We start from the raw sequence: 55,355 nt of genomic DNA, 5'->3' as shown, positions 1-55,355 counted from the left end.
CTGCCAGACCTTCACGAGGTCGCGGTCGGCGCCCTGCATGAGGCCGTCGAGCATTTCGACCACGTCCAGGCGCGCCCCCAGCGTGGAATACACCGTGCCCATTTCGAGGCCGATGATGCCGCCGCCCAGCACCAGCATGCGCTTGGGGTCGGTGCCCATCTCGAGCGCGCCGGTCGAGTCGACCACGCGCGGGTCCTTCGGCATGAAGGGCAGGCTCACCGACTGCGAGCCGGCCGCAATGATCGCGTTGCGGAACTTGACGGTCTGCTTGCTGCCCGTGGTGTCCCAACTGGTGCCGGAGGTTTCCTCGACCTCGATGTGGTACGGGTCGATGAAGTTGCCGACGCCGCGCAGCACCGTCACCTTGCGCATCTTGGCCATGGCCGTGAGGCCGCCGGTGAGCTTGCCCACCACCTTGTTCTTGTGGCCGAGCAGCTTGGCGCGGTCGACCGTGGGCGCGGCAAAGCTCACACCGAGATCGGCGAAGTGCTTGACCTCGTCCATGACGGAAGCCACGTGCAGCAGCGCCTTCGACGGGATGCAACCGACGTTCAGGCACACGCCGCCGAGAGTGGCGTAGCGCTCGATCAGCACCACCTTCAAGCCGAGGTCGGCCGCGCGGAAAGCGGCCGAATAGCCACCAGGGCCTGCGCCGAGCACGATCACGTCGCACTCGACGTCGACCTTGCCGCCGTAGGTGGATGCCACGGGTGCCGATACCGGAGCCGGCGCAGCCGCCTTCGGTGCCGGGGCTGCAGCCGCTGGCGCAGGCGCCGCCGCTGCGGGAGCGGGCGCCGCGGCGCCGCTCACCTCCAGCGTCAGCACGACCGAGCCTTCCTTGACCTTGTCGCCCACCTTCACGGCCAGCGCCTTCACCACGCCGGCAGCGGACGACGGAATCTCCATCGAGGCCTTGTCCGATTCGACCGTGATCAGCGACTGTTCGGCCTTGACCGTGTCTCCGACATTGACCAGCACCTCGATCACCGCGACTTCGTCGAAGTCGCCGATATCGGGCACCTTGATTTGTTGTTCGCTCATTTGGACACTTTCAGTTTGAGTGTGAGAACGTCGACCGGTGGGGCCGAATTGCGATCGAATTCGCAGGCGGCGGCAATGCCTGCCTCCGCCACGTCGCGCGAGCTGCGCGACTTGATGTCATAGGCCGCGTGCATGGCGCCGAGTGCGAAGCTGCGTCCCGAGCCTATGGCCCAGAACTCCTTGAACTCGAACACCTCGCGGTAGCTGTAGATGCCGTAGATGCCGCTCTGGTTGGCCATCAGCATCGTGAACTGGCTCGACTCGTAGGGCTCGTGCTCGTCTTCCTTGGTCTGCATGAAGAACGTGTCCTTCAGCACCGGATGCAACATCGTGAAGGTGCGGAAGATCTCGTGCTTGCTGCCGAACAGCAGTTTCTCGCGCTCCTGCGCGGCCAGCGCGTGCTGCAGCACCAGGAAGTGCGCGGCGGCGCCGGCCACGGCGAACAGGCTCTGCCCCGCCGCGTCCTCGACGGTGAAGATCTTCTGGTTCGCCTCGGCGCGGTGCGAAAGCCGCGTGTCGCCGAAGGTCACCAGAGAATCGGCTGCCATCGTGACCTGGCCGCCTTTGCGGACGGCCACTACGGTGGTCATAGCAGGATTCGACGGTAGTCCGCGAGCACCTGGCCCAGGTAGGCGTTGAAACGCGCAGCCAGGGCGCCGTCGATCACGCGGTGGTCGTACGACAGCGACAGCGGCAGCGTGAGACGCGGCACGAACTGCTTGCCGTCCCACACCGGCTTCATCTGGCCCTTGGAGAGGCCGAGGATGGCCACTTCAGGAGCGTTGATGATGGGCGTGAAGTGCGTACCGCCGATGCCGCCGAGCGAGCTGATCGAGAAGCAGCCGCCCTGCATGTCGGCCGAGCCGAGCTTGCCGTCGCGCGCCTTCTTGGCGAGTTCGCCCATCTCGGCGCTGATCTGCAGGATGCCCTTCTTGTCGGCATCTTTCAGCACCGGCACCACGAGCCCGTTGGGCGTGTCGGCCGCGAAGCCGATGTGGAAGTACTGCTTGTAGACCAGCTGGTCGCCGTCGAGGCTGGCGTTGAAGTCGGGAAACTTCTTCAGTGCCGAAACCACCGCCTTGATCACGAAGGCCAGCATCGTGACCTTGACGCCCGACTTCTCGTTCTCCTTGTTGGTGGAAACGCGGAAGGCTTCGAGCTCGGTGATGTCGGCTTCGTCGTTGTTGGTGACGTGCGGAATCATCACCCAGTTGCGGTGCAGGTTCGCGCCGCTGAGCTTCTTGATGCGCGACAGGTCCTTGCGCTCGACCGCGCCGAACTTGGTGAAGTCGACCTTCGGCCACGGGATCAGGCCCAGCGCCGCGCCGTCGGCACCGCCACCTGCCGGCGCCTTGGCCGCCGAGGCCTTGGTGCTGGCCTGGCCGCTCATCACGGCCTTGGTGAAGCTCTGGACGTCTTCCTGCGTGATGCGGCCCTTGGGACCGGAACCCTTGACCTCTTCGAGCGGCACGCCGAGTTCGCGGGCGAACTTGCGCACCGAGGGCGAGGCGTGCGGCAGGCTGGCGCTGGGCGCGACCGTCGGCTGGTGGGCCGGAGCGGCTGCAGCAGTCGCCGATGCGGCGGCTGGTGCGGGCGCGCTGGCGGTTGCGGTTGCCGGTGCGGCAGCCGCAGCCTGCGCAGGCGCCGGGGCTGCAGCACCCGCAGCACCTTCGAGCACGGCAATCAGGTCACCGATGTTGACCGTGTCGCCCACCTTGACCTTGAGTTCCTTGAGCACGCCGGCAGCCGACGACGGAATCTCCATCGAGGCCTTGTCCGACTCCACCGTGATCAGCGACTGTTCGACCTTGATCGCGTCGCCCGGCTTCACAAGCACTTCAATGACGGCGACGTCCTTGAAATCGCCGATGTCCGGCACCTTGATCTCGACCGGGCCCGAGGCTGCCGGGGCGGCAGCAGGAGCTGCGGCGGCCGGCGCAGGCGCGGCGGCTGCGGGGGCCGCTGCAGGCGCAGGGGCCGGCGCTGCAGCAGCACCCGCTCCCTCGGCCTCGAGCACGAGCACCACCGAGCCCTCCTTCACCTTGCTGCCGACTTCGACCTTCAGTTCCTTGACCACACCGGCCGTGGACGACGGGATTTCCATCGACGCCTTGTCCGATTCGACCGTGATGAGCGACTGTTCGGCCTTGACCGTGTCGCCCACCTTCACGAGCACCTCGATCACCGCGACTTCATCGAAATCGCCGATGTCCGGCACCTTCACTTCCACTGCTGCCATATCGTTGTCTCCCGCCGTAAGGCGCCGTTCGTTCGTTGGTTGTTGATGTTCAAGCGTAAAGCGGGTTGACCTTGTCGACATTGATGCCGTACTTCTTGATCGCTTCCACCACCTTGGCAACCGGCACGGTGCCATCTTCGCTCAGCGCCTTGAGCGCGGCCACCACGATGTAGTGGCGGTTGATCTCGAAGTGCTCGCGCAGCTTGTTGCGGAAGTCGCTTCGGCCGAAGCCGTCGGTGCCGAGCACCTTGTAGGTACGGCCCTTCGGGATGAAAGGGCGGATCTGCTCGGCATAGGCCTTCATGTAGTCGGTCGATGCGACCACCGGGCCGGTCGAGGCCCCGAGCTGCTCGGCCACGAAGGGCACGCGCGGCGTCTGGTCCGGGTGCAGCAGGTTCCAGCGGTCGGCATCCTGGCCGTCGCGGGTGAGCTCGTTGAAGCTCGGGCAGCTCCACACGGAAGCCGACACGCCCCAGTCCTTTTCGAGCAGCTCTTGCGCAGCGAAGCTTTCGCGCAGGATGGTGCCGCTGCCCAGCAGTTGCACCGTGGGGGCCTTGGCCTTGAGCGCTGGGCCCTGCTTCGACAGGTACATGCCCTTGATGATCTGCTCTTCGGTACCGGGCTGCAGGCCGGGCATCGCGTAGTTCTCGTTGAGCAGCGTCAGGTAGTAGTAGACGTTGTCCTGCTTCTCGACCATGCGCTTGAGGCCGTGGTGCAGGATGACGCCGACTTCGTGCGCGAAGGTCGGGTCGTAGCTCACGCAGTTCGGGATGGTGTTGGCCAGGATGTGGCTGTGACCATCTTCGTGCTGCAGGCCTTCGCCGTTCAGCGTGGTGCGCCCCGAAGTGCCGCCAAGCAGGAAGCCGCGCGCCTGCATGTCGCCGGCCGCCCAGGCCAGGTCGCCGATGCGCTGGAAGCCGAACATCGAGTAGTACACGTAGAACGGCACCATGATGCGGTTGTTCGTGCTGTACGACGTTGCCGCCGCGATCCAGCTCGACATGCCGCCGGCTTCGTTGATGCCTTCCTGCAGGATCTGCCCGCCCTTGTCTTCCTTGTAGTACATGACCTGGTCTTTATCGACCGGGGTGTACTGCTGACCGTGCGGGTTGTAGATGCCGATCTGGCGGAACAGGCCTTCCATGCCGAAGGTGCGCGCCTCGTCCACGAGGATCGGCACCACGCGCGGGCCGAGCGCCTTGTCGCGCAGCAGTTGCGTGAGGAAGCGCACATAGGCCTGAGTGGTAGAGATCTCGCGGCCCTCGGCCGTGGGCTCCATCACTGCCTTGAAGGTGTCGAGCGACGGCACCGTGAAGCTTTCGTCGGCCTTGACACGGCGGTGCGGCAGGTAGCCGCCCAGGGCCTTGCGGCGCTCGTGCAGGTAACGCATTTCCGGCGTGTCGTCGGCCGGCTTGTAGAACGGCAGCTCGGCAATCTGGCTGTCCGGAATCGGGATGTTGAAGCGGTCGCGGAAGGCCTTGATGTCCTCGTCGCTGAGCTTCTTGGTCTGGTGGACCGTGTTCTTGCCCTCGCCGATCTTGCCCATGCCGAAGCCCTTGACGGTCTTGACGAGCAGCACCGTGGGCTGGCCCGTGTGGTTCTGGGCGGCGTGGAAGGCGGCAAACACCTTCTGCGAGTCGTGGCCGCCGCGCTGGAGGTTCCAGACCTCATCGTCGGTCAGGTGCTCGACCATCTTCAGCGTGCGCGGGTCGCGGCCGAAGAAGTTCTTGCGGACGTAGGCGCCGTCGTTGGCCTTGAACGACTGGTAGTCGCCGTCGTTGCACTCCATCATGATCTTGCGCAGCGCGCCGTCATGGTCCTTCTCGAGCAGGGCGTCCCAGCCCTTGCCCCAGATCAGCTTGACGACGTTCCAGTTGGCACCGCGGAACTCGCCTTCGAGCTCCTGGATGATCTTGCCGTTACCGCGCACCGGGCCGTCCAGGCGCTGCAGGTTGCAGTTGATGACAAAGATCAGGTTGTCGAGGTTCTCGCGTGCCGCGAGGCCGATGGCGCCCAGCGATTCCACTTCGTCCATTTCACCGTCGCCGCAGAACACCCACACCTTGCGGTTCTCGGTGTTGGCGATGCCGCGTGCGTGCAGGTACTTGAGGAAGCGCGCTTGGTAAATCGCCATCAGCGGGCCCAGGCCCATCGACACGGTGGGGAACTGCCAGAACTCCGGCATCAGCTTGGGGTGCGGGTAGCTCGACAGGCCCTTGCCGTCCACTTCCTGGCGGAAGTTGAGCAGTTGCTCTTCGGACAGGCGGCCTTCGAGGTAGGCGCGGGCATAGATGCCGGGCGAAACGTGGCCCTGGATGTAGAGCAGGTCGCCGCCGTGGTTTTCGCTCTCGGCGTGCCAGAAGTGGTTGAAACCGGCGCCGAACATGCTTGCCAGCGACGCGAAGGAGCCGATGTGGCCGCCCAGGTCGCCGCCTTCGGCCGGATGGTGGCGGTTGGCCTTGACCACCATGGCCATTGCGTTCCAGCGCATGTAGGCGCGCAGGCGCTGTTCGATCTCGAGATTGCCGGGGCTGCGAGCCTCCTGCGAAGGCTCGATGGTGTTGACATAGCCGGTGTTGGCCGAGAACGGCATGTCGACCGTGTTCTGGCGGGCATGCTCGAGCAGCTGCTCGAGAAGGAAGTGGGCCCGCTCCGGACCCTCGCTCTGGATGACGGAGGACAGTGCATCCATCCATTCACGGGTTTCCTGGGCGTCCGCATCGTTTGCGGCCGAGCCGAACAGGTTCTCGGGATTTGCCGACATGCTTGTCTCTCCTTTTAGGGCTGTGGCGGTAATTTAGTGCGCTATGGGATCAGCGCGGCGGAGTTTCTCATAGAAACATTGGGATTTCAAATAGTGCGTGACGATTTCTTAATGTGATATTTATGACAATGCACCGATCGGGACGGCAACCATCCCGCAACCGCTACCGAGCTCATCCCACGGCAGCCCACATCGCTTCCGAGAGGGGCTTCACCTAAACTCGGGTGATGCCTCTTTCCTCCCCGCTGGCCGTTGCCCGCAGTGCCTCACCCCTGTCCTGGTGGCGCAGGTGGTGGCGCCGGCAGACGCCGGTGCTGCAGGACGCGGTCGCCATGCTCGCGCCGATGGCGGCCGTGCTGTTGTTTCTTGCCGCCATCGTTTCCGCCTTCTGGTACCTGCGCACTGAAGAAGTCGAGCGCGAGCAGGAGTCGGTACGCCGCGACGTCGAGTACGCCCAGCAGCGCATGCGGCTGCGGCTGCTGGAGCGGCAAGAGCAGTTGATGCGCATCGCGCGCGATGCCTCTAACCGCGAGATCGACCCGGTCGAATTCACCAGCCGCGCCGAGTCCCTGGTGAGCCAGTTCCCCGAACTGCAGACCATCACCTGGATCGACGACCGCCGCCGCTTCAAGGCCGGCTATGCGGCGCCCAGCGTGCACCCGGCGCAGCAGCACCTGATCGGCGATGTGCTGCGCCCCGGCGACATCGAGAGCAACTACGCGCTGGCGCGCGAACTGCGCCAGCCGGTGTATTCGCAGCCTGTGGCCGGAGGCGATCCAGCGGCGATGCTGCAGTTGCACATTCCCCTTTTCGACCAGGGCCTGTTCGCGGGCGTGGTGCTGGGCGAGTTCTCGGTCGACGGGCTGCTGCGCTACGGCATGCCGTCCGAGGTCCAGGCGCGCTACGCGGTGTCGCTGCTCGACGCCAAGGGCCATGTGATCGCCGGCAACACCACCAACCTGAAAGACAGCGGCACGCGCCTGCTGCCCTGGAGCGAACGAACCAACGAGTACGAAGTGCCGGTATCGCCCGTGGGCAATGCGCTGGTGCTGCGGGCGCAGGCCTACCGCACCTCGCAGGGCGTGGTCGGCAACGGCCTGTTCTGGCTGGTCTGCGCTCTCAGCGTGCTCACGAGCTGGATGCTGATCGGCACCTGGCGCCACACGCGGCGACGGCTCCAGGCACAGCAGCGGCTGGTGGCCGAGACCAATTTCCGCCGGGCAATGGAAAACTCCATGCTCACGGGCATGCGCGTGCTCGATCTGCAAGGGCGCATCACCTACGTGAACGCCGCCTTCTGCGCCATGACGGGCTGGAGCGAGGAAGAACTGGTCGGCCAGACGCCGCCCTTTCCCTACTGGCTCGAATCCGACCGCGAGGTGATGAACGAGCGGCTTGAAGAAGAGCTGCACGGCCGCGCCCTCCCCGGCGGCTTCCAGGTGCGCGTGAAGCGCAAGAACGGCAGCGTGTTCAACGCGCGGCTATACGTGTCGCCACTGATCGACGCGCGCGGCCACCAGACCGGCTGGATGACGTCGATGACCGACATCACCGAGCCCACGCGCATCCGCGAGCAGTTGTCGGCCTCCTACGAGCGCTTCACCACCGTGCTGGAAGCGCTCGACGCAGCGGTGTCGGTCGCCCCCATCGGCAGCGAGGAACTGCTGTTCGCCAACAAGCTGTATCGCCTGTGGTTCGGCTCGGACACCGTAGGGCACTTGGGCATGGTCGCGCAGGCGGGCGTGCCCGCATCCAATGCACACGACGAAGGCCTCGACGACGTGGACCCGTATGCCGGCCTGCCCATCGACACGCTCACCGCCGCGCAGACTGCCAACAACGAAATCTTCGTGCCCCACCTCGGCAAGTGGCTCGAAGTGCGTTCGCGCTACCTGACCTGGGTCGACGGCCGCCTGGCACAGCTCGTCATCGCCACCGACATCACGCCGCGCCGCGACGCCGAAGAGCAGGCCGCCGCGCAGGCCGACAAGGCCCAGGCCGCAAGCCGCCTCATCACGATGGGCGAAATGGCGTCAAGCGTGGCGCACGAGCTCAACCAGCCACTGACCGCCATCACCAACTACTGCAACGGGATGATGTCGCGCATCAAGGGCCAGTCGATCGACACCGAGGCCCTGCTCGCCGCGCTCGAAAAAACCTCGAAGCAGGCGCAGCGCGCGGGCCAGATCATCCAGCGCATCCGCTCCTTCGTGAAGCGCAGCGAACCCAACCGCACGCCGGCCGACGTGGCCACCATGGTGAGCGAAGCGGTCGAACTCGCCGGCATCGAGCTGCGCCGGCGCAACGTGCGCCTGAATCACTACGTGGCCGCGCGGCTGCCGGTGGTGCGCGTCGACCCGATCCTCATCGAGCAGGTGATGGTCAACCTGCTGAAGAACGCCGCCGAATCCATCGACATCGCCGACCGTCCGCTGGCGCGCCGCAGCGTCGAGCTACGCGTGCTGCCCAAGGTGATCGAGGGCCACAACGCCATCGAGTTCTCGGTGCAGGACACGGGCAAGGGCCTGGCGCCCGAAGTGATGGACCGGCTCTACGAAGCCTTCTTCTCGACCAAGCCCGAGGGCATGGGTATCGGGCTGAATCTGTGCCGCACCATCGTCGAGTCGCACCGCGGCCGGATGCAGGCGGAGAACATCTACAATGGCCCGGATGTGATCGGATGCCGCTTTTCCTTCTGGATTCCGGTGTTGGACGCTATCAGTTCCGTAGCTAGCGACGAGGCAAAGGTACCTGCATGAGTTTGATTCCGAAGAAGGGCACGGTCTATGTCGTCGACGACGACGAAGCCGTACGCGATTCGCTGCAATGGCTGCTCGAAGGCAAGGACTACAGAGTCCGCTGTTTCGATTCCGCCGAATCCTTTCTCTCCCGATACGACCCGCGCGAAGTCGCCTGTTTGATCGTCGACATCCGCATGGCCGGCATGACCGGCCTCGAATTGCAGGATCGACTGATCGAACGGCGCTCCCCGCTGCCGATCGTGGTCATCACCGGCCACGGCGACGTGCCGATGGCGGTCGACAGCATGAAGAAAGGCGCGATGGATTTCATCCAGAAGCCCTTCAACGACGAAGAGCTGGTCACGCTTGTCGAGCGCATGCTCGAACACGCACGCGGCGCCTTCACGCAGCACCAGCAGTCGGCCAGCCGCGACGCGCTGCTGTCCAAGCTCACGGGCCGCGAGGCGCAGGTGCTCGAACGCATCGTCGCCGGCCGCCTGAACAAGCAGATCGCCGACGACCTTGGCATCAGCATCAAGACGGTCGAGGCGCACCGCGCCAACATCATGGAAAAGCTCAACGCCAACACCGTGGCCGATCTGCTCAAGATCGCCCTGGGACAGGCGGCGCCCGCTGCCAAGGCCTAGAAGCTATCCGACAGATAGCGACGAATGAATCCCACGCCTGCGCAAGCGGGCGTTTTTACTTGGAAAATCGAAACCGATGACCGCCCAACTGATCGACGGCAACGCCCTCGCCAAAACCATTCGCGCCGAAGTTGCCGGCCGCACCGCCGCACTCAAGGCCCGTGGCGTGAACCCGGCCCTTTCCATCATCCTCGTGGGCGAAGACCCGGCCAGCCAGGTCTATACGAAGCACAAGGTCAACGACAGCGCCCAGACCGGCCTGGAAGCCACGCTCGAAACCTACCCCGCCGACATGAGCGAGGCCGATCTGCTGGCCCGCATCCGCACCCTCAACGACGACCCGAAGGTGCACGGCATCCTGGTCCAGCTGCCGCTGCCCAAACACATGGACAGCCAGAAGGTCATCGAGACAATCTCGCCCGCAAAGGACGTCGACGGCTTTCACGTCGCCAGCGCCGGTGCGCTGATGACCGGCGCCCCGGGCTTCTGGCCCTGCACGCCGCACGGCTGCATGAAGATGCTCGAATCCATCGGCTACGACCTGCGCGGCAAGCACGCCGTGGTCATCGGCCGCAGCAACATCGTCGGCAAGCCGATGGCCATGATGCTGCTCGCCAAGAGCGCCACCGTGACCATCTGCCACAGCGCCACGCAAGACCTGGGCGCCATCACGCGCCAGGCCGACGTGATCGTCGCGGCGGTGGGCAAGCTCAATCTCCTGACCGCAGACATGGTGAAGCCGGGCGCGGTCGTCATCGACGTGGGTATGAACCGCAAGGAAGACGGCAAGCTGGCCGGCGACGTCGATTTCGACGGCGTGAAGGAAGTGGCCGGCTGGATCACGCCCGTGCCTGGTGGCGTCGGCCCCATGACGCGCGCCATGCTTCTGGCAAACACCCTTGAAGCGGCCGAACGCGCCGCCAAGTAACTTTCATGGCCATGACGAACAATCCTCTCCTCGATTTCAACGATCTCCCGCTGTTCGATCGCATCAAGCCCGAGCACGTCGCGCCCGCCGTCGACGCGCTGCTGGCCGATGCCGAGACCGCGCTGCAGACCGTGACGGCGCCCGGCTTTCCCGCTGACTGGAATGCGATCTCGAAGGTGCTCGACGTGGCCTCCGAACGCTTCAGCCGCGCCTGGAGCGCCGTCGGCCACCTCAACGCAGTGGCCGACACGCCCGAATTGCGCGCCGCCTACAACGAAGCCATGCCGCGCGTGACCGCCTTCTGGACCCGGCTGGGCTGCGACGAGCAGCTGTACGCTAAGTACAAGGCCATCGACGTCGCCACGCTCAACGCAGAGCAGCGCCAGGCGCATCGCAATGCGGTGCGCAACTTCGTGCTGGGCGGTGCCGAGCTGCAGGGCGACGCCAAGAAGCGCTTCGCCGAGATCCAGGAACGCCAGGCTGAGCTGAGCCAGAAGTTCAGCGAAAATGCACTCGACGCAACCGATGCCTTCGCCTACTACGCCGCGCTCGGCGAACTCGAAGGCGTGCCCGAAGACGTGGTGAGCGCCGCGCGCGCCGCCGCAGAGGCCGATGGCAAGGAAGGCTACAAGCTCACGCTCAAGATGCCGTGCTATCTGCCGGTGATGCAGTTCGCCAAGAGCAGCGCGCTGCGCGAGAAGCTCTACCGCGCCTACGTCACCCGCGCCAGCGAGTTCGGCGACGCTGCCTTCGACAACACCGCGCTCATCACCGAAATCCTCGCGCTGCGCGAGGAAGAAGCGAAGCTGCTGGGCTACAGGAACTACGGCGAACTCTCGGTCGTGCCGAAGATGGCCGAGTCGCCCGAGCAGGTCGTCAAGTTCCTGCGCGATCTCGCAATCAAGGCCAAGCCCTATGGCGAGCGCGACCTGGCCGACCTGCGGGTCTTCGCCTCGGAGCAGTTGAGCATCACCGACCCCCAGCCCTGGGACTGGAGCTACATCGGCGAGAAGCTCAAGGAAGCGCGCTACGCCTTCAGCGAGCAGGAGGTGAAGCAGTACTTCCCCGCGCCGAAGGTCATGGCCGGGCTGTTCAAGATCGTCGAGACGCTGTTCGAGGTGTCGATCCGTCGCGACTCGGCGCCTACTTGGCACCCGAGCGTCGAGTTCTACCGCATCGAACGCGCCGGCCAGAAGGTCGGCCAGTTCTATCTCGACCCTTCTGCCCGCGCCGCCAAGCGCGGTGGTGCCTGGATGGACGACGTGCGCGCCCGCTGGCTGCGCCCCGACAACGGTGCGCTGCAAACCCCCATCGCGCAACTGGTGTGCAACTTTGCCAGCGGCGTCGACGGCAAGCCGCCGCTGCTCACGCATGACGACGTGACCACCCTCTTCCACGAGTTCGGCCACGGCCTGCACCACATGCTCACCCAGGTGAACGAGCGCGACGTGTCGGGCATCAGCGGCGTCGAGTGGGATGCAGTCGAGCTGCCGAGCCAGTTCATGGAAAACTTCTGCTGGGAGTGGGATGTGCTCAAGCACATGACCGCCCACGTCGACACCGGCGAACCGCTGCCCCGCGCGCTGTTCGACAAGATGACCGCTGCCAAGAACTTCCAGAGCGGCCTGCAGACGCTGCGCCAGATCGAGTTCTCGCTGTTCGACATGCTGCTGCACACCGAGTACCACGCGGCCGCCGCCAAGACCGGCGACGTGATGGCGCTGCTCGGCAAGGTGCGCGCCGAGGTGGCTGTGATGCCCTCGCCGCCGTTCAGCCGCACGCCGAATACTTTCAGCCACATCTTCTCGGGCGGCTACGCAGCCGGCTACTACAGCTACAAGTGGGCCGAGGTGCTGAGCGCCGACGCCTACGCGGCCTTCGAGGAAACCGTGGGCGCCGACGGCGAGCCGAACATCGAAACCGGCCGCAAGTACCGCCAGGCCATCCTGGAGGCCGGCGGCAGCCGCAGCGCCATGGATTCGTTCAAGGCTTTCCGGGGCCGCGAGCCCCAGCTTGATGCGCTGCTGCGACACCAGGGCATGGCGGAGCCTCAGCCCGCTTGATGCGGCGCTGAAGCTTGCGATACTCGGGCGATGCATCCGATTTACAAATTCTCACTGCATCGCCTGACCGGCCTGGCCCTTGTGCTCGTTGCCACGGGCGCCATGGCACAACAGGTCTATCGCCAGGTCGACAAGAATGGCAAGGTCACGTTCTCGGACCGCGCCCCCACGGCCAGCACCGAGCCGGCCTCGGCCTCGCAAGGCGGCTCCACCACGCCGGCAAATGCGGGCCTGCCCTACGAGTTGCGGCAAGTGGCTCAGCGCTACCCCGTCACGCTGTACAGCAGCGACGAATGCGGGCCGTGCAGCACGGCTCGCTCGCTGCTCATTACGCGGGGCATTCCGTTCGAGGAACGCACCGTCAAGAGCAACGAGGAAATCGAGGCGCTGCAGCGCCTGAGCAGCCAGAGCTCGCTGCCATTGCTGACCATCGGGTCGCAGCAACTCAAGGGCTTCTCGGATGTCGAGTGGTCGCAGTACCTCGACGCGGCCGGCTACCCCAAGAGCAACAGCCTGCCCGCCGGTTACCGCAACGGCCCCACGCGACCGCTGGTCGCGCAGCAGGCAGCACCCGCGCCCCGTGCCGCCGCAGCACCGGCCGCACAGCCGGCGCCGCCGCCCCCCGCATCGAGCGAGCCGAGCCCGAGCAACCCCGCCGGCATCAAGTTCTGAACCAGGCCGCTCGCGCGGCCTTTCATTCCTAGGCGCCGAACTGCAGCGTCTTCACGCCAGTCGAGGTGCCCAGCAGGCACACGTCGGCCTTCTGGTGCGCGAAGACGCCGACCGTCACCACGCCCGGCCACTGGCTCACTTCGGACTCGAAAGCCAGCGGATCGGTAATTCGAAGACCCGTCACGTCGACGATGTGCTGGCCGTTGTCCGTGACCAGCGGCAGGCCGTCTTTCTCGCGCACCTGGGCGATGCCGCCCATGCTGGCGAACTGGCGCATCACGCGGCGCGCGGCCATCGGAATCACTTCCACCGGCAGCGGAAAGGCGCCCAGCACCTCTACCAGCTTGGATGCGTCGGCAATGCAGACGAACTTGCGCGACTGGGCCGCGACGATCTTCTCGCGCGTGAGTGCAGCACCGCCGCCCTTCACCATGAAACCGCGGTGGTCGATTTCGTCCGCGCCGTCGATGTAGACCGCCAGCTCTTCCACCTCGTTGCTGTCGAACACCGGAATGCCGAGGGCGCGCAGTCGCTCGGTCGAGGCGACCGAGCTGGAGACGGCGCCCTTGATCTCGTCCTTGATGGTGGCCAGCGCATCGATGAACTTGTTCACCGTCGAGCCGGTGCCGACGCCGACGATCTCGCCCTTGACCACATAGGCCAGCGCGGCAAGGCCGACCTGGGCCTTGAGTTCGTCCTGAGAAAGAGGGTTTGGGGAGGCGGGTGCGGTCATCGCGGAGAATCCTTGGCTCATTGAAGCCCCGAATTATCCGATGCCCCTGCTGATGCCCTCCTCGCTCTACGGCCTGGCCCGCCCTTTCCTGTTCGGTTTCGACCCCGAGCATGCCCACGAAATCACGCTAGACGGGCTGGCGCGCACCCAGAACACGCCGCTGGCCTGCGCTTACTCGGCGCCCCGCATCGACGACCCCGTCCAGCTCGCCGGGCTGACCTTTCCGAACCGCGTGGGCCTGGCGGCCGGGCTCGACAAGAACGCCCGCTGCATCGACGCCTTCGCCGCCATGGGCTTCGGCTTCGTCGAGGTCGGCACGGTGACGCCGAAGGCCCAGCCGGGCAATCCCAAGCCGCGCATGTTCCGCCTGCCGCAGCGCGACGCGCTGATCAACCGGCTAGGCTTCAACAACGAAGGGCTCGACGCCTTCCTGGCCAACGTGCAGAAGGCGCGCTTTCGCAAGGGCGGCGGCGGTGCGAAGCAGCCGATGCTGCTGGGCCTCAACATCGGCAAGAACGCCGCCACGCCGATCGAGCGCGCGGTGGACGACTATCTGATCTGCCTCGACGGCGTGTATCCGCATGCCGACTATGTGACGATCAACATCTCGAGCCCCAACACGGCCAACCTGCGCACGCTGCAGAGCGACGAAGCTCTCGATGCGCTGCTCGGCGCGGTGGCCGAACGGCGCGAGGCTCTGGCAGCACGCCACAACAAGCGCTCGCCGCTGTTCGTGAAGATCGCGCCCGATCTCGACGAAGCCCAGGTGGCAGTCATCGCCGCCACGCTGAAGCGCCACGGCATGGACGGCGTGATCGCCACCAACACCACGCTCTCGCGCGATGCCGTCAAGGGCCTGCCGCATGCCGAAGAAGCGGGTGGACTGTCGGGTGCACCGGTGCGCGAGGCAAGCAACCGCGTGATCGCCCAATTGCGCGCGGCGCTGGGCTCGGGCTTTCCGATCATCGGGGTGGGCGGCATCCTCAGTGGCGCGGATGCCAAGGCCAAGATCGCCGCGGGTGCGGACGTGGTGCAGATCTACACTGGCCTGATCTATCGCGGACCGGCGCTGGTCCGCGAAGCAGCTCAGGCGCTGCTGCGCGATCGCAGCAAGGCCTGAGAGCTTTTTCTTTCTTTCCTCTTCAGCGCATGCGCCAGAGCACTGGCGCGATGACCGCAGCCCAGCGCAGCAGGCGCCTCGGCTTGATCACCACCACGGCCGCCGCGGCAACGACGCCGGTGGCCACGGGATGAGCACGGGCGATGCGCAACGCCGCAGCAGCAGCCGATTCATTGGGCGGAGGCGCTTCGCCTTCGCCCGAGCCGCCCGCAGGCTGTGCCTCGCGTCCACCCTGCAGCGTCGCGATGCGCTCGCGTTGACGCTCCATGCGCGCCAGCAACTCTTCGCGCGTGGCCGGCCGCGGGGGGCGCGGCGCTTCTTCGTCCTGCTCCGGATCTTTGCCCAGGCCGAAGCTGTCCTGGACCCAGGCCCAGTCGCGCTCGAACTCGTGGCGCGCCGGCACGAAGCTGTTGGAGGCATTGCGCAGGGTCAGCAGCAAGCCGATGGCAGCGGCCAGCCAGAGCACGATCCACACGCCTGCCACCGACCACGCAGCGGTGATGCGGTACGGTGTTTCCCAGAAATGAACCACCACTGCCACGGACAGCAAGGCCACCGTGACCGTGGTGAGCCCCAGCACGGCCAGACTGAAGACGAGCATCAGCTTGAGGCGCTGCTTCTCGTCCTCCCAGGCCATGCGCAGCAATTGCACCCGGTCTTCGGCCGCCAAGGCGCCTTCGGCCGCGGCAATGCGCAGCCGGCGAATCCGGGCGTTCAGCCCGAACAGGGACAGCAGCCTCATGGGCTGGCTCCGGCCATGTCCGGATGAACGATCTTGCTGCCGTGCGCGCTCAGGTCAGCGGCGGCCAAGCAGCAGGCCCACCAGCACGCCGACGGCCAGTGCGGCACCGGCGATCTGCCATGGTTCGTCGTGGGCGTAGGCGTTGGCGGAAGTGGCCGCTTCACGGGCCTTCTTGGCGGCGAGCTTGCTCTTCTCGGCCGCGAGTTCGCGTGCGATGGCCAGTTTGGTGTCGATGCGCTGGCGCAGCGCCTTGATGTGGGGAACCGAATCCAGGTCCTTGCTTGCCAGCACGCCGCGCACGTCGCTTGCAATGTCTTCGGCTGCTGCTTCAAGATTTTGGGATGCACTCATTGGAAACTTTCCTCCGTGATGACACCGGCACCGCGCCGGCGGCTTCGCGCCAGCAAATGGCGTGCTGTCATGTTACAGGCTCAAAAGACCCTCAGGCGCTACAGATGTGCAGACTTTGACGCGAGATGCCACTTCGCGACGTGCAAAGCGCGCTTCACGCGTCCGCCAGCAAGCCGGCCACATGGCGCCCGATGGCCAGGCTGCTCGTGAGGCCTGGCGACTCGATGCCGAAGAGATTGACCAGCCCCGGCACACCGTGCGATGCAGGTCCGTCAATCATGAAGTCGGCCGCCGGCTCGCCCGGGCCCGAGATCTTCGGCCGCATGCCCGCGTAGCCCGGGATCAGGGCGCCGTCGGACAGCGCGGGCCAGTACTTGCGCACTTCGGCATAGAAGCCCTCGCCGCGGGCCGGGTCCACCACAAGTTCGTCGGCCGAAGACACCCACTGCACATCGGGCCCGAACTTGGCCTGGCCGCCCAGGTCGATCGTGAGGTGCACGCCCAGCCCGCCCGGCTCGGGCACGGGATAGATCAGACGCCCGAACGGCGCTCGCCCCGACAGGGTGAAGTAGTTGCCCTTGGCGAAGTATTCCCTGGGCACCGCCGAGGCCGGCAGGCCCTCGAAACGCCGCGCCAGCGCAGGGGCACCGAGACCCGCTGCATTGACCACGCTGCGGCAACGCAGCGCAGTGCCATCCTCAGCCATCAGGACGATGGCACCATCGCCGCATTCGGCACGCACGATGGGCGATTTCAGTGCCAGCATGCCGCCCGCGTTCTCGAGGTCGCCGAGCAGGCTCAGCATGAGCGAGTGGCTATCGACGATGCCTGTGCTCGGCGAATGCAGCGCCGCCACGCAATGCAGCTGCGGCTCCATCGCCACAGCCTGCTGCGCGGTGATCAACGTCAGATCACCGACGCCGTTCGCAGCCGCCTTCGTCCGGATGACATCGAGCTGGTCCGCCTGCTCGGGCAAGGTCGCCACGATCAGCTTGCCGCAGCGCTGGTGCGGCACACCACGCTCCGCCGCGTAGGCGTACAGCATTTCCTTGCCTTCGACGCACAGCCTCGCCTTGAGCGAGCCCTGCGGGTAGTAGATGCCGGCGTGAATGACTTCGCTGTTGCGCGAACTCGTCCCCGTGCCGATGGCACCTTCGGATTCGAGCACCAGCACTTCCCGGCCCGCGAGCGCCAAGGCGCGCGCCACTGCCAGCCCCACCACACCAGCGCCGATGACGGCGCAATCTATTTCGTCCATTGCGCGAGCTTAGCGCGGCTCGCTCGCGGATTTCCTCATTGCACGGAGGGCGGCGGCTCCGGATCGGTGGGTTCGTCGGGTGGCGTCTCGGCCCCTTCGTCGGGCTCGACGGGCAGGTTTGGCGTGACGGGGGTCGGAAGATCTGGATGAGTGGCCATGGCGGTGCTCCTTGCCCCTCAGTTCTAGGCCGCCACTACGGGAAGTTCAACAGCCCTTGGCTGCACTTGCCGTCGGTGCAGGCCGACAGTTCAGTCGATGAATGAAGTCGGCGCGACAAACGAAAACGGCACCCGAAGGTGCCGTAAGTCGTTGCTTTGAATGGTGGGCGGTGGAGGTTTCGAACCTCCGACCCCAGCAGTGTGAATGCTGTGCTCTACCCCTGAGCTAACCGCCCGAAACGCTGCTGTTTGACTGCAGCGTTCTGAAAACGTATCGCGTTGTGCGAAGCCTCAGATTATGCCATAGCTTTTCAGCCGTTTTCGCGAAACAGCGTGCGACCGCCGCTCGATTTGTCGAGTTGCCCCAACACCGCTTCGTGCGCTGTCAGTTCGTGCTCGGCGGCCAGGATCACCGGCAGCTCGAACTGGCTCAGGTCGATGGCCACCACGGTGGTGCCCAGCTGAGGCTCGTTCGAAGCCACGTCGATCAGCAGCGCATCCTGGCCTCGCGTGAGGTTGATGTAGACGTCTGCCAGCAGCTGCGCGTCGAGCTTGGCGCCGTGGAAGGTTCGGTTCGAGCGGTCGACACCGAAGCGGTCGCACAGCGCGTCCAGCGAATTGCGCTTGCCCGGGTACACCTGCTTGGCCATGGCCAGCGTGTCGGTCACTTCGCTGACGAAGGTGCGCAGCGGCGGCAAACCGGCACGCTCGAATTCCTTGTTGAGAAAGCCGACGTCGAAGGCCGCGTTGTGAATGATCAGCTCGGCATCGCGCAGGTACTCGACGATGTCGTTGGCCAATGTGGCGAACTTCGGCTTGTCGCGCAGGAAGTCAGTCGTCAGGCCGTGGACCTTGAGCGCGTCCTCGTGGCTCTCGCGCTCAGGGTTGAAGTAGATGTGCAGGTCGTTGCCGGTGAGCTTGCGGGCGAACAGCTCCACGCAGCCGAGCTCGATGACCCGGTCGCCGTTCTCCGCAGAGAGGCCGGTGGTTTCGGTATCAAGAACGATCTGGCGCGACATCAGTGGTTTTCCTTGGCGTGATTGATCGAGTACTTCGGAATCTCGATGGTCACATTCTCCTGCGCCAGGATCGATTGGCAACTCAGGCGCGACTGGGGCTCCAGGCCCCAGGCGCGGTCGAGCAAGTCTTCTTCGCCCTCTTCCGCCTCGTTCAGCGAGTTGAAGCCCTCACGCACGATCACGTGGCAGGTGGTGCAGGCGCAGCTCATCTCGCAGGCATGCTCGATGTTGATGTCGTTGTCGAGCAGCGCCTCGCAGATCGAGGTGCCGGCGGGCGCGGTGATTTCAGCGCCCTGCGGGCAGTACTCGGGATGCGGGTAGATCTTGATCGTGGGCATGTTGTTGTTCTAGAGAGATTCGACCTTGCGGCCGGCAAGTGCGCGCGCAATGCCCGCGTTCATTCGCTGTGCGGCAAAGGCTTCGGTGTCGTCGGCCAGCTTCTTGGTGGCAGCCTCGATGGCGGCGGCCTCGTTGCTGCCCTTGGCGGTTTCACGCAACTGCGCCATCGATGCGTCTATGACGGCGCGCTCTCCGTCGCTCAGCAGGTCGCCGTCGGCATCGAGCGCGCTCTGCGTGGCGAGCAACATGCGATCGGCATCGACGCGCGCCTCGACCAGCGCACGGGCCAGCATGTCCTGCTGCGCCGTGGAAAAGCTCTCCTGCAGCATGGTCGCGATCTGGTCGTCCGACAGGCCGTATGACGGCTTGACCGCCACGCTGGCTTCGACGCCGCTGCCCTGCTCCTGGGCACTCACGCTCAGCAGACCGTCTGCGTCGACCGTGAACGTCACGCGGATGCGTGCCGCGCCGGCCGCCATCGGCGGGATACCGCGCAGCGTGAAGCGCGCGAGGCTGCGGCAGTCGGCCACGAGATCGCGCTCGCCCTGCACCACGTGCAGTGCCAGCGCGGTCTGGCCGTCTTGATAGGTCGTGAAGTCCTGAGCCATCGCGGTGGGGATGGTCTGGTTGCGCGGCACGATGCGCTCGACCAGACCGCCCATGGTCTCGATGCCGAGTGAGAGCGGGATCACGTCGAGCAACAGCAGCTCGCCCGCGCCGTTGTTGCCGGCAAGCTGGTTGGCCTGGATGGCTGCGCCGAGGGCCACGACTTCATCAGGGTTCAGGTTGACCAGTGGCTCGCGGCCGAAGAACTCGGCGACGGCGCTGCGGATCTGCGGCATGCGGGTGGAGCCGCCGACAAGCACGATGCCCTGCAGGTCGTCGGGCTTGAGCTTCGCGTCGCGCAGCGCCTTGCGGACGGCAGCAATGGTGCGATCGGTGAGTGGCCGCGTGGCGGTGTAGAACTGTTCGCGGGTCAGGTCGAACGAAGCGGTCTTGCCTGCCACGTCAGCCTTGAACAGGGCCGATTCCGAATCGGTCAGCGCCTCTTTCGCGGCCCGTGCGGCGACCAGCAACGCCGCCTTGTCGGCATCGCTGCCGGCTTGCAGGCCCGTCTGCGCGAGCACGAAGCCGGCCAGCGCGTGGTCATAGTCGTCGCCGCCCAGGGCCGAATCGCCACCCGTGGCGATCACTTCGAACACACCCTGCGTGAGCCGCAGGATCGAGATGTCGAAGGTGCCGCCGCCCAGGTCGTAGACCGCGTAGACACCTTCGCTCGCGTTGTCGAGGCCATACGCGATGGCGGCCGCCGTGGGCTCGCTGATAAGGCGAAGCACGTTGAGGCCGGCGAGTTGCGCGGCATCCTTGGTCGCCTGGCGCTGGCCTTCGTCGAAGTACGCCGGCACGGTGATGACGGCACCGTAGAGCTCGTCGTCGAAGGTGTCCTCGGCACGAAAGCGCAGCGTGGCCAGGATCTCGGCGCTGATCTCGACCGGCGACTTTTCGCCCGCCAGGGTCTGCACCTGCACCATGCCGCCATCGCTGCTGCCGATGCGGTACGACATCGCTTCGCGGTTCGCGATGTCGGCCAGACCGCGGCCCATGAGCCGCTTCACCGAAGTGATCGTGTTGGCCGGGTCCTTGGCGCGCGCCGCCAGCGCATCGAAGCCGATCTGGCGGCGGTCGTTTTCAAGGTAGCGCACGGCCGAAGGCAGCAGCACGCGACCCTGGTCATCGGGCAGGCATTCGGCCACGCCGTTGCGCACCGCGGCCACCAGCGAATGGGTGGTGCCGAGGTCGATGCCCACGGCAATGCGACGCTGATGCGGGTCGGGCGCCTGGCCGGGTTCTGAAATCTGAAGAAGAGCCATGCCTCTATTGTCCCAACTGATCGAATTTGGCTTCGACGTCCTGTCCGAAGCGCTCAATGAACATGAGGGCTCTCACCTGCTGCGCGGCGGCGGGGTAGTCGCCTTTTTCGTCGATCAGCCAGTCGAGCGACGACAGTGCGCGGGCGCGGGCAGCCTCGACCTCGGCCTGGAGCTTTTCAAGCGAAGCGGCGTCTTCGACATCGTCGAGCGCCTCGCGCCACTCCATCTGCTGCATCAGGAACTCCGGCGGCATCGCCGTGTTGTTCTCGGCGTTCAGCGGTGCGTCGTGCAGTTCGCAGATGTAGCTGGCGCGGCGGATCGGGTCCTTGAGCCGCTGGTAAGCCTCGTTGATGCGCACCGACCACTGCATGGCCACACGTTGCGCGGCGGCGCCCTGCGCGGCAAAGCGGTCCGGGTGGGCTTCGCGCTGCAGCTCTTTCCAGCGCGCGTCGAGCACCGCACGGTCCTGCGCGAAAGTCGCCGGGACGGCGAACAGTTGAAAGTCGGTGTCGTTCAGGTTCATGGCAAGAAAAAACCGCCAGCACATGACATGGTGGCGGCTGTTGTCGCGGTCAGCGACGGCGCATCAGATGCGAAAACTTTCCCCGCAGCCGCAACGGTCGCGTTCGTTGGGGTTGATGAACTTGAAACCCTCGTTCAGGCCCTCGCGCACGAAGTCGAGCTGCGTGCCGTCGATGTAGGCCAGGCTCTTCGGGTCGACCAGCACCTTCACGCCGTGGTCTTCGAACACCACGTCTTCAGGCGTGAACTCGTCCACATACTCGAGCTTATAGGCCAGGCCGGAGCAGCCCGTGGTCTTCACGCCCAGCCGCACGCCCACGCCCTTGCCCCGTTTGCCGAGGTAGCGGGTGACGTGTCGCGCAGCGGCTTCGGTCAGCGTGACGGCCATGTCAGTGAACAGCTTCGGCAGCAGCAGCTTCGGTCTTGACGCCGTGCTTGGCCTTGTAGTCGCTCACGGCGGCCTTGATCGCGTCTTCGGCCAGGATGGAGCAGTGGATCTTCACGGGCGGCAGCGCCAGCTCTTCGGCGATCTGCGCGTTCTTGAGCGCAGCCGCTTCGTCGAGCGTCTTGCCCTTGACCCATTCGGTCACGAGCGACGACGACGCGATGGCCGAGCCGCAGCCGTAGGTCTTGAAGCGCGCGTCTTCGATCACGCCGGTTTCGGGGTTGACCTTGATCTGCAGCTTCATCACGTCGCCGCAGGCCGGCGCGCCGACCATGCCGGTGCCTACCGAGTCGTCGCCCTTTTCGAAGGAACCGACGTTGCGTGGATTTTCGTAGTGGTCGATGACCTTGGAAGAATATGCCATGGTGTACCTCTCAAACTTTGTTCAATCGTGGAGCCTGGTGCGGGCCTGCGTCAGTGGGCCGACCACTGGATCGTGCTGATGTCGACGCCGTCCTGGAACATCTCCCACAGGGGGCTCAGCTCACGCAGCTTGGCAACGTTGTGCTTGATGGTCGAAATGGCGTAGTCGATTTCTTCTTCGGTCGTGAAACGGCCGATGGTCATGCGAAGGCTGCTGTGGGCCAGCTCGTCGCTGCGGCCCAGGGCGCGCAGCACATAGCTGGGCTCCAGGCTGGCCGAAGTGCAGGCCGAACCCGACGACACCGCCAGGCCCTTGATGCCCATGATCAGCGACTCGCCTTCGACGTAGTTGAAGCTCATGTTCAGGTTGTGCGGCACACGGTGTTCGAGGTCGCCGTTGATGAACACCTGCTCGACATCCTTCAGGCCATCGAGCAGACGCTTCTGCAGGCGGCGCGCATGGGCGATGTCGTCCTTCATTTCGAGCTTGGCGATGCGGTAGGCCTCGCCCATGCCGACGATCTGGTGCGTGGGCAAGGTGCCCGAACGCATGCCGCGTTCGTGACCGCCGCCATGCATTTGCGCCTCGAGCCGCACTCGCGGCTTGCGGCGCACGTACAGCGCGCCGATGCCCTTGGGGCCGTAGGTCTTGTGCGAGGCGAGGCTCATCAGGTCGATGGGCAGCTTCGTGATGTCGATTTCGACCTTGCCGGTGGCCTGGGCCGAATCGACGTGGAAGATGATGCCCTTTTCGCGGCAGACATTGCCGATCGCGACCACGTTCTGGATCACGCCGATTTCGTTGTTCACGAACAGCACGCTGGCCAGGATGGTGTCGGGGCGGATCGCGGCCTTGAACTTCTCCAGGTCGACGAGGCCGTTTTCCTCGACGTCGAGGTAGGTAACTTCGAAGCCCTGGCGCTCGAGTTCGCGCATGGTGTCGAGCACCGCCTTGTGCTCGGTCTTCAGGGTGATCAGGTGCTTGCCCTTGCCCTTGTAGAACTGGGCCGCGCCCTTGAGCGCGAGGTTGATCGATTCGGTCGCACCCGACGTCCAGACGATTTCGCGGGGATCCGCATTGATCAGGTCGGCGACCTGGCCACGCGCCTTCTCGACCGCCTCTTCAGCCTCCCAGCCCCATGCGTGGCTGCGTGACGCCGGATTGCCGAAGTGTTCGCGCAACCAGGGAATCATGGCGTCGACCACACGCGGGTCGACCGGCGTGGTCGCGCCGTAATCGAGATAGATCGGGAAATGAGGAGTTACGTCCATGGCTGGCTCGTGCTGGCGTGGGGGTTGTTTTTTGATCTGGGCTGCTCAAGGTGGCGCCCGAAGGCGCCGCCGGGGACTCAGTACTCAGGACTTGGCGAAGGCGTTGCCGAGGGCGAACACCGAATTCGGTGCGTTCACGCGGATCGGCTTGACCACCGGCTGGGCCGAGATCGCACGCTTGACGACCGGCTTGTTCTCGATCTGCACGCCCTTGGCGATCTGGTCGTCGACCAGCTTCTGCAGCGTGACGGAGTCGAGGAACTCGACCATGCGCTGGTTCAGCGAGGCCCAGAGCTCGTGCGTCATGCAGCGGCCGGCTTCGCCGAGGCAGTTTTCCTTGCCGCCGCACTGGGTGGCATCGATGGGTTCATCGACGGAAACGATGATGTCGGCCACGGTGATGTCCGCGGCCTTGCGACCGAGGCTGTAGCCGCCGCCGGGGCCGCGAGTCGACTCGACCAGCTCGTGACGGCGCAGTTTGCCGAACAGCTGCTCAAGGTACGACAACGAAATCTGCTGCCGCTGGCTGATCGCAGCCAGCGTGACCGGACCGGTGTTCTGACGCAACGCCAGATCGATCATTGCTGTGACCGCAAAACGGCCTTTGGTAGTGAGACGCATCGCAAGCTCCTTCAAGTGCTTACCGTTGAAATGACACCGTGGTCCTGGACCGCGGTGACTTCGTCTCCGCCCTGCCCGACCCCTGACGCTGGTGAACCAGTCGGTAGGAGTCGGTCCTTCATCGCGAAGTTCTTTTCTTGTTGTTGACTGTTTCGCTCAAGTATAACAGAAGCCCCCGAGGTCTGCTGGGGTAAACCCCAGCGCGGTTCGCTTGAAGAATGCGAACGTCTGACCTACTGCGGCGGGATCGCGATGTTGTCGCCGCCCGACGCCCCGAACGCCTGCTCCCGCAGCAGCGCCAACTGGTCGCGCACCCGGGCTGCCTTCTCGAATTCGAGGTTGCGGGCGTGTTCCAGCATCTGCTTTTCCAGCCGCTTGATTTCCCGGGCGATGTCCTTTTCGCTCATGTCCTCGACCTTGGCGCGTTCCAGGTCGAGCTTGGCCATTTCCTTGCCCGTTTTCTCGCTGTAGACGCCGTCGATCAGGTCGCGCACCTGCTTGACGATGCTGCGCGGCGTGATGCCGTTGGCTTCGTTGTAGGCAATCTGCCGGGCACGGCGGCGCTCGGTTTCGCCGATGGCCTTCTTCATCGACTCGGTCATCCGGTCGGCGTAGAGGATGGCCTTGCCGTTCAGGTTCCGCGCTGCGCGGCCAATGGTCTGGATCAGCGAGCGCTCTGCGCGCAAGAAGCCTTCCTTGTCGGCGTCGAGGATCGCCACCAGCGATACCTCGGGAATATCCAGCCCCTCGCGCAGCAGATTGATGCCCACCAGCACGTCGAAGGTGCCCAGGCGCAGATCGCGCAGTATTTCCACCCGCTCGACCGTGTCGACGTCACTGTGCAGGTAGCGCACCTTCACGCCGTTGTCGCCCAGGTAATCGGTCAGCTGCTCGGCCATGCGCTTGGTCAGCGTGGTGATCAGCACGCGCTCGTTCTTGTCCACGCGCACGCGGATCTCGCCCAGCACATCGTCCACCTGATGCGTGGCGGGCCGCACCTCGACCTCGGGGTCGATCAGTCCGGTGGGCCGCACCAGCTGTTCGACCACGTTGCCGGCATGGTCCTTCTCGTATTGCGCCGGCGTGGCCGAAACGAAGATGCACTGGCGCATGCGCTTTTCGAACTCTTCCATCTTGAGCGGCCGGTTGTCCAGCGCACTCGGCAAGCGGAAGCCGTACTCGACCAGCGTGGTCTTGCGCGCCCGGTCGCCGTTGTACATGGCGCTGAGCTGGCCGATCATCTGGTGACTTTCGTCGAGGAACATCAGCGCGTCCTTCGGCAGGTAATCGGTCAGCGTTGCCGGCGGGTCGCCTGGCGCAGCGCCCGAGAGGTGGCGCGTGTAGTTCTCGATGCCCTTGCAATGGCCGATTTCGGCGAGCATTTCGAGGTCGAAACGGGTGCGCTGCTCCAGCCGTTGCGCTTCGACCAGCTTGCCCGCCCCCACCAGTTCCTTGAGCCGATCGCCCAGTTCGATCTTGATGGTTTCCACCGCCGCCATGACCTTGTCGCGCGGCGTGACGTAATGGCTCGACGGATACACGGTGAAGCGCGGCACCTTCTGGCGGATGCGGCCGGTCAGCGGGTCGAAGAGCTGCAGCGACTCGATCTCGTCGTCGAACAGCTCGAAGCGGATCGCCAGCTCGCTGTGCTCCGCCGGGAACACGTCGATAGTGTCGCCCCGCACGCGAAAGGTGCCGCGGGCAAAGTCCTGCTCGTTGCGCAGGTACTGCATGCGAATGAGCCGCGAAATCAGGTCGCGCTGGCCGACCTTGTCGCCGACGCGGGCAATCAGCCGCATCTCCATGTAGTCCTCGGGGGTGCCGATGCCGTAGATGGCGCTCACCGTGGCCACGATGACCGTGTCACGCCGCTCCAGCACGCTCTTGGTGGCCGACAGCCGCATCTGCTCGATGTGCTCGTTGATCGATGAATCTTTCTCGATGAACAAGTCGCGCTGCGGCACGTAGGCTTCGGGCTGGTAGTAGTCGTAGTAGCTCACGAAGTACTCGACGGCGTTCTTCGGGAAGAACTCGCGGAATTCGCTGTAGAGCTGCGCCGCCAGCGTCTTGTTGGGCGCAAACACGATGGCCGGGCGGCCCAGCCGGGCGATCACGTTGGCCATGGTGAAGGTCTTGCCCGAACCGGTCACGCCCAACAGGGTCTGGAACACTTCGCCATCGATCACGCCCTCGACCAGCCCCTCGATCGCCTTCGGCTGGTCGCCGGCCGGTGGATAGGGCTGGAAAAGCTCGAAAGGCGAGTCCGGATAGCGGATGAATTCTCCCTGTTTCGCCGGCCCGATCGGGTCCAGTTTCTTCAGGTCTGCTATGGCTTCGTTGTTCTCTGGCATGGCTGTTCCCGACAGGTGGCGCTCGCGCCGGTAAAATTCAAGGCAACCGGAAAGGATAAAGCCTCCTCCGGTTGCAGCGAAGCTTTCATCCCAAAGGACCTTTCCATGTCTATGTTCACCGCGGTCGAAATGGCGCCGCGCGACCCGATCCTCGGCCTCAACGAGCAATTTGCAGCCGATACCAACCCCAACAAGGTCAATCTCGGCGTCGGCGTCTATTACGACGACAACGGCAAGCTGCCACTGCTGCAGTGCGTGCAAGCGGCAGAGCAGAACATGATGAAAGCGCCCACGGCGCGCGGCTACCTCCCCATCGATGGCATTGCCGCATACGACAACGCTGTCAAGGCGCTGGTCTTCGGCGCCGACAGCGAACCCATCACCTCGGGCCGCGTGGCCACCATCCAGGCCATCGGCGGCACCGGCGGCCTCAAGGTCGGCGCTGACTTCCTGAAGAAGCTCAACCCCAACGCCAAGGTGCTGATCAGCGACCCGAGCTGGGAAAACCACCGCGCGCTGTTCACCAACGCCGGCTTCGAAGTCGAAAGCTACCCCTACTACGACGCCGCCAAGCGCGGCATCAACTTCGACGGCATGCTGGCCGCGCTCAACTCAGCCCCTGCCGGCACCATCGTCGTACTGCACGCCTGCTGCCACAACCCGACCGGCTACGACATCACGTCGCAGCAGTGGGACCAGGTCGTAGCCACTGTCAAGGCCAAGGGTCTCGTGCCTTTCCTCGACATGGCCTACCAGGGCTTCGGCTACGGCCTGAAGGAAGACGGCGCCGCCGTCGCCAAGTTCGTCGATGCCGGCCTGACCTTCTTCGTCTCGACCTCGTTCTCCAAGAGCTTCAGCCTGTACGGCGAACGCGTGGGCGCCCTGTCGGTGCTGTGCGAAAGCAAGGAAGAAGCCGGCCGCGTGCTGTCGCAGCTCAAGATCGCCATTCGCACCAACTACAGCAACCCGCCCACGCACGGCGGCGCCGTGGTGGCCGCGGTGCTCGGCAACCCCGAACTGCGCGCCCTGTGGGAACAAGAACTGGGCGAGATGCGCGTGCGCATCAAGGCCATGCGCCAGAAGCTGGTCGACGGCCTCAAGGCCGCCGGCGTGAAAGAAGACATGAGCTTCATCACCACGCAGATCGGCATGTTCAGCTACTCGGGCCTGAGCAAGGACCAGATGGTGCGCCTGCGCAATGAGTTCGGCGTGTACGGCACCGACACCGGCCGCATGTGCGTGGCCGCGCTCAACAGCAAGAATATCGAGTTCGTCTGTGCCTCGATCGCCAAAGTCATCTAGGTGACAGCAAGGTGTGAGGGAATCGCCTTCGCGACGATTCCTTCACATTCTGTGGAAGAAGGCCCCTCGCGGCGGGGCCGATGTAGGGGTTAGGCCCCCTGCAATGCAGCGAATGCGCTGATATATTGCACCGCAACATTCCACTCCAAGACCAGCGATGCTCTATCAACTCTACGAAGCCCAGCGTTCCCTGATGGAGCCGTTCTCGGACTTCGCACAGGCTGCCTCCAAGCTCTACGGCCAGGGCGCCGTGTGGGGCCAGCTGCCCATGGCCCAGCGCATGGCCGCCGGCTACGACCTGCTCTATCGCCTCGGCAAGGACTACGAGAAGCCCGAGTTCAACATCAAGTCCGTCAAGGTCGACGGCGAAGAGGTCGTGATCCAGGAGGCTGTCGAACTCGACAAGCCGTTCTGCGAGCTGCGCCGCTTCAAGCGCTTCACCGACGAGCCGCACATCCTCAAGACGCTCAAGAGCCAGCCCGTGGTGCTGATCGTGGCGCCCCTGTCGGGCCACTACGCCACGCTGCTGCGCGACACCGTGCGCACCATGCTGCAGGACCATAAGGTCTACATCACCGACTGGAAGAACGCGCGCCTGGTGCCGCTGTCCGAAGGCGAGTTCCACCTCGACGACTACATCAACTACGTGCAGGAGTTCATCCGCCGCCTGCAGGCCGAATACGGTAACTGCCACGTGGTGAGCGTGTGCCAGCCGACGGTGCCGGTACTCGCGGCCGTGTCGCTCATGGCCAGCCGCGGCGAACAGCTGCCGCTGACCATGACCATGATGGGCGGCCCCATCGACGCACGCAAGTCGCCGACCGCGGTGAACAACCTCGCGATGAACAAGAGCTACGAGTGGTTCGAGAACAACGTGATCTATCGCGTGCCACAGGGCTTTCCGGGCGCGGGCCGCAAGGTCTACCCTGGCTTCCTGCAGCACACCGGCTTCGTGGCGATGAACCCCGACCGCCACGCCAGCAGCCACTACGACTACTTCAAGGACCTGATCAAGGGCGATGACGCCAGCGCCGAGGCCCATCGCAAGTTCTACGACGAGTACAACGCCGTGCTCGACATGGACGCCGATTACTACCTCGAGACCATCCGCACCGTGTTCCAGGAATTCGACCTGGTCAACGGCACCTGGGACGTCAAGAACCCCCAGGGTCAGGTGGAGCGCGTGCACCCGCAGGACATCCACTCGACCGCCCTGCTCACGGTCGAAGGCGAACTCGACGACATCTCGGGCTCGGGCCAGACCGAAGCGGCGCACAGCCTGTGCACCGGCATAGCCAATGACAAGCGCGAGCACTATGAAGTGAAAGGTGCCGGCCACTACGGCATCTTCAGCGGCCGCCGCTGGCGCGAACTGGTCTACCCGAAGGTGCTGAAATTCATCGCGGCCAACGACCAGCCCCAGAGTCGCGCCGGCAACCGCGGCGGCCTGGCCGCCGAAGACAGCATCAAGCCCGGCCGCAAGGTGCCCGCCGTCGCGGCCAAAAAGCTGCCGGCAAAGAAGGCCACGGCCGTGGCAGTGAAGAAGCCCGCTGCGCGCAAGAAGCCCGGCACCGGTGCGGCGCGCTGAAGAAGCGCGCACGCAACCTCATCACCAAGTGAACGGGCTGGCCGCACGCATCAACGATGCACTGCCTCAAACGCAGTGCACACGGTGCGGCTACCCGGATTGCGCAGGCTACGCACAGGCCGTGGCTGACGGCGAGGCCGGCATCAACCAGTGCCCGCCGGGCGGCGCGGAAGGCATCGAGCGACTCGCACTGCTCACCGGCCGCGCAACGCTCCCCCTCGATCCCCAGTTCGGCACCGAAGGCCCGCGTGCCATGGCAGTCATCGACGAGGCCTGGTGCATCGGCTGCACGCTGTGCCTCGACGCCTGCCCCACCGACGCCATCGTCGGCATCAACAAGCGCATGCACACCGTGATCGAAGCCCACTGCACGGGCTGCGAACTGTGCATTCCGGTCTGCCCTGTCGATTGCATCTCGCTCGAAGTCGAGACGCCGGGCCTCAGCGGCTGGCAAGCCTGGTCGGCCGAGCAGGCCGAGAGTGCGAGGCGCCGCTACGAAGTGCATGGCAGGCACCGCAACACCGACGCCCGGCTGGCCGAAACGGCGCCCGAGCCCGAAGCCCCGCAAGACGCCGGCGCCCGCAAGCGCGCCATCGTCGAAGCCGCACTGGCGCGTGCCCGCGCCGCCTCGCAACAACGCTCACCAGCCACCAAACCATGACGCTCGATACCCTGCTCATCTACATCGTCGCTTCGCTCGCGCTGGCCCTGATTCCGGGGCCAACGATGCTGCTGGCGCTGTCCAACGGCATCGAGGGCGGCATGCGCCGCGCGAGCTGGGGCATTGCGGGTGCGTCGCTCGGCAGCATCACCCTGATCGCCGTCGTCGCGCTCGGACTGGGCTCGTTGCTGGCGGCCTCGGAGTGGCTCTTCAATGCGATCCGCGTCGCAGGCGTGGCCTACCTCGTATGGCTGGGCATCAAGCTGTGGCGCAGCGAAACCACCGACCTGCGCACCGCGCTGGCCAAGTCGCCGCTCGAAGTCCGTCCGCAGGGCCGTGTCGCGCTGCTGCGCAGCCTGATGGTGGCGCTGTCGAACCCGAAGACGGTGCTGTTCTTCGCGGCATTCCTGCCGCAGTTCGTCGACATCGCGAAGCCGCAAGGCCCGCAGTACCTGCTGCTAGGTGCAGTGTTCGTCGTGCTCGATACCTGCGTGATGCTGGCCTATGCATCGGCCGGCACGCAGGCCGTGCGCTTCCTCTCGCAGCGCGGCCTCAGGGCAATGAACCGCGGTTGCGCGGCCGGCATGTGGCTGCTCGCGGCTACGCTTGCGGTGTGGCGCCGCCCCGGCGCTTGAAGAGCAACAGCAGCACACCCGCCAGCACCACGGCCACCGCGTACCACTCGAAGCGCGTGACCGCCTCGTTGGCGATCCACACGCCCAGCAGCATCGCGATCACCGGGTTCACGAAGGTGTAGCTCGCCGCCAGCGCGGCCGGCGCCCTGGCCAGCAGCACCATGTAGGCGTTGAAGGCAATCAGCGAGCCGAACACCACCAGATAGATCCACGCAGCGACCGCTTCAGCCTGTGGCGGCCAGCTCATCGTTTCGCCAGACACCGCGGCGAGCCCCATCAGCACCACGCCGCCGCAGAGCATTTCGCTCGCGAAGCCCATCGCGCCGGACGCCAGCGGCAGGCTGCGTTGGCTCAGCACGCTGCCAAGCGACCAGCAGACGCAGGCGATGCAGATGGCCACCAGCCCCTCGGGCGAAGAGCGGAAGCCGCTGCCCTGCGTGAGCATCAGCACGCCGACGAGGCCGAGCGCGATGCCCGCAGCTTCGAGCCGCGACGGCTTCACACCCCAGATCAGATTGAGCAGCGCAATCAGCAGCGGGATCACCGCGATGAACGCCACCACCAGCCCCGAACCGATCGACACCTCGGCGTTCGCCGTGCCGCCCATGCCGCCGCCCAGCATCAGCGCGCCGACGATGAAGGCATTGCGCCACTGCACCAGCGAGGGCCACGGCGCGCCGCGCCAGCGCATCCACGCTGCCAGCAGCACACCCGCGACCAGGAAGCGCGAGCCCATCTGCAGGAACGGCGGAAAGCTGATCAGCGCGTACTTGATCGCAAGATAGGTCGAGCCCCACACCACCCAGGTGGCGGCGAGGCAAAGCCACAGCAGCGGCGGCAATCCGGGGCGGCCCGCGGCTGGCGTGGCATGGGCGGGAGAAGCGAGGGTAGGCATGTCGAAGGTGTCTCTTCTGATTCTTGGTATTGGGTGCCGGTCATGGTATGAAAGCCGTCCCTCGGCAGCCATGCAGATTTCATGGTTCTGCCCTCGCCAAACCGTCGATTTGAAGGAGTTTCATGGACTTTCCCTTGAACCCCGTGCTGGACGCCCATGACACCCGCATCCTCGCCGAACTGCAGGCCGACGCGCGCCTGACCATGGCCGAACTGGGCCGCCGCGTGCACCTGAGCCAGCCGGCAGTAACCGAGCGCGTGAAGAAACTGGAGGCTGCGGGCGTCATCAGCGGCTACCGCGCCACCGTCAACCTCGGCAAGCTGGGCTACGGCATCCGCGCCATCATCCGCGTCGGGCGCGCGGACTACGACCTCGTCGTGAAACTGGTGCAGGACACGCCCGAATGCGTCAATGCCTACAACGTGACCGGAGAGGACAGCTGGATCCTCGAGATCGCGGTGATCGACGTGAGCCACCTCGACGCGGTGGTCACCAAGTTCTGCATCCTTACCGAGACGGCGACCTCGATCATCCTGAACCCGGCGCGCGAGCACCAGGCGATGCTGCCGCCTCAGCGCTCGGACGTGAAGCCGCCGATCAAGAAGGTGCTCAACGCGTAGCTGCGAGCGCGCTGAACGCCGCTACCACCTCGGGCGGCGCCTGCACCATCTCGATGAGCACGCCCTCGCCCGCGATCGGAAATTCGTCGTTCGCCTTCGGGTGCAGGAAGCAGATGTCGAAGCCGGCTGCACCCTTGCGGATGCCACCCGGCGCAAAGCGCACGCCCTGCGCCGTGAGCCATTCGACGGCCTTGGGCAGGTCGTCGATCCACAGCCCGACGTGATTGAGCGGCGTCGTGTGAACGGCGGGTTTCTTCTCCGGATCGAGCGGCTGCATCAGGTCGACCTCGACCTTGAACGGGCCCACGCCCATCGCGCAGATGTCTTCATCCACGTTCTCGCGTTCGCTCTTGAACGTGCCCGTGACTTCGAGCCCCAGCATGTCGACCCACAGCTTCTGCAGCCGCAGCTTGTCGGGCCCGCCGATGGCGATCTGCTGGATGCCCAGCACCTTGAAGGGGCGTGCGACAGTGGTCATGCGGCACAGCCTTCCGGCTGCTCCTGAACCTGCCGCGCATTCAGGCCCAGCTTGCGCAGCAGCACCGTGTCGGCTTCGACGTCGGGGTTGCCGGTAACGAGCAGCTTGTCGCCGTAGAAGATCGAATTCGCGCCCGCCATGAAGCACAGCGCCTGCACCGCGTCGCCCATCTGCTGTCGGCCGGCCGACAGGCGCACGCGCGCGGTCGGCATGGTGATGCGCGCAACCGCGATCATGCGCACGAAGTCGAAGGGGTCGACCGGGTCCGAGTCGGCCAGCGGCGTGCCGGGCACGCGCACCAGACTGTTGATCGGCACCGATTCCGGGTACGGATTCAGGTTGGCCAGTTGCGCGATCAGCCCCGCACGGTGCACCGGTGCTTCGCCCATGCCGACGATGCCGCCGCAGCACACGCTGATGCCCGCGCTGCGCACATGGGCCAGCGTGTCGAGACGATCCTGATAAGTGCGCGTGTCGACCACGTCGGTGTAGTACTCGGGCGCGGTGTCGAGGTTGTGGTTGTAGTAATCGAGGCCGGCAGCCTTGAGCTGGTGCGCGTGGTGCGGCTCCAGCATGCCGAGCGTGGCGCAGGTCTGCATGCCGAGCCCCTTCACGGCCTCGACCAGCACGGCCACCTTCTCCACGTCGCGGTCCTTCGGCGCGCGCCATGCAGCGCCCATGCAGAAGCGCGTGGCACCGGCGTCCTTGGCGGCCTGCGCGGCGCGCAGCACCTCGTCGACCTCCATGAGCTTCTGCGCCTTCACGCCGGTATCGAACTGGGCCGACTGCGGGCAGTAGCCGCAGTTCTCGGGGCAGCCGCCAGTCTTGACCGACAGCAGCGTGGCCAGCTCGATGTCGCCTTCGGGGAAATGCTGGCGGTGCACGGTCTGCGCCTCGAACAGCAGGTCCATCAGCGGCTTGTCGAGCAGCGTCTGGATCGCCTCGACGGACCACGGGCCCTCGGTCTTGGGGGCAGCGGCCTTCGCGGGCCGGTGCAGCGTGATCGCCTGTTGCAAGTCGTTGGCACCCATCAGTTGAACTCCAGAATGATTTGATCGACGGCGAGCGATTCGCCCTTGCCCGCCGAAATCTTGCCGACCACGCCGTCCTGCGTGGCGAACAGCACGTTTTCCATCTTCATGGCCTCGATCACGGCCAGCTTCTCGCCAGCGCGCACCTGCTGGCCCGGCTGCACCGACACCTCGACCAGCAGGCCCGGCATCGGCGACATCAGGAACTTGCTCAGGTCCGGAGGTGCCTTGTAGGGCATCAGCTCGAGCAGCCGCGCGCCCAGCGGCGACAGCACCATCGCCTCGATCTGCGTGCCGTCGTGCGACACGCGCAGTGCCAGCGGGCTCTTGCCCGCGCCGCGCTCCACCTGCGCGGTGAAGGGCTTGTCGTTGACGGTGCCCTGCACGCGGATCGCTCCCAGCGCCAGACTGCTGTCGATCTTGTAGGTCTTGCCGCCCACGGCCACTGCGCTCGCACCGGTCTTGCCATGGAAGTCGGTGACCGACACCGGATGGTGCACGTGCTTGCCTTCGGGCCCCAACTCGACCACCACGAACTGCTCGCCCACCTTCACGCCGTGGCCTTCGAGCTGCCCGCTGATACCCGAGGCGCGCGCACGATAACGGCGATGCACGTAGGCCGCGAGCGCGATCAGGAACGACGGATCGGCATGCGGCACGTCTTCCGCGTGGAAGCCCTTGCCGTAGTGCTCGGCGATGAAGCCGGTGTTGAAGTCGCCCGCCACGAACTTCGGATGCGCCAGCAGCGCCGCCTGGAACGGAATGTTGCTGCTGATGCCGCGGATCACGAAGCCGTTGAGCGCCTCGCGCATGCGTGCGATCGCATGCTGGCGGTCCTTGCCGTGCACGATGAGCTTGGCGATCATCGAGTCGTAATACATCGGGATCTCGCCGCCGTCGTACACACCCGTGTCCACGCGCACGCCTTGCAGGTGCTCGGTGTCGCTCGCGAACATGGTCTCGCCCGGCGGCTGGAACTTCACCAGCCGGCCGGTCGAGGGCAGGAAATTGCGGAACGGGTCTTCGGCGTTGATGCGGCACTCGATGGCCCAGCCGTCGCGCTTCACCTGCTCCTGCGTCAACGGCAGTTGCTCACCGGCGGCCACGCGGATCATCAGCTCGACCAGGTCGAGGCCGGTGATGCACTCCGTTACCGGGTGCTCCACCTGCAGGCGCGTGTTCATTTCGAGGAAATAGAAGCTCTGGTCCTTGCCAACCACGAACTCCACCGTGCCGGCGCTCTGGTACTTCACGGCCTTGGCCAGTTGCACCGCCTGCTCGCCCATCGCCTTGCGCGTGGCGTCGGAGATGAAGGGCGACGGCGCCTCCTCGATCACCTTCTGGTGGCGACGCTGGATCGAGCATTCGCGCTCGTTCAGGTAGATCACGTTGCCGTGCGAGTCGCCCAGCACCTGGATTTCGATGTGGCGCGGCTCCTCGACGAACTTCTCGATGAACACGCGGTCGTCGCCGAAGCTGTTGCGCGCCTCGTTGCGGCACGAGGTGAAGCCCTCGAAGGCTTCCTTGTCATTGAAGGCCACGCGCAGACCCTTGCCACCGCCGCCGGCCGAGGCCTTGATCATCACGGGGTAGCCGATGTCTTTCGCGATCTCGACGGCGCGCTCAGCCGTCTCGATGGCGTCGTTCCAGCCCGGAATGGTGTTGACCTGGGCTTCGTTAGCGAGCTTCTTCGAGGCGATCTTGTCGCCCATTGCCGCAATCGAATAGTGCTTCGGCCCGATGAAGGCGATGCCTTCTTCCTCGACCTTGCGCGCGAAGGCTTCGTTCTCCGACAGGAAGCCGTAGCCCGGGTGCACCGCCTCGGCGCCGGTCTTCTTGCAGGCGGCAATGATGCGGTCGGCCTGCAGGTAGCTCTCGCGGCTGGGCGCAGCTCCGATGTGCACGGCCTCGTCGGCCAGTTCGACGTGGCGGGCTTCCTTGTCGGCGTCGGAATAGACAGCGACCGTGAGGATGCCCATCTTCTTCGCTGTCTGAATGACGCGGCAGGCGATTTCGCCACGGTTCGCAATCAGGATCTTCTTGAACATGTTCTTCTTCTCCGTGCCGCTCACAGTGGAATGTTCCCGTGCTTGCGCCACGGGTTCTCGAGCTTCTTCTCGCGCAGCATCACCAGCGAACGGCAGATGCGCTTGCGCGTCTCGTGCGGCAGGATCACGTCGTCGATGTAGCCGCGTGCGCTCGCCACGTACGGGTTGGCGAAACGGGCCTTGTATTCAGCCTCGCGGGCGGCGAGTTTTTCGGGGTCGTTCTTGTCCTCGCGGAAGATGATTTCCACCGCGCCCTTGGCGCCCATCACCGCGATCTCGGCACGCGGCCAGGCAAGGTTGACGTCGCCGCGCAGATGCTTGGAGGCCATCACGTCATAGGCTCCGCCGTAGGCCTTGCGCGTGATGACGGTGATCTTCGGCACCGTGCACTCCGCATACGCGTAGAGCAGCTTGGCGCCGTGCTTGATGATGCCGCCGTACTCTTGCCCCGTGCCGGGCATGAAGCCGGGTACGTCGACGAAGGTGACGACCGGAATGTTGAACGCATCGCAGAAGCGCACGAAGCGCGCGGCCTTGATGCTGCTCTTGATGTCGAGGCAGCCCGCGAGCACCAACGGCTGGTTCGCAACGATGCCGATGGTCTGGCCTTCCATGCGGGCGAAGCCGATCACGATGTTCTTCGCGTAGTCGGGCTGAAGCTCGAAGAAGTCGCCGTCGTCCACCACCTTCAGGATCAGCTCCTTGATGTCGTAGGGCTTGTTCGGGTTGTCGGGCACCAGCGTGTCGAGCGAGTAGTCGGGCCGGTCGGCCGGGTCGCCCAGGCCGTTGTTGCCCAGGCGCACCGGCGGCTTCTCGCGGTTGTTGAGCGGCAGGTAGTTGTACAGGCGGCGCAGCATCAGCAGCGCCTCGACGTCGTTCTCGAACGCCATGTCGGCCACGCCGCTGCGCGTGGTGTGGGTGATGGCGCCGCCCAGCTCTTCGGCCGTGACGCTTTCGTGCGTCACGGTCTTCACCACCTCGGGGCCGGTGACGAACATGTAGCTGCTGTCCTTCACCATGAAGATGAAGTCGGTCATGGCGGGCGAATACACGGCGCCGCCCGCGCAGGGGCCCATGATCATGCTGATCTGCGGCACCACGCCCGAGGCCATCACGTTGCGCTGGAACACGTCGGCATAGCCGCCGAGCGAGGCCACGCCTTCCTGGATGCGAGCGCCGCCCGAGTCGTTCAGTCCGATGACGGGCGCGCCGACCTTCATGGCCTGGTCCATCACCTTGCAGATTTTTTCGGCATGCGCCTCGCTGAGCGCGCCGCCGAAGACGGTGAAATCCTGGCTGAACACGAACACCAGGCGGCCGTTGATCATTCCGTAGCCGGTGACCACGCCGTCGCCGGGGATCTTCTGCTCGGCCATGCCGAAGTCCACCGAGCGGTGCTCGACGAACATGTCCCACTCTTCAAAGGTGTTGTCGTCGAGCAGCAGCTCGATGCGCTCGCGCGCCGTGAGCTTGCCCTTGGCATGTTGCGCGTCGATGCGCTTCTGCCCGCCGCCGAGACGCGCCTGGGCGCGACGCTTTTCGAGTTGTTCGATCAGTTCTTGCATGGTGTGCTTCCGAAGCTGTGGTCCTGAATTTCGTGTCTCATGGTCTGGCCGTGATGGCGGCCGCGGCGAGCAGGTTGCGCGCCGCAGTCGATGCCGGCAACGTGCCCTGCGCCACCTGCTGCGTAAGCTGGGGCAGCAGCTCGCGCACCTGCGGGTGATGCCTGAAGGCGTGCTTGAGGCCTGCGTCGATGCGCTCCCACATCCACGCGGTGGCCTGCTTCTCGCGGCGCTTGGCGAGCTTGCCGTTGGCGGTCTGCAGTTGCCTGAATTGCGTGACGGCGTCCCAGAAGGCATCGACGCCGGTGTTGGCGAGCGCGCTCAGCTGCAGCACCTTGGGCAGCCAGAAGCGCACTTCAGCGCCGCTGTGCGCGTCATGCACCGCGTGTGCATGGTCTGGGTTGCCCTGGTGGCCGAAAAGCCGCAGCGCCGAGGTGATCTGAGCCTGCGCGCGCGTGGCGGCGTCCTTGTCGATGTCGGCCTTGTTGATGACAACGAGGTCCGCCAGCTCCATCACGCCCTTCTTGATCGCCTGCAGGTCGTCGCCGGCATTGGGCAGTTGCATCAGCACGAACATGTCGGTCATGCCGGCCACGGCGGTTTCGCTCTGGCCCACGCCGACGGTTTCGACGATCACGATGTCGTAGCCGGCCGCTTCGCACACCAGCATGGCCTCGCGCGTCTTCTCGGCCACGCCGCCCAGCGTGCCGCTCGAAGGGCTCGGCCGGATGTAGGCGCGCTCGTGCACCGAGAGCCGTTCCATGCGCGTCTTGTCGCCGAGGATGGAGCCGCCCGACACGGTGGACGACGGGTCGATGGTGAGCACCGCCACGCGATGGCCCTTGCCGATCAGCAGCAGGCCCAGCGTTTCGATGAAGGTCGACTTGCCGACGCCCGGCACGCCCGAGATGCCGAGGCGGAACGAGTTGCCCGTGCGCGGCAGCAATGCCGTGAGCAGTTCGTCGGCCTGCGTGCGGTGGTCGGCGCGCGTCGATTCGAGCAGCGTGATGGCTTTTGCAATGGCGCGCCGTTGCGCCATGCCATCGGTTTCGGCAACGGCGCGTTCGAGCGCCTGTGCCGTGTTCAGCACGCAGCCTCCGAAGCCACGCGCCAGCGGTAGTGCAGGTCGACGCCCTCCCCGCCCTCGAGCACGAAGCCGTGCCGCAGGTAGAAGCGGTTGGCGTCGCTCTTCACGAGCGCGGTGAGCTTGATGTCCAGCCGCTGCGCGCGCGCCTGCGACTTGGCCCATTCGAGCACCCATTCACCGATGCCCAGGCCCTGGAAGCCGGTGCGCAGGTAGAGATGGTCGAGGCGCAGCGCGTCGCTGTCCTCGGGCTTGAGCGTGACGAAGCCGATGCGCTGGTCGCCGTCGAGCACGATGTGGTGCATGTACGGAACGACAAAGCCCGCGCTCAGGCGCTCGCGCGAACGCGCTGCATCGAAACGGCCCACGCGCTCCAGGCTCGGGCGCATCGCGTCGATGCGCAGGGCCAGCATGGCTTCGAAATCGCTGGAATCCACCGGCTGCAGCGACAGCCGCGACAAGAGATCGCCCACGTCGCGCCTCAGGCCGTGACCGCCGCGCGAATCTGCTCCAGCACGTCCTTGGCGCTGGCCGGAATGGGCGTGCCCGGTCCATAGATGCCCTTGACGCCGGCCTCGTAGAGAAAGTCGTAGTCCTGCCGCGGAATCACACCGCCGACGAACACGATGATGTCGTCCGCGCCCTGCTTCTTGAGTTCATTGATGATGGCCGGCACAAGAGTCTTGTGGCCGGCTGCGAGTGTGCTCACGCCCACTGCGTGCACGTCGTTTTCAATGGCCTGGCGCGCGCACTCTTCGGGCGTCTGGAAGAGCGGTCCCATGTCCACGTCGAAACCCAGGTCGGCAAAAGCCGTGGCCACCACCTTGGCACCGCGGTCGTGGCCGTCCTGCCCGAGCTTGGAGATCATCACGCGCGGACGGCGGCCCTGCTCCTCTGCGAAGGCGTTGATTTCGGTCTTGAGGGCTTCCCAGCCTTCGGCGGAGTCATAGGCAGCTGCGTACACACCGGTCACCTTTTGCGTGTCGGCCCGATGGCGGCCGAATGATTTCTCGAGCGCGTCCGAAATCTCGCCCACCGTGGCGCGCAGGCGCACGGCGTCGATGCTCAGCGCCAGCAGATTGCCGGTGTTGTTCTCGGCAGCAGCGGTCAGCGCGTCGAGCGCGGCCTGCACCCTGGCGGTGTCGCGCGAGGCACGGATCTTCTGCAGCCGCGCCACCTGCTGGTCGCGCACCTTCACGTTGTCGATCGAGAGGCTGTCGATCGCGTCTTCGTTCTTCAGCTTGTACTTGTTGACGCCGACGATCACGTCCTTGCCGGAGTCGATGCGCGCCTGCTTCTCGGCGGCGGCGGCCTCGATCTTGAGCTTGGCCCAGCCGCTGTCGACCGCCTTGGTCATGCCGCCCATCGCCTCGACCTCTTCGATGATGGCCCAGGCCGCGTCGGCCATGTCCTGCGTGAGCTTCTCCATCATGTAGCTGCCGGCCCAGGGATCGATCACGTTGGTGATGTGCGTCTCTTCCTGGATGATGAGCTGCGTGTTGCGCGCGATGCGGGCGCTGAACTCGGTGGGCAGCGCAATGGCTTCGTCGAGCGCGTTGGTGTGCAGGCTCTGCGTGCCGCCGAACACCGCGGCCATCGCCTCGATGGTGGTGCGCACCACGTTGTTGTACGGGTCCTGCTCGGTGAGCGACCAGCCCGAGGTCTGGCAGTGCGTGCGCAGCATCAGGCTCTTGGGGTTCTTGGGGTTGAACTCCTTCATGATGCGGCACCACAGCAGGCGCGCCGCACGCATCTTGGCCACTTCGAGATAGAAGTTCATGCCGATGGCCCAGAAGAAGCTCAGGCGTCCGGCAAAGCCGTCGACGTCGAGGCCCTTGGCCAGCGCGGTCTTCACGTATTCCTTGCCGTCGGCCAGCGTGAAGGCGAGCTCCAGCGCCTGGTTGGCGCCGGCTTCCTGCATGTGATAGCCGCTGATCGAGATCGAGTTGAACTTGGGCATGTTCTGCGCCGTGTACTCGATGATGTCGCCGATGATCCGCATGCTCGGCGCTGGCGGAAAGATGTACGTGTTGCGGACCATGAACTCCTTGAGGATGTCGTTCTGGATGGTTCCGCTCAGTTGGTCTTGCGCCACGCCCTGCTCTTCGGCCGCGACCACGTAGCCCGCGAGCACCGGCAGCACGGCGCCGTTCATCGTCATCGACACGGAGACCTTGTCGAGCGGGATCTGGTCGAACAGGATCTTCATGTCCTCGACCGAGTCGATTGCCACGCCTGCCTTGCCGACGTCGCCGGTCACGCGCGGGTGGTCGCTGTCGTAGCCGCGATGCGTGGCGAGGTCGAAGGCCACGCTCACGCCCTGCCCGCCGGCGGCCAGCGCCTTGCGGTAGAAGGCGTTCGACTCTTCGGCGGTGGAGAAGCCGGCGTACTGGCGGATGGTCCAGGGGCGCACTGCGTACATGGTGGCCTGCGGACCGCGCAGGTAGGGCTCGAAGCCGGGCAGCGTGTCGGTGTACTTCAGGCCCTGCAGGTCGGCGGCGGTGTACAGCGGCTTCACGGCGATGCCGTCGGGCGTGATCCAGTTCAGCGCGTTCACGTCGCCGCCGGGTGCGGACTTGGCAGCAGCCTTGGCCCAGGCTTCGAGGTCGGCGGGCTTGAAAGAGGGTTCGGGTGTGCTGCTCATGAAGGGGCCGTTCGCAGTGTCTTGCAGGGTATTCGCAAATTCGCCTGCACGGATTTGCAAGCCGGCCGCGAGTCTAACCGATCCATAATTATTAATTCAAACACCGTTTTTGAAGTACAGTCCGGCCCATGTCCGCCGTCACCCTCACCCCCCGCGCCCTCTATGAAGAGGTGGCCGAGCTGCTGCGCCAGCGGATCTTTCGCCGCGAGCTGGAGCCTGGCAGCTGGATCGACGAACTCAAGCTGGCCGAGGAATACGGCATCAGCCGCACGCCGCTGCGCGAGGCGCTGAAGGTGCTGGCGGCCGAAGGCCTGGTGACGATGAAGGTGCGGCGCGGCGCGTACGTGACCGAGGTGTCGGAGCAGGACCTGACCGACGTGTACCACCTGCTCTCGCTGCTGGAGAGCGACGCCGCCGGCGTGGTGGCCGAGCGCGCCACCGACGCGCAGCGCGCCGAGCTGAAGGCGCTGCACGCCGAGCTGGAAGCAGCAGCCTCGCCCGAGAACCGGGAGCACTTCTTCGCCCTGAACGAGCGCTTTCACATGCGGTTGCTGGCCATCGCCAACAACAAGTGGCGCGACCAGATGGTGGCCGACCTGCGCAAGGTGATGAAGCTCAACCGGCACAACTCGCTGCTGAAAGCCGGCCGGATCGCCGAGTCGCTGGCGGAGCACCGCTCGGTGATGGCGGCCATCGAGGCGCGGGACGCGGAGGCCGCCATGGCCCGCATGCGCGAGCACTTCCAGAACGGGCTCGAAGCCGCGAACTAGCGCCTGTCAGCGCGGCGCGGCGCCGGCGAGAAACATGTCGACGGCGCGCTGAACCAGCGCGTGAATCTGCTCTACCGACACGGGCTCGGGGTCGACCTGGAAGAGCCGCGCCTGGGTCTCCGCCGTGATCAACGTGGTGAACTGCAGCGCGGTCACGTGTGGGTCCCGGCGCCGTAGTTCGCCACGCTTCATCGCCGCATCCATGAACCCCGCGAGGGTTCGGATGTATTCGGCAGGCCCCGACTCCTGGAACTGCTGCCCCACGTCGGAGCGCCCGGCTTCGGCAAGAACCATCCGGTAGACCGCCAGCGCGTCCGCGTCGTTGGTCAACACGAACAGCATCCGCTCGCCGAACCGCATCAACTGCGCCTCGAGCGTGGCGGTCTCGTTCGCCTCCTGTAACTCGGCCGCGGCCTCAGCCAGATGCGAAACGGCCACGGTTTGCACGACCGCCCTGAAGAGCTCCTCTTTCGAGGCGAAGTATCCGTACAGGGTGGCCTTCGACCCACCCAGGCGCTTTGCGAGCTCGTTCATCGACGTGCGCTCGTAACCCAGCTCCTTGAACAGCGCCACCGCCGCTTCAAGGATGACGTTGCGCCGCGCTTCTGTCCTGACCTTCATCGCATTTCCCTCAAAAGAATACCCAACTGTACAGTTTTCTTGACATCGCCAAAATCCACCTCAATAATGAACCGTACCGTACAGTTTTAAATCTGGACACGGTCGTTGCCTTCTTCATTCACTTGTCCATTCACTTCTTCCCAATTCAAGGAACGCGATGCGTGCTCTTTCCGATGCTCCCAAGGCCATCACCCTGGCGGTCTGCCTGATCCTGACGGCGTGTGCCAGCACACAGCCGGTGCCGTATGCCGGCATCGCCTCCGCGTCCCAGCTGCGACCCAGCCAGCATGACGACTCCGGCCGCATTCCATTCGAATACAAGGCAAACATCGACTGGCGGCGGTATTCGGATTTCATCCTCGATCCGGTCGCCATCTACCGCGGCAGCGACGGCCAGTTCGAAGACGTGTCGGAAGACGACAAGGCATTCCTGGCGCGCTACATGCAGAACCAGTTCACCGACAAGCTGAATGCGCGCTTCCGGAACGCTCCTGGCAGAAACGCCAACGCTGTACGGATCAAGCTGACGCTCACCGGCGCCAAGACGAACACCGCCGTTCTCAGCACCTTCTCGCGCGTCGACCTGCTGGGCGGCCCGTACAACGCCGTGCAGGCCATCCGCGGCAAGGAAGGCGCGATGACGGGCTCGGTGAGCTTTGCCGTCGAAATCTACGACGCCTCGACCAACGAACTGCTCGGCGCCTACGTCACCAAGCAGTACCCGAATGCATGGAATCTCAAGGCCGGCATCGGGGCCCGGAGCGCTTCCATCGCAGGCATTGAAAACGGCGCCGACCAGCTGGTCGCGTACCTGCAATGACGACGGCGCTCTGGAGACGGCTGCGCAGGGCCTGCATCAAGTTGCAGTGCGCCTTCGCACGGGCCCGCCGGTCCAGGCTCGGCATCTTCCACGCGAAATGACTTCCTCCCTCACACACAGCCGGAGCATTCCATGACCTTCCTTCATTTCTTCCGCCTCGCGGGTATCACAGCCGTACTCGCCACGGCCTTCAATGCACAGGCCGACAGCTTCACGTCGTCCGTGGCTTCCAGTGCCGGCTCGGCATCGAGCGGTAGCGTGTCCGCGTCGCTGCGCGGTTCGAGCAAGAGTTCGTTCGACGGCGACAAGGTGGCCGAAGGCGACTACCGCATCACCGAAGTCGCGCAAGCCACCGGTCGCGAGGGCTTCACGCGCGTCGCGATGCAGAGCGACAGCGACGCCCAGCAGCGCATCGTGCTCGAACTGCCGCAAGCCACTTTCGCGAAGGAGCGCCTGGGCCTCGGCGACCTCGTGCACGCGCAACAGCGCACCTACGGCACCGCCTTCGCACGTGGCGACACGCGCGAGGCGTTCTACCTCGTGCTTGCCGACGATTGGTACGGGGGGCTTGCCGCGCGCCCCGTGAGCCTTTGACCGTCGCCCGCCGTCTGTTGCTGCTGGGGCTCTCGGCCTTCCTCGCCTTGGCGGGTGGCGTTGCGCACGCGGCGTCGTCGCAATTCTGCGATCGCGCGAAACCGCTCACCGCAAGCCAGCAGGATCGCCTGCTGCGCTTCACCGCCGTGGTGCAAGAAGCGCTTTCGAACACAGGCAGCGATGCCGTGCTGATCAGCCGCTCCGGACTCGATCTCTCGCGCTTTCACATCCGCTACTCCCACGCCGCCATCGCCTGGAAAGCCGCGGACGGCACATGGTCCGCGCGGCAGCTGTACTACGCCTGCGACGAAGGACACCCGCGCCTCTACGACCAGGGCCTGGCCGGCTTCGTCATGGGCATCGACGACTCCGCGCTGGGCTACGTCTCCATCGTTGCCCTGCCCTCCGAAGCGGCACAGGCGCTGCGCGGCGCGGCGCTCGACACGCCGCGCGCCCTGCATCTGCTGGCTGCGCGCTACAGCGCCAATGCCTATCCGTTCAGCCTGCGCTACCAGAACTGCAACCAGTGGGTCATGGAACTGTTAGCCGTGGCCTGGGGCGAGTTGCCCGACGGAGACGACCTGCGCGAGCGCGCCCAGCAATGGCTGCGCGAGGCGCCCTACAAGCCCGAGCCAGTCGATGTCGGCTCGCATGCGCTCGTCTTCGCGTCGAGCTTCGTGCCGCTGCTGCACCTGGACGACCACCCGCAGGACGACATCTATGCGCTGAAGCTGCGCGTCAGCCTGCCCTCGACCGTGGAAGCCTTCGTGCGCGAACAGCGCCCCGCAAGCGAGCGCACCGAGCTGTGCCACGACAGCAGGCAGGTCGTGGTTCACCGCGGCTGGGAACCCGTCTCCGACGGCTGCCAGCCCACCGGCGGCGATCGCGTCGTCCTTCTCGACTGAAACACTCAAGGGCAAACGACAGGAAATGAAGTACCTCTCCAGCTTTGCAGTTGCCCACGCCGCGGTGCTCGCGATGGTGGTCGGCGTCTTTCTGATGGACGGTTGCGCGCACAGGCAACCCGATATGTCCCCGAATGCTCCAGCCGCGCTGGCTTCGACACCGGCAAAGGGTTCCAACCCATGAATGTCCTGCTTCTCAGATCCGGAAACGGAACGCGCGACGAACTTGGCGGCGTGCTCGGACGATGTGGCCTGGCTGTCGACGTGATCGACTCCCGCGATGCCGACGCGTGGCTCTTCACAGGTAAGCCGTACGCACTGATTCTTCTCGATGCCGCGCAACCGGCCGCCGCGCACGTGGCGATACGCTCCATTCGCCGCAGCAGCAGTGCCCCGCTGCTGGTGCTGACGCAACGAGACCAGGTGGCCGACCGTCTCGAAGGACTGGCGCAGGGCGCGACCGAGTACCTGGTCAAGCCTTGTGCACCGGCCGATCTGGTGGCGCGAGCCTGGGCGCTGGCGTCAGGCGGTCATGGTCCGGAGGCGGCCGTCCTGCGGCTGGCGGACCTGGCCATCGATCGCGCGAGCGGCAAGGCGTTTCGTCAAGGCGTCGATCTCGGCCTCAGTGCCACGCTGTTCGAGCTTCTGGACGCGCTGATGGCACGCAGAGGCCAGGTGCTGTCGCGCGCCGAGCTGATCAAGGCCGCGTGGGGATCAAGCACCGGCGAGCGGGACAACATGGTCACGGTCGGCATCCTCAGGCTTCGCCAGAAACTGGACGATCCGTTCGACCTGAAGCTGCTCCACACCGTGCGCGGCGAGGGCTACGTGCTGGCGCTACGCAACGACCACTAGGACCGGACGGCCCTCAGTTCTAGGTCGACGTACCGGTTTCCCCGACGAGACGCTGCGCCGTCTCCAGCAGCAGCGGCGCGATGCGCACAACCATCGTGTCCTTGGGCAGAAGATAGGCGGGGCCGCCGCAGCTCACGGAGTAGCGCTCGCCGCGCGGGCCCTCCAGGGCGAAGCCGATGGCGTGGATGTGCGGATTCCATTCGCCAAAAGAGCCGCAGTAGCCCAGCCGGTCGTACTCGTCGAGGCTGGCCATCAGGCCAGCCTCGATGGCGCTCCAGCTTTCCCCGCTTTCGGTCCGGATCTGCTCCAGCAGTTCGGCTTTTTCCGGCGCGGGCAGCGCCGCCAGGTAGGCGCGCCCGGCGGCCGAGGTGGCGATGGCCATGCGCGTGCCCACCTCGATGCGCGAGCTGATGACCACGGAACGCGGCCGCAGCGAATCGATGACGAGCATGTCGAGCTCGTCGCGCACGCCCATGTGCACGCTCACGCCGGCCGACTCCGACAACGCCGCAAGGTGCGGCCGCGCCACCGTGCGCAGGTCGAAATGGCGCAGGTAGCGACTGCTCATGTCCAGCAGCGCCGGGCCGAGGCTGAAGCGCTCGCTGTCCTGCGACTGTCGCAAATACCCCGCACTCACCAGCGTGGCGGTGAGCCGCGACACCGTGGCCTTGGGGATGCCCGTGGTGTCTGCCAGTTCGCGATTGCCTATCGGTGCCGATGCCATGCCGATGACCCGGAGAAGGGCCAATCCCCTGGCGAGCGCACTTACTTCTTCTTTGCCGCCAATCGCGTCATTCATGTATCCAAACCTTTTTATGTCCCTGATGCTCCTCATTTTTCAGCAAAAAACGGTTGACGCGCCACTTATCGTGAAGTAGCGTTTTTTGGAACAACGTTTCAACTGAAAATTTGCGGGCCGTGACAGGCCCGCTTCCCGGGGAGAAAGCGCGTGATGCGCTTCGGGTTCAGGCGGCTTGCGCGACAGGTTCGCGCGCCATCGCCATCACCTCGTGCGCAGGCAGCGTCTTGAGCCGGTGATCGCTCCAGACCTGGCGCCAGCGGCGCGCGCCCGGCAGGCCGTTGCGCAGGCCCAGCATGTGTCGCGCGATCGACCACCACTGCGTGCCGTGCTCGGCCGCCTCGCGGGCCATGTAGTCGCACATCAGCGACTCGACCTCTTCGCGCGTCAGCGGCTGTGCTTCGGCGCCGAAGAACTCGGCGTCCCATTCGGCCAGCCACCAAGGGTTGTGATACGCCTCGCGCCCGACCATCACGCCGTCGAGCAGACGCAGGTGTTCATGCACCTGCGCGTTGACCGAGATGCCGCCGTTGATGGAAAAGCACAACGCCGGAAACTCGTGCTTCAGCCGGTGCACCAGTTCGTAGCGCAGCGGCGGAATCTCGCGGTTCTGCTTCGGGCTCAGGCCCTGCAGCCACGCATTGCGCGCATGCACGATGAAAGTCCGGCAGCCGGCCTCGCTCACCTGGCCGACGAAGTCGCGCACGAATTCGTAGCTCTCGATCTTGTCGATGCCGATGCGATGCTTGACCGTGACGGGCACGCTCACCACGTCGACCATCGCTTTCACGCAGTCGGCCACCAGTTGCGGCTCGTTCATCAGGCAGGCACCGAACGCGCCGCGCTGCACGCGCTCGCTCGGGCAGCCGCAATTGAGGTTGATCTCGTCGTAGCCCCACTCTTCGCCGAGCTTCGCGCAATGCGCAAGGTCAGCCGGCTCGCTGCCGCCGAGCTGCAGCGCCACCGGATGCTCTTCAGCGCTGAAGCGAAGGTGACGGGGCACGTCGCCATGCACCAGCGCGCCGGTCGTCACCATCTCGGTGTAGAGCAGCGCGTGGCGCGACAGCAGGCGATGGAAGTACCGGCAATGGCGGTCCGTCCAGTCCATCATAGGAGCGACGGAAACTATTTTCTCTTTTAAATTCAACGACTTAGCGATATCATTCATACACTTAGAACCCCTCGTGTGCACGCTCGTGTGCACTCCAAAACGCCCGAATACGCCCCATTTCGCCCTGTCAGTGCACACATAGCGCACACGAAATGCCCACCTTCAAGCAGCTTCCATCCGGCAACTGGCGCGCGCAAGTCCGCCGCAAGGGTGTCTACGCGAGCGAAACCTTTCGACGGCACAAGGACGCGCAGGAATGGGCTCTCGCGACCGAGCGCCGCATCGATCTGGGCGAGCCCGCCAGCCGTTCGAAGACCAAGGATCCGACCACCTTCGGCGATCTGATCGATCTGCACGTCACCGACATGAAGGAGGTGCTGCGGGCGCCCCGGCGCTCCAAGGCCTTCACCCTCGACGCGCTCAAGACGAAGCTGGGCAAGCTGAAGCTGAAGGACCTCACGCGCGAGCGGCTCATCCAGTTCGGCAAGGACCGCGCCAAGGAAGGCGCCGGCCCCGTCACCATCAGCATGGACATCGGCTACATCAAGCTGGTAGTTTCTCACGCGGCGGCCGTCCACGGGGTTCGTGTTCCAGTAGAGCCCATCGATCTGGCCCGCATCGCGCTCAAGCGCCTGGGCCTGGTCGGCAAAGGGCGGGAACGGGGCCGCCGCCCTACCCTCGACGAACTGCAAGCGCTTGCCGACTACTTCGCCAGCAATTCACGGCAGATCATCCCCCTGGGCCGAATCATGCGGTTCGCGGTCGCCACCGCGATGCGCCAGGACGAGATCTGCCGCATCCGATGGGAGGACATCGATGCCAAGGCCCGTACCGTGATCGTGCGTGACCGGAAAGATCCGCGGGACAAGAATGGCAATGACCAGAAAGTGCCGCTGCTCGATGTCACGGGATTCGATGCCTGGGCCATTCTCGAGGAGCAGAAACCGTTCTCCGGGAACAGCAGCCTGGTCTTTCCGTATAACGGCCGCTCCGTCGGTACCGCCTTCCGTCGGGCGTGCAAGGAATTGAAGATCAAGGACCTCAAGTTCCATGATCTACGGCACGAAGCAGCCAGTCGCCTCTTCGAGGCGGGGTTCACCATCGAGCAGGCTGCGCTTGTGACTGGGCACAAGGACTGGAAGATGCTCAAGCGATACACCCATCTGAGGCCAGAACACCTGCGCGGCGTCAGGCCAAAGCACATTCCGCCGTCACTCGATTTACCGACCGGCCCCACGCCTGCAGACATCGCTTTGGGTGCGTGGAACAACCCGGAGCGCCGTGCCTCACAGCCCAACTCGGCCCATTCCTCGCAAGTTGCAAAGCCACATCATGAACATGAAGCCCTCGGCCTGAGCGCTTCAATCTAGTTTGACTTCGGACCGTGCCACTTCAACAGACGCCCTTCTATCGATCACACCTCGCCGACTTGCACCACGTCCTGCTTGCCCATGAAATCACGCAGACTTACCTGACTGGCACGCGCGTCAGGTTTGATGGCGTTGAGCTGGGTCCAACAAACAGTTTTGACTTCTCGTTCGGCACGTTGTCGACCCTGGAATTTGTCCATCTGTTCTCCGTTTTCGACGGCAGCCGCGTGCACGGACAGGCCGAGAGACGGCCGGGGCGCGACGATGCGCCGCCAGGCATGTACTTCACGGTGATCAACGCCAAGGTCATTCAAGCGGGCCACAAGAACAGATCGGGGATCTTCAGTGAAGAGACTGGCACCGCAGGTCTCTTCATCGAGGGCATACACATCGACCACTTTTTCCTGGACAAGCACCAGACGCCCCACGGTCTGGGCGCCATAGCTTTCACCTTGGCTGCCATCACCGCCCATTTGGCCGGCCTGGACGAAATCTCGCTGATCGCCGCGGGCGGCAAAGGGTTCCAGGAGCGCCACGTCGGGTTCAAGGTTTGGCCGAAGCTTGGTTTTGACGCTGCGCTCTTGCCAGAGGAGCGGCGCAGCGCGCCGCATTTACAGGGCTGTCATACCGTCCAGGATATTCTGGACGTCGATCCAGCATGGTGGGAGGCAGAAGGATCACAGCGCCTGATGACCTTCGATCTGCGACCTGGCAGCAGGTCTTGGCGCAAACTGCTAACCTATACAGGTGAGAAATTCTCTGTCGGAGGTCCCCATGACTAGCCCCACAGCCATCAGGAAGCCTGCAAAGGCAGCCAAGGCCGCGCCCGGCCGCGTTTTCAATGTCTCAAGCAAGGGCATCCCGCGCGTGACTGCTCCAGTCAAGGCGAAAATCCAGGCGGCTGCGAGATCAACAAGCAAGCACCGTAAATTTCCTGAACTGATCACGGACTCCTGATCCGCAATCGGGTGTTCGCGCTACGCCTGACTCACTACCATCGAGCGCCCAGTTGCCGAGAGCCTGCTATCGAGCAGATAGCAGGCTTTTTTAGTGGGCGTTCGTAGCCAGATTTTTGCTAGGTATGGATCGATGCGCAGACGCTAGAGGCGCTCGAGCCTCTCGGTGATTTCGCCAGCCTTCAGTTCCCGCACAGAGGCAAGATTCTCGAGTTGCGCCGCACGCGGCCGAGCTTTGCCCTGTTCCCAGTGATAAATCGTCTGCCCAGAAACGCCCACCAGCTTTCCGTAAACGGCCGCGGAGAGACCAAGCTTACTGCGGTGCGCGGCTAAGAGCGGCTAACAAAACTGCGGTAATACACGGATGCAGATGACGCAGCACGCGAGGCTCAGAAGAGCCAGATGAGTCTCGATGGCGCGCTCAAAGCGTACGCGCAGCTTGCCGAAGGCCGCGAGCCACGAATGTGTGCGCTCCACCACCCAGCGGTGACGCCTGAGGCGATCATTGCGCTCAATGCCTCTGCGAGCGATGCGATCTTGGATGCCCCGACGCTTGATGTGGTCTCGACAACGTACGAAGTCGTAACCCTTGTCGGCGTGTAGTTTGTCGGGCCAGCGTCGCGGCCTGCCGCGCTTGCCTCCCACGCTCGGCATGGCATCAATCAGCTCTTCGAACACCACCGAATCGTGTCGGTTGGCTCCGGTGACGCAGAACATCAGGGGAATACCCTGGCGATCCGTAACGAGGTGGCGCTTGCTGCCGAGTTTGCCGCGATCTGTGGGGTTAGGGCCTGTGTGTAGGCCCCCCGGGGGCTGGGCACGCTGGCCCCATCCACGCTGGCGCGGCTGAAGTCGAGCCGGCCGACGCCACGCAGTTCCGCAAGCAACAGCAGGTGCAGGCGGTGCCACACACCTGTGGCCTGCCAATCACGCAACCGACGCCAGCACGTCATGCCACTGCCAAAGCCCAACTCCTGTGGCAAGTCCTCCCAAGGGATACCTGTGCGCAGTACGAACACTATGCCGCTGAGCACGCGCTCGTTGTCGAGCCGAGGCCGCCCACCTCGCGCCGACGGCGTTGCCATCGGCAGCAGCGGTTGTATTCGCGCCCATAGCGCCGCACTCACTTCCTTCTTCCTCTTCATCCAGCTTCAACTCTCGTTCAGGTGTGGGGGTTGTAGAAGCCGGGGCTAGCCGGCGTCGACGACAAACATCCGCGCCTGCTGCGCTTCCTTACGCTCGGCCTTGATCGGGGCATAGCGCTCCGAGGCGTAGAAATCCAACGCCGCCGCCAGGGTGGGGAATTCGAAGACGCCCGCCAGAGGCAGCGGTGCGTCGTCGCCTTCCAGCACCCGAGCGACGGGGCCGAAGTGGAGGATACGGCCGCCGGCTTCGTCCAGCGCGGCTTGGAAACGAGGCGCGAGTGCGGCTTGCTTGGCCGAATCGATGACGCGCAGGTTGATATGGACAAAGGCTGGCATGGACACCTCTAAATAATGTATATGCATTATTATCGATGCTGACCATTGTTTGTCCAGGATGGAACCATGAGCGAACTCGACCTGTCGTTGCTGAAGCGTGTCGCGGTGGAGTGTCCGGGCTTTCAAGCCCGCGCCACGGCGCGCGCGCTCACGCGTTTCTATAACGCTTGTTTCAAGCCGCTTGAGCTGACGGCCGAGCAATTCAGTCTGCTGGTCGGCATTGGCGCTGCGCATGGGGCGAGCGTTGTTGATCTGGCGGCGAGCGCTGGTGTTGATGCCACGACGCTGAGCCGCGGTGTGCAAGTCCTGCAGCGGCGAGGGTTGATCCAGGCCGAGGGCGGCAGAGGTCGCGCGGGCAAACGGTTGAGTCTGACGCTGTCGGGGCTTTCGCTGATGACTGAGGCCTTGCCGGTGTGGGAGCGCGCTAAAGCGAGCCTGTCGCGCCGGTTGAGCAAAGCTACGCTGCGGGCGACGCGGCAGGCCATGATGGACCTCGCTGACGCGGCGGCTGAGGCCCGTCCCGTGTTGCCCTAGCGGGGCCTCGTTGCCCGTGGACAGCGGAGGCGAAGCATTCTTCATCGCCTCGCCGTGATGCTGCACGTGTTCGCCGACGTTCTAGGCGAGATAGTAGGTTTTGTTAGCCGCTCCCTAAGCGACCAGCGCTGAACCGCCGTGCTGTCGAGGGCGTGACCTGTTCATCCGCTTCATTGCGTGAAGAGCGCGGCGCGGAGCCTTTGACCGCCCGGTGCAATTCCTTCTCCAAAGCGCTCACCTGTCGACGCAACGCTGCGATTGCAGCTCGATAGCTGACCGATGCCTTCTTGAGCGTTTCAATTTCTGCGCGGACTTCTTTTCGGGCGACGCGCGAGATTTCAGCTTTGAGGATGTTTGTGATGTTTGGCATAGCTGAATTGTGCATGTCTCAAATGCATCGCTTGGTCCAAACAATCACTGGAGATAGTCAATGTGCCACGTTGTTGGAAGCCAGGGCTAGCGCCTTGCCGAAGTGTCCCTTGCACGAAGAACACTGGGTCATGCACGACACCGAGAACTGCTGGCGCCGCGGCATCACGTCGGCCGCGCAACTACGAGGTCAGCCGTGCTCCCGTTCGCAGGGTTCGCGGCTCCTCAACGGCGCTGGGGACTAGTCGCGTCAGCTGGTGCTGCGCACCCGCGACTTCAACCGCAAGAACCTGGCGAGATTGTTATGCACTCCCCTGGTTAATGCCACATCGCGTCCCGCAGCGACGCGAGAGAGAGCTATCGCCGGTCGAGCTTGGATGATTACCCAGCCCGACTGCGCGTTGACCTATACCACCGCTGTATAGCTCTGCCAGAAATCGCCATTGGCGCTCTCGGAAGTCGGCTTCTAGACTCACTAGGACAGACACTCCCATTTCCCTTCGCACATGACCACCATCTTCAATCCGCCTTCCTGCAGACGTGTCGGGCGCGATGATCGGCACTACTTCTTCGGGTACTACAACAAGTCCAACTGGGACCACACCAACCGGCTGGTGCTCGCGCTTCAAGTGCCGTGGGCCGACCGCGAACTCACGCCCGACCTGGTGGCCGGTGTTGGTTATTTCGACACGCAAGGCGGGGATCGTTTCGTGCGCGTCGCCGAAACAGGCGCTTGGAACTGGCAGATGGGCGCGCAACTCCAGTGGCTCGACAACGCTCCGGGGCAGAGAATCATCTACAACGTGCGCACCGCCGCAACGGGATTGCGCTACCCCGGTTTTGGCAGCGAAATCTGCGACATCGAGACCGGTGAAAAACGCAGCCTACCCATGCCTGTGTATGTCACCGCACCCAACAGCAAGTGGGCCTTGTGCATCAACTACCGGCGCCTTTGGGTCACGCACCAGACCATCGGCTATAGCGCGGCGCATGACACCCCTATAGGGGACGACCTGGCGAAGCATCCGGCTGATGACGGCATCTACCGCATGGATTTGGCCACCGGTGCCGCCGAGCTCGTCGTGAGCTATCAGGCACTTCGTGACTTTCAGTCGCGCCAGTCAATGGAGAAAGCACTGCATTGGGTAAGCCATATCGAGATCAATCCGGCGTCGAGCCGCATCCTGTTCTTGCATCGCTGGACTGAACGCGTGGCCGATGAAACCTGCTTCCTACACCGGCTCATCACCATGAATCCGGACGGCTCCGACATGCGGCTGCTCGAGTGCTCCGACCATCCGCTGCCCCAACTGGCAGATGATTTCGATCCGAGCGCCGTCGGCACCTTCGACTACGAAAAATCGGAGTACCAGATCTCGCATCCGCTTTGGCAAGACAACACGCACATCGTCGTATGGGGGCCGCACCTGGGCGAAATTCACTATCACCTGTACACCGACGCGCCCGGCGGCGACGTGCAGGTGATCGGCAAGGATGTGCTGACCGAGAACGGTCACATGAGCTTTTCGCCGGTGAGCACGCGATGGCTGCTGAGCGACACTTACCCGGACGCCCGCACCCACCAGCGCGCCTTGTTTATCTACGATATGCAGACCGGCCAGCGGATCGATATCGGGCATTTCTACACCAGCCCGGATCTGAGCAAGGAGAATCGCTGCGACCTGCATCCGCGCTGGAGCCGTGACGGCCGTCAGGTGTGCATCGACTCCATACACGATGGCGAACGCCGGATATACATCCTCGATCCCGGACTACCCCGCTGAAGCAAGCACAAGACGGTGTTTCCACCGTCCTTCTGAGACAAGACCTCCGGCGCAACTTGGGCCGGAGGTCTTGTCTCTTATGCCGTCAAGGCAATTACCTCGATTGCGATTTTTGCGCCCTGCACGGGCAGTGGTGAAGCCTTGACGACCGAGCGCGCCGGCGCCGTTTGGAAGTGCGCACGCCACACGTCATCGAAGATGGCAAAGTCATTCAGGTCCGTCAGGAAGACCTGCGCCTTGGCAACGTGTGCGAGGTCGCTGCCGACCTTGCGCAGCGCTGCGTCCAGACGGGCCAGTACCCATTCGGTCTGCAGCTGGATGGACGATGCATAGTGCGGGTATGCGGCATGCACCACGCACTCCGGTGGCAGCTCACCGGTGTCGAAACCCGGGAAGATGCCGGCGGAAAATACCAACTCGCCGCAGCCGATGGCCTCAGGGCCTCGCGAGCCAGTTTCCGACGGCAGTCGCAGTGCATCGCCGGTGTACGCGGTGAGGTCGATCTCAATAATCGTCCCCGTCACAAGCAGTGAACCGATCCCCGTCACCGCGAGCGCGGGTTTGCGCGGGAAGGTCTCGCGCCAGGCACCGAGGAATTCGTCTTCGTTGCTGGTGTCGAGCAAAAGCGCCTGGCCCTTGATGACGTCCGTGGGCTTGGCGCCGGCGGCAGCCAGCGAACGCGTCATGTTCTGCAGGGTATAGACAGTCTGTTTGGCGAGGTCGACCTGCCCATCCGGTCCTGCAGCCTCGGGCGGCACACCCGCCACGGCATTGTGTGCCAGTTGACCCGAGGTGAATACAAAGTCGCCCGCTCGCATCGCTTCGACTTTCTTGGTCAGCGGACGGGGTGCATCGGAAACTGCGGGCCGAATCGGAATGTCGGCATCGGATGCAACGGCAATCAGCGCAATCTCCAGTCGCGCGCCGGGAATCAGCAGCCCAGCAGCCCCGACGGTGGTGCGTGTCGGCGGATTGGGAAAGTAGCGCTTCCACACCCGGTCGAAACCGGGAAAGTCCGTGCTGTCGAGCAGGAATACATGGGCCTTGATCACACGGTCGAGCGAGCTGCCGGCTTGCTGCAGCGTTTGCGAGAGCGTGCGCAAGATGTAGTCGGTCTGGCGTTCGGCCGCCGAATCGAAATATGGGAACTGGGCATCGATGGTGGCTTCAGGTGCGATCGCATGAATCCAGTCGGTGGCCAGCACGGCCGAGGTAAAAATGAAAGCGCCGGCCCGCACGGCTTCGGTTTGCCAGATGGGGGCCGGAGATTCATGGCTGCGGGTGTGCGCGAAGTTGCGGCTTTGAGGAAAGTTCATTCAAGGTTCCTGGAGTTGATGGAGAGAAGCAATTTGTTCGATCCAGTGCGCAGCTTCAAGCAGCTGCCGGTCACCATGCCGCGCACCGACGAGTTGGATGGACAGGGGCAGGCCAAGCGGCCCCCAGGCTACGGGCAGCGAAATACAAGGCAGTCCGATCAGCGACCAACTCAGATTGAAGGTCGCGTCGCCAGTCGACTCGAGTCCGTAGGGCGCCTCGCCTGGAGTGGCGAGCGTCAGCAGCACATCGTGATCGGCCATC

At 64.7% G+C, this 55,355-nt stretch carries 56 protein-coding genes, 1 tRNA gene and 1 pseudogene (2 of these 58 running past the window's edge); 22 read left to right on the top strand and 36 right to left on the bottom strand.

Annotated features, from left to right (window positions below):
- The 4 genes in view from lpdA to aceE are tightly spaced (at most 49 nt apart) and all read right to left on the bottom strand, a layout consistent with a single transcriptional unit that may run on beyond the window.
- Positions 1-1,041: the 5' portion of a dihydrolipoyl dehydrogenase gene (lpdA, locus tag BMW87_RS19390; RefSeq protein ID WP_093078074.1), read on the bottom strand. Its footprint begins 777 nt before the window's first position; the window shows 1,041 of its 1,818 coding nt (coding positions 1-1,041); the start codon lies at positions 1,039-1,041; its stop codon lies off the left edge, out of view.
- Positions 1,038-1,631, bottom strand: coding sequence for an MFS transporter (locus tag BMW87_RS19385; RefSeq protein WP_093078073.1), 594 nt, complete (start codon positions 1,629-1,631; stop codon positions 1,038-1,040). Before BMW87_RS19385 ends, lpdA begins: the two co-directional genes overlap by 4 nt.
- Positions 1,628-3,280 (bottom strand): dihydrolipoyllysine-residue acetyltransferase, encoded by a 1,653-nt coding sequence (gene aceF / locus BMW87_RS19380; protein ID WP_093078071.1) that lies wholly within the window; start codon positions 3,278-3,280, stop codon positions 1,628-1,630. The genes BMW87_RS19385 and aceF overlap by 4 nt, the downstream gene beginning before the upstream one ends.
- Before the next feature lie 49 nt (positions 3,281-3,329).
- Complete coding sequence (aceE, locus tag BMW87_RS19375) at positions 3,330-6,044, bottom strand: pyruvate dehydrogenase (acetyl-transferring), homodimeric type (RefSeq protein ID WP_093052289.1); 2,715 nt, start codon at positions 6,042-6,044, stop codon at positions 3,330-3,332.
- A 227-nt stretch (positions 6,045-6,271) separates the two neighbouring features.
- Between aceE and BMW87_RS19370 the strand changes: the two genes are divergently transcribed.
- The 5 genes from BMW87_RS19370 to BMW87_RS19350 all read left to right on the top strand — a co-directional run bounded on the left by BMW87_RS19370 (position 6,272) and on the right by BMW87_RS19350 (position 13,095).
- Complete coding sequence (locus BMW87_RS19370) at positions 6,272-8,803, top strand: PAS domain-containing sensor histidine kinase (protein WP_093052292.1); 2,532 nt, start codon at positions 6,272-6,274, stop codon at positions 8,801-8,803.
- Positions 8,800-9,432, top strand: a complete 633-nt coding sequence (locus BMW87_RS19365) for a response regulator transcription factor (protein WP_012747279.1) — start codon at positions 8,800-8,802, stop codon at positions 9,430-9,432. Before BMW87_RS19370 ends, BMW87_RS19365 begins: the two co-directional genes overlap by 4 nt.
- 76 nt (positions 9,433-9,508) lie before the next feature.
- Positions 9,509-10,360, top strand: a complete 852-nt coding sequence (gene folD, locus BMW87_RS19360) for a bifunctional methylenetetrahydrofolate dehydrogenase/methenyltetrahydrofolate cyclohydrolase FolD (RefSeq protein WP_093078070.1) — start codon at positions 9,509-9,511, stop codon at positions 10,358-10,360.
- 5 nt (positions 10,361-10,365) lie between these two features.
- Positions 10,366-12,423 (top strand): M3 family metallopeptidase, encoded by a 2,058-nt coding sequence (locus BMW87_RS19355; protein WP_093078068.1) that lies wholly within the window; start codon positions 10,366-10,368, stop codon positions 12,421-12,423.
- 30 nt (positions 12,424-12,453) lie between these two features.
- Positions 12,454-13,095, top strand: coding sequence for a glutaredoxin family protein (locus BMW87_RS19350; RefSeq protein WP_093078067.1), 642 nt, complete (start codon positions 12,454-12,456; stop codon positions 13,093-13,095).
- Positions 13,096-13,123: 28 nt separating this feature from the next.
- Here BMW87_RS19350 and rpiA read toward each other — a convergent pair whose 3' ends face one another.
- Positions 13,124-13,828 carry a ribose-5-phosphate isomerase RpiA gene (gene rpiA, locus BMW87_RS19345; protein WP_093078065.1) on the bottom strand — a complete coding sequence of 235 codons (705 nt, stop codon included), beginning with the start codon at positions 13,826-13,828 and terminating at the stop codon, positions 13,124-13,126.
- Positions 13,829-13,868: 40 nt separating this feature from the next.
- On the opposite strand from rpiA, the gene BMW87_RS19340 reads away from it, so the two are divergent.
- Positions 13,869-14,948 (top strand): quinone-dependent dihydroorotate dehydrogenase, encoded by a 1,080-nt coding sequence (locus tag BMW87_RS19340; protein ID WP_093078064.1) that lies wholly within the window; start codon positions 13,869-13,871, stop codon positions 14,946-14,948.
- Positions 14,949-14,970: 22 nt separating this feature from the next.
- Here BMW87_RS19340 and BMW87_RS19335 read toward each other — a convergent pair whose 3' ends face one another.
- From BMW87_RS19335 to uvrB, 14 genes are all read right to left on the bottom strand, one after another.
- Entirely contained in the window at positions 14,971-15,690 is a 720-nt protein-coding gene (locus tag BMW87_RS19335) for a phage holin family protein (protein ID WP_093052310.1), read from the bottom strand.
- Between the two features lie 54 nt (positions 15,691-15,744).
- Positions 15,745-16,041 carry a glycine zipper domain-containing protein gene (locus tag BMW87_RS19330; protein ID WP_093052316.1) on the bottom strand — a complete coding sequence of 99 codons (297 nt, stop codon included), beginning with the start codon at positions 16,039-16,041 and terminating at the stop codon, positions 15,745-15,747.
- A gap of 154 nt (positions 16,042-16,195) precedes the next feature.
- Positions 16,196-17,299 (bottom strand): NAD(P)/FAD-dependent oxidoreductase, encoded by a 1,104-nt coding sequence (locus BMW87_RS19325; protein ID WP_093078062.1) that lies wholly within the window; start codon positions 17,297-17,299, stop codon positions 16,196-16,198.
- Between the two features lie 35 nt (positions 17,300-17,334).
- Positions 17,335-17,457, bottom strand: a complete 123-nt coding sequence (locus tag BMW87_RS19320; RefSeq protein WP_093052323.1) for a stereocilin — start codon at positions 17,455-17,457, stop codon at positions 17,335-17,337.
- 161 nt (positions 17,458-17,618) lie between these two features.
- Positions 17,619-17,693: transfer RNA gene (locus BMW87_RS19315), tRNA-Val, on the bottom strand.
- 75 nt (positions 17,694-17,768) lie between these two features.
- Positions 17,769-18,476, bottom strand: a complete 708-nt coding sequence (gene dnaQ, locus BMW87_RS19310) for a DNA polymerase III subunit epsilon (protein WP_093052326.1) — start codon at positions 18,474-18,476, stop codon at positions 17,769-17,771.
- A complete protein-coding gene (gene fdx / locus BMW87_RS19305) occupies positions 18,476-18,814 on the bottom strand; it encodes an ISC system 2Fe-2S type ferredoxin (RefSeq protein WP_007828193.1) in 339 nt (112 codons plus the stop codon). The genes dnaQ and fdx overlap by 1 nt, the downstream gene beginning before the upstream one ends.
- A 9-nt stretch (positions 18,815-18,823) precedes the next feature.
- Positions 18,824-20,686, bottom strand: coding sequence for a Fe-S protein assembly chaperone HscA (gene hscA, locus BMW87_RS19300; protein WP_093078061.1), 1,863 nt, complete (start codon positions 20,684-20,686; stop codon positions 18,824-18,826).
- A gap of 4 nt (positions 20,687-20,690) precedes the next feature.
- Positions 20,691-21,209, bottom strand: coding sequence for a Fe-S protein assembly co-chaperone HscB (gene hscB, locus BMW87_RS19295; protein ID WP_093052332.1), 519 nt, complete (start codon positions 21,207-21,209; stop codon positions 20,691-20,693).
- 63 nt (positions 21,210-21,272) lie between these two features.
- Positions 21,273-21,596 (bottom strand): iron-sulfur cluster assembly protein IscA, encoded by a 324-nt coding sequence (iscA, locus tag BMW87_RS19290; RefSeq protein WP_007828190.1) that lies wholly within the window; start codon positions 21,594-21,596, stop codon positions 21,273-21,275.
- A gap of 1 nt (position 21,597) precedes the next feature.
- Entirely contained in the window at positions 21,598-22,017 is a 420-nt protein-coding gene (gene iscU, locus BMW87_RS19285; protein WP_093052335.1) for a Fe-S cluster assembly scaffold IscU, read from the bottom strand.
- Positions 22,018-22,067: 50 nt separating this feature from the next.
- Complete coding sequence (locus BMW87_RS19280; RefSeq protein WP_093078059.1) at positions 22,068-23,288, bottom strand: IscS subfamily cysteine desulfurase; 1,221 nt, start codon at positions 23,286-23,288, stop codon at positions 22,068-22,070.
- Between the two features lie 84 nt (positions 23,289-23,372).
- Positions 23,373-23,909 carry a Fe-S cluster assembly transcriptional regulator IscR gene (gene iscR / locus BMW87_RS19275; protein ID WP_007828186.1) on the bottom strand — a complete coding sequence of 179 codons (537 nt, stop codon included), beginning with the start codon at positions 23,907-23,909 and terminating at the stop codon, positions 23,373-23,375.
- Positions 23,910-24,142: 233 nt separating this feature from the next.
- Positions 24,143-26,260 carry an excinuclease ABC subunit UvrB gene (gene uvrB, locus BMW87_RS19270; protein ID WP_093052341.1) on the bottom strand — a complete coding sequence of 706 codons (2,118 nt, stop codon included), beginning with the start codon at positions 26,258-26,260 and terminating at the stop codon, positions 24,143-24,145.
- A gap of 105 nt (positions 26,261-26,365) precedes the next feature.
- Between uvrB and BMW87_RS19265 the strand changes: the two genes are divergently transcribed.
- From BMW87_RS19265 to BMW87_RS19250, 4 genes are all read left to right on the top strand, one after another.
- A complete protein-coding gene (locus BMW87_RS19265; protein WP_093078058.1) occupies positions 26,366-27,562 on the top strand; it encodes an amino acid aminotransferase in 1,197 nt (398 codons plus the stop codon).
- A 157-nt stretch (positions 27,563-27,719) separates the two neighbouring features.
- A complete protein-coding gene (locus tag BMW87_RS19260) occupies positions 27,720-29,150 on the top strand; it encodes a polyhydroxyalkanoate depolymerase (protein ID WP_093052347.1) in 1,431 nt (476 codons plus the stop codon).
- 28 nt (positions 29,151-29,178) lie between these two features.
- Positions 29,179-29,811, top strand: coding sequence for an RnfABCDGE type electron transport complex subunit B (locus BMW87_RS19255; RefSeq protein WP_256216834.1), 633 nt, complete (start codon positions 29,179-29,181; stop codon positions 29,809-29,811).
- Positions 29,808-30,446 (top strand): LysE family translocator, encoded by a 639-nt coding sequence (locus BMW87_RS19250; protein ID WP_093052353.1) that lies wholly within the window; start codon positions 29,808-29,810, stop codon positions 30,444-30,446. Before BMW87_RS19255 ends, BMW87_RS19250 begins: the two co-directional genes overlap by 4 nt.
- On the opposite strand, the gene yedA is transcribed toward BMW87_RS19250, so the two are convergent.
- Positions 30,412-31,341: a drug/metabolite exporter YedA gene (yedA, locus tag BMW87_RS19245; RefSeq protein ID WP_093078055.1), complete on the bottom strand. Its 930-nt coding sequence runs from the start codon at positions 31,339-31,341 to the stop codon at positions 30,412-30,414. The two genes, BMW87_RS19250 and yedA, sit on opposite strands and share 35 nt — an antisense overlap.
- A gap of 122 nt (positions 31,342-31,463) precedes the next feature.
- Here yedA and BMW87_RS19240 point away from each other — a divergent pair, with 122 nt between their 5' ends.
- Positions 31,464-31,961: an Lrp/AsnC family transcriptional regulator gene (locus BMW87_RS19240; protein WP_093078053.1), complete on the top strand. Its 498-nt coding sequence runs from the start codon at positions 31,464-31,466 to the stop codon at positions 31,959-31,961.
- Here BMW87_RS19240 and BMW87_RS19235 read toward each other — a convergent pair.
- From BMW87_RS19235 to scpA, 7 genes are read right to left on the bottom strand one after another with little or no spacing between them, the layout of a single operon-like run.
- Complete coding sequence (locus BMW87_RS19235) at positions 31,951-32,439, bottom strand: VOC family protein (RefSeq protein ID WP_093052362.1); 489 nt, start codon at positions 32,437-32,439, stop codon at positions 31,951-31,953. The two genes, BMW87_RS19240 and BMW87_RS19235, sit on opposite strands and share 11 nt — an antisense overlap.
- Positions 32,436-33,470 carry a biotin synthase BioB gene (gene bioB, locus BMW87_RS19230; protein ID WP_093078052.1) on the bottom strand — a complete coding sequence of 345 codons (1,035 nt, stop codon included), beginning with the start codon at positions 33,468-33,470 and terminating at the stop codon, positions 32,436-32,438. Before bioB ends, BMW87_RS19235 begins: the two co-directional genes overlap by 4 nt.
- On the bottom strand, positions 33,470-35,518 hold the full coding sequence (gene accC / locus BMW87_RS19225) for an acetyl-CoA carboxylase biotin carboxylase subunit (protein ID WP_093078284.1): 2,049 nt from the start codon (positions 35,516-35,518) through the stop codon (positions 33,470-33,472). Before accC ends, bioB begins: the two co-directional genes overlap by 1 nt.
- 20 nt (positions 35,519-35,538) lie before the next feature.
- Positions 35,539-37,083 carry an acyl-CoA carboxylase subunit beta gene (locus BMW87_RS19220; protein ID WP_093052368.1) on the bottom strand — a complete coding sequence of 515 codons (1,545 nt, stop codon included), beginning with the start codon at positions 37,081-37,083 and terminating at the stop codon, positions 35,539-35,541.
- 37 nt (positions 37,084-37,120) lie between these two features.
- Positions 37,121-38,170, bottom strand: coding sequence for a methylmalonyl Co-A mutase-associated GTPase MeaB (gene meaB, locus BMW87_RS19215; RefSeq protein ID WP_093052370.1), 1,050 nt, complete (start codon positions 38,168-38,170; stop codon positions 37,121-37,123).
- On the bottom strand, positions 38,164-38,637 hold the full coding sequence (locus BMW87_RS19210) for a GNAT family N-acetyltransferase (protein ID WP_093078050.1): 474 nt from the start codon (positions 38,635-38,637) through the stop codon (positions 38,164-38,166). Before BMW87_RS19210 ends, meaB begins: the two co-directional genes overlap by 7 nt.
- Positions 38,638-38,645: 8 nt before the next feature.
- Positions 38,646-40,808: a methylmalonyl-CoA mutase gene (gene scpA, locus BMW87_RS19205; RefSeq protein WP_093078282.1), complete on the bottom strand. Its 2,163-nt coding sequence runs from the start codon at positions 40,806-40,808 to the stop codon at positions 38,646-38,648.
- Between the two features lie 128 nt (positions 40,809-40,936).
- On the opposite strand from scpA, the gene BMW87_RS19200 reads away from it, so the two are divergent.
- The gene (locus BMW87_RS19200) at positions 40,937-41,578 is read left to right on the top strand and encodes a GntR family transcriptional regulator (protein ID WP_093052379.1); all 642 of its coding nucleotides are present in this window, start codon (positions 40,937-40,939) and stop codon (positions 41,576-41,578) included.
- Positions 41,579-41,584: 6 nt separating this feature from the next.
- Here BMW87_RS19200 and BMW87_RS19195 read toward each other — a convergent pair whose 3' ends face one another.
- Entirely contained in the window at positions 41,585-42,199 is a 615-nt protein-coding gene (locus tag BMW87_RS19195; protein WP_093052382.1) for a TetR/AcrR family transcriptional regulator, read from the bottom strand.
- 157 nt (positions 42,200-42,356) lie between these two features.
- On the opposite strand from BMW87_RS19195, the gene BMW87_RS19190 reads away from it, so the two are divergent.
- The 5 genes from BMW87_RS19190 (at position 42,357) to BMW87_RS19175 (ending at position 45,373) form a co-directional block, all read left to right on the top strand.
- Complete coding sequence (locus BMW87_RS19190) at positions 42,357-43,019, top strand: DUF3313 domain-containing protein (protein WP_093078049.1); 663 nt, start codon at positions 42,357-42,359, stop codon at positions 43,017-43,019.
- Between the two features lie 132 nt (positions 43,020-43,151).
- Positions 43,152-43,613 (top strand): hypothetical protein, encoded by a 462-nt coding sequence (locus tag BMW87_RS19185; RefSeq protein ID WP_093052388.1) that lies wholly within the window; start codon positions 43,152-43,154, stop codon positions 43,611-43,613.
- The gene (locus tag BMW87_RS19180; protein WP_093078047.1) at positions 43,610-44,518 is read left to right on the top strand and encodes a DUF2145 domain-containing protein; all 909 of its coding nucleotides are present in this window, start codon (positions 43,610-43,612) and stop codon (positions 44,516-44,518) included. Before BMW87_RS19185 ends, BMW87_RS19180 begins: the two co-directional genes overlap by 4 nt.
- 25 nt (positions 44,519-44,543) lie before the next feature.
- Complete coding sequence (locus tag BMW87_RS35120; protein ID WP_177192810.1) at positions 44,544-44,702, top strand: hypothetical protein; 159 nt, start codon at positions 44,544-44,546, stop codon at positions 44,700-44,702.
- Positions 44,699-45,373, top strand: coding sequence for a response regulator transcription factor (locus BMW87_RS19175; protein WP_093078045.1), 675 nt, complete (start codon positions 44,699-44,701; stop codon positions 45,371-45,373). Before BMW87_RS35120 ends, BMW87_RS19175 begins: the two co-directional genes overlap by 4 nt.
- 19 nt (positions 45,374-45,392) lie before the next feature.
- Here BMW87_RS19175 and BMW87_RS19170 read toward each other — a convergent pair whose 3' ends face one another.
- Complete coding sequence (locus tag BMW87_RS19170; RefSeq protein ID WP_093078044.1) at positions 45,393-46,172, bottom strand: IclR family transcriptional regulator; 780 nt, start codon at positions 46,170-46,172, stop codon at positions 45,393-45,395.
- A gap of 166 nt (positions 46,173-46,338) precedes the next feature.
- Positions 46,339-47,340 (bottom strand): tRNA dihydrouridine(20/20a) synthase DusA, encoded by a 1,002-nt coding sequence (gene dusA / locus BMW87_RS19165; RefSeq protein WP_093078042.1) that lies wholly within the window; start codon positions 47,338-47,340, stop codon positions 46,339-46,341.
- A gap of 95 nt (positions 47,341-47,435) precedes the next feature.
- Here dusA and BMW87_RS19160 point away from each other — a divergent pair, with 95 nt between their 5' ends.
- The 3 genes from BMW87_RS19160 to BMW87_RS35355 are packed head-to-tail and all read left to right on the top strand — an operon-like array spanning position 47,436 to position 49,610.
- Positions 47,436-48,653, top strand: coding sequence for a site-specific integrase (locus BMW87_RS19160; protein ID WP_093078041.1), 1,218 nt, complete (start codon positions 47,436-47,438; stop codon positions 48,651-48,653).
- Between the two features lie 59 nt (positions 48,654-48,712).
- Positions 48,713-49,435 (top strand): hypothetical protein, encoded by a 723-nt coding sequence (locus BMW87_RS19155; RefSeq protein WP_256216833.1) that lies wholly within the window; start codon positions 48,713-48,715, stop codon positions 49,433-49,435.
- Positions 49,428-49,610, top strand: a complete 183-nt coding sequence (locus tag BMW87_RS35355) for a hypothetical protein (protein ID WP_143062597.1) — start codon at positions 49,428-49,430, stop codon at positions 49,608-49,610. Before BMW87_RS19155 ends, BMW87_RS35355 begins: the two co-directional genes overlap by 8 nt.
- A 143-nt stretch (positions 49,611-49,753) precedes the next feature.
- On the opposite strand, the pseudogene BMW87_RS19150 reads toward BMW87_RS35355, so the two are convergent.
- The 3 genes and pseudogenes from BMW87_RS19150 to BMW87_RS19140 form a co-directional block, all read right to left on the bottom strand.
- A pseudogene (locus tag BMW87_RS19150) lies at positions 49,754-49,942 on the bottom strand (helix-turn-helix domain-containing protein); the annotation flags it as partial.
- Positions 49,943-49,948: 6 nt separating this feature from the next.
- Positions 49,949-50,754 (bottom strand): IS5 family transposase gene (locus BMW87_RS19145; protein WP_093078038.1). Its coding sequence is split into 2 segments (ribosomal slippage): positions 49,949-50,430 and positions 50,430-50,754, totalling 807 coding nucleotides; the frame shifts between segments, so codons are not numbered across the junction.
- 45 nt (positions 50,755-50,799) lie between these two features.
- Positions 50,800-51,090 (bottom strand): DUF1330 domain-containing protein, encoded by a 291-nt coding sequence (locus BMW87_RS19140; RefSeq protein ID WP_093078037.1) that lies wholly within the window; start codon positions 51,088-51,090, stop codon positions 50,800-50,802.
- Positions 51,091-51,156: 66 nt separating this feature from the next.
- Here BMW87_RS19140 and BMW87_RS19135 point away from each other — a divergent pair, with 66 nt between their 5' ends.
- Entirely contained in the window at positions 51,157-51,624 is a 468-nt protein-coding gene (locus BMW87_RS19135; RefSeq protein WP_093078035.1) for a MarR family transcriptional regulator, read from the top strand.
- A gap of 103 nt (positions 51,625-51,727) precedes the next feature.
- On the opposite strand, the gene BMW87_RS19130 is transcribed toward BMW87_RS19135, so the two are convergent.
- Positions 51,728-52,009 carry a hypothetical protein gene (locus BMW87_RS19130; protein WP_143062596.1) on the bottom strand — a complete coding sequence of 94 codons (282 nt, stop codon included), beginning with the start codon at positions 52,007-52,009 and terminating at the stop codon, positions 51,728-51,730.
- A 490-nt stretch (positions 52,010-52,499) separates the two neighbouring features.
- On the opposite strand from BMW87_RS19130, the gene BMW87_RS19125 reads away from it, so the two are divergent.
- On the top strand, positions 52,500-53,777 hold the full coding sequence (locus tag BMW87_RS19125; RefSeq protein ID WP_093078033.1) for a hypothetical protein: 1,278 nt from the start codon (positions 52,500-52,502) through the stop codon (positions 53,775-53,777).
- Between the two features lie 77 nt (positions 53,778-53,854).
- Here BMW87_RS19125 and BMW87_RS19120 read toward each other — a convergent pair whose 3' ends face one another.
- A complete protein-coding gene (locus BMW87_RS19120; protein ID WP_093078031.1) occupies positions 53,855-55,093 on the bottom strand; it encodes a RidA family protein in 1,239 nt (412 codons plus the stop codon).
- Positions 55,094-55,355, bottom strand: the 3' portion of a protein-coding gene (locus BMW87_RS19115) for an amidase (protein ID WP_093078030.1). The gene runs 1,064 nt beyond the window's last position; the window shows 262 of its 1,326 coding nt (coding positions 1,065-1,326); its start codon lies beyond the right edge, outside the window; its stop codon occupies positions 55,094-55,096.

It is taken from the genome of Variovorax sp. OV084 (genome assembly GCF_900111625.1).
Classification (GTDB): domain Bacteria; phylum Pseudomonadota; class Gammaproteobacteria; order Burkholderiales; family Burkholderiaceae_C; genus Variovorax.
The sequence above is the reverse complement of the archived record's forward strand: the minus strand, read 5'-3'. Positions and strand labels throughout refer to the sequence as shown.

Bases quoted from the DNA above. Each gene is read 5' to 3' on its own strand.
- hscA (WP_093078061.1), bottom strand. From the start codon at position 20,686: ATGGCTCTTCTTCAGATTTCAGAACCCGGCCAGGCGCCCGACCCGCAT.
- BMW87_RS19135 (WP_093078035.1), top strand. From the start codon at position 51,157: ATGAGCGAACTCGACCTGTCGTTGCTGAAGCGTGTCGCGGTGGAGTGT.
- rpiA (WP_093078065.1), bottom strand. From the start codon at position 13,828: ATGACCGCACCCGCCTCCCCAAACCCTCTTTCTCAGGACGAACTCAAG.
- BMW87_RS19195 (WP_093052382.1), bottom strand. From the start codon at position 42,199: ATGAAGGTCAGGACAGAAGCGCGGCGCAACGTCATCCTTGAAGCGGCG.
- scpA (WP_093078282.1), bottom strand. From the start codon at position 40,808: ATGAGCAGCACACCCGAACCCTCTTTCAAGCCCGCCGACCTCGAAGCC.
- aceF (WP_093078071.1), bottom strand. From the start codon at position 3,280: ATGGCAGCAGTGGAAGTGAAGGTGCCGGACATCGGCGATTTCGATGAA.
- BMW87_RS19185 (WP_093052388.1), top strand. From the start codon at position 43,152: ATGACCTTCCTTCATTTCTTCCGCCTCGCGGGTATCACAGCCGTACTC.
- BMW87_RS19200 (WP_093052379.1), top strand. From the start codon at position 40,937: ATGTCCGCCGTCACCCTCACCCCCCGCGCCCTCTATGAAGAGGTGGCC.
- BMW87_RS19160 (WP_093078041.1), top strand. From the start codon at position 47,436: ATGCCCACCTTCAAGCAGCTTCCATCCGGCAACTGGCGCGCGCAAGTC.
- iscU (WP_093052335.1), bottom strand. From the start codon at position 22,017: ATGGCATATTCTTCCAAGGTCATCGACCACTACGAAAATCCACGCAAC.
- aceE (WP_093052289.1), bottom strand. From the start codon at position 6,044: ATGTCGGCAAATCCCGAGAACCTGTTCGGCTCGGCCGCAAACGATGCG.
- bioB (WP_093078052.1), bottom strand. From the start codon at position 33,470: ATGGGTGCCAACGACTTGCAACAGGCGATCACGCTGCACCGGCCCGCG.
- iscR (WP_007828186.1), bottom strand. From the start codon at position 23,909: ATGCGTCTCACTACCAAAGGCCGTTTTGCGGTCACAGCAATGATCGAT.
- iscA (WP_007828190.1), bottom strand. From the start codon at position 21,596: ATGGCCGTCACGCTGACCGAAGCCGCTGCGCGACACGTCACCCGCTAC.
- BMW87_RS19335 (WP_093052310.1), bottom strand. From the start codon at position 15,690: ATGAGGCTGCTGTCCCTGTTCGGGCTGAACGCCCGGATTCGCCGGCTG.
- BMW87_RS19235 (WP_093052362.1), bottom strand. From the start codon at position 32,439: ATGACCACTGTCGCACGCCCCTTCAAGGTGCTGGGCATCCAGCAGATC.
- BMW87_RS19325 (WP_093078062.1), bottom strand. From the start codon at position 17,299: ATGGACGAAATAGATTGCGCCGTCATCGGCGCTGGTGTGGTGGGGCTG.
- BMW87_RS19385 (WP_093078073.1), bottom strand. From the start codon at position 1,631: ATGACCACCGTAGTGGCCGTCCGCAAAGGCGGCCAGGTCACGATGGCA.
- BMW87_RS19240 (WP_093078053.1), top strand. From the start codon at position 31,464: ATGGACTTTCCCTTGAACCCCGTGCTGGACGCCCATGACACCCGCATC.
- BMW87_RS19340 (WP_093078064.1), top strand. From the start codon at position 13,869: ATGCCCCTGCTGATGCCCTCCTCGCTCTACGGCCTGGCCCGCCCTTTC.
- BMW87_RS19370 (WP_093052292.1), top strand. From the start codon at position 6,272: ATGCCTCTTTCCTCCCCGCTGGCCGTTGCCCGCAGTGCCTCACCCCTG.
- BMW87_RS19120 (WP_093078031.1), bottom strand. From the start codon at position 55,093: ATGAACTTTCCTCAAAGCCGCAACTTCGCGCACACCCGCAGCCATGAA.
- BMW87_RS19260 (WP_093052347.1), top strand. From the start codon at position 27,720: ATGCTCTATCAACTCTACGAAGCCCAGCGTTCCCTGATGGAGCCGTTC.
- BMW87_RS19220 (WP_093052368.1), bottom strand. From the start codon at position 37,083: ATGCAAGAACTGATCGAACAACTCGAAAAGCGTCGCGCCCAGGCGCGT.
- dusA (WP_093078042.1), bottom strand. From the start codon at position 47,340: ATGAATGATATCGCTAAGTCGTTGAATTTAAAAGAGAAAATAGTTTCC.
- BMW87_RS19170 (WP_093078044.1), bottom strand. From the start codon at position 46,172: ATGAATGACGCGATTGGCGGCAAAGAAGAAGTAAGTGCGCTCGCCAGG.
- BMW87_RS19125 (WP_093078033.1), top strand. From the start codon at position 52,500: ATGACCACCATCTTCAATCCGCCTTCCTGCAGACGTGTCGGGCGCGAT.
- yedA (WP_093078055.1), bottom strand. From the start codon at position 31,341: ATGCCTACCCTCGCTTCTCCCGCCCATGCCACGCCAGCCGCGGGCCGC.
- BMW87_RS19320 (WP_093052323.1), bottom strand. From the start codon at position 17,457: ATGGCCACTCATCCAGATCTTCCGACCCCCGTCACGCCAAACCTGCCC.
- BMW87_RS19190 (WP_093078049.1), top strand. From the start codon at position 42,357: ATGCGTGCTCTTTCCGATGCTCCCAAGGCCATCACCCTGGCGGTCTGC.
- accC (WP_093078284.1), bottom strand. From the start codon at position 35,518: ATGTTCAAGAAGATCCTGATTGCGAACCGTGGCGAAATCGCCTGCCGC.
- BMW87_RS19365 (WP_012747279.1), top strand. From the start codon at position 8,800: ATGAGTTTGATTCCGAAGAAGGGCACGGTCTATGTCGTCGACGACGAC.
- BMW87_RS19355 (WP_093078068.1), top strand. From the start codon at position 10,366: ATGGCCATGACGAACAATCCTCTCCTCGATTTCAACGATCTCCCGCTG.
- folD (WP_093078070.1), top strand. From the start codon at position 9,509: ATGACCGCCCAACTGATCGACGGCAACGCCCTCGCCAAAACCATTCGC.
- BMW87_RS35120 (WP_177192810.1), top strand. From the start codon at position 44,544: ATGAAGTACCTCTCCAGCTTTGCAGTTGCCCACGCCGCGGTGCTCGCG.
- BMW87_RS19280 (WP_093078059.1), bottom strand. From the start codon at position 23,288: ATGGACGTAACTCCTCATTTCCCGATCTATCTCGATTACGGCGCGACC.
- BMW87_RS19250 (WP_093052353.1), top strand. From the start codon at position 29,808: ATGACGCTCGATACCCTGCTCATCTACATCGTCGCTTCGCTCGCGCTG.
- uvrB (WP_093052341.1), bottom strand. From the start codon at position 26,260: ATGCCAGAGAACAACGAAGCCATAGCAGACCTGAAGAAACTGGACCCG.
- BMW87_RS19330 (WP_093052316.1), bottom strand. From the start codon at position 16,041: ATGAGTGCATCCCAAAATCTTGAAGCAGCAGCCGAAGACATTGCAAGC.
- BMW87_RS19265 (WP_093078058.1), top strand. From the start codon at position 26,366: ATGTCTATGTTCACCGCGGTCGAAATGGCGCCGCGCGACCCGATCCTC.
- BMW87_RS19175 (WP_093078045.1), top strand. From the start codon at position 44,699: ATGAATGTCCTGCTTCTCAGATCCGGAAACGGAACGCGCGACGAACTT.
- BMW87_RS19130 (WP_143062596.1), bottom strand. From the start codon at position 52,009: ATGCACAATTCAGCTATGCCAAACATCACAAACATCCTCAAAGCTGAA.
- BMW87_RS19350 (WP_093078067.1), top strand. From the start codon at position 12,454: ATGCATCCGATTTACAAATTCTCACTGCATCGCCTGACCGGCCTGGCC.
- BMW87_RS19140 (WP_093078037.1), bottom strand. From the start codon at position 51,090: ATGCCAGCCTTTGTCCATATCAACCTGCGCGTCATCGATTCGGCCAAG.
- BMW87_RS35355 (WP_143062597.1), top strand. From the start codon at position 49,428: ATGACTAGCCCCACAGCCATCAGGAAGCCTGCAAAGGCAGCCAAGGCC.
- dnaQ (WP_093052326.1), bottom strand. From the start codon at position 18,476: ATGTCGCGCCAGATCGTTCTTGATACCGAAACCACCGGCCTCTCTGCG.
- hscB (WP_093052332.1), bottom strand. From the start codon at position 21,209: ATGAACCTGAACGACACCGACTTTCAACTGTTCGCCGTCCCGGCGACT.
- fdx (WP_007828193.1), bottom strand. From the start codon at position 18,814: ATGCCCACGATCAAGATCTACCCGCATCCCGAGTACTGCCCGCAGGGC.